Here is a 57671-nt window from a genome sequence, read left to right as displayed (position 1 = left end):
CTTTGAGCATCCCCGCTCAGTGCCTCTATATCCGCATGAGCAACCGCAAGAAGGCGGTCTTCAGTCCGCGCGACCTGGACTATAGCGAAATCGACGATGTCGCCGATGGTCTGGCGGAACTGCTGGAAACCGGCTTTGCCCGCCGGCTGGAAGCGTGCGATTTTCGCGGCTGCCTCGACACCCTGGGCAAGTCCGATGTGATCGATATCGGCCGCCGCCACGGCCTCAAGATCAAGAGCAGTTGGTCCAAGCCCGACCTGGTGGCGCATATCCATACCGAGCTGGCCTTCGACGATTTTGCCGCCGATTACGATGTCTCCGAACGCATGGTGCCGGGGCACAAGGAGACGCTTGGCTTCCTGCTCTACCTCTATTTCGGCAAGCTGAACGATAATCTTCAGAGCTTTACGCTGCGCGATCTTGGCGTTGTCTCGGTTAAAACCCAGGACAGTTATCAGGCGCGTTTCCACAGCTTGGAGGAGGCGCGGGCGGGCTTTGTCTACACGACGGCGCTGCGCAAACTTAAGTCGGGCGATGCCGATCCCCGCCAGGTCGCTCTCCACATCGACAGCTTCCCGCCGGCCGACAACGATTTTGTCCTGCGCCTGCGTGACCAGTTGCTGTTTCAACTGGGGCAGGTGTTCGAAAAGGCGAAGGACCTCGACACGGCCGTGGCGCTTTATGAACGCTCGACCCACTTCGACAGCCGCGAGCGCGTCGTGCGCCTGCTGCATGCTGGCGGGCACGTCGAGCGTGTTCGCGCCATGCTGGAGACTATGTTGGCGGCGCCGTCGCACGACGAGGAATACATCTTCGCCGACGACTTTTTCCGTCGTAAGTTCGGCCAGTCGCGCACCGGCGTCTTTACCGAACTGTTGCGTTCGGCCGAGACGATCGAGGTCGATGAGCTCTATCGCGGCTATGCCGAAGAGGCGGCGATCGGGTATTTTACCGAGCAGGGCTGGGCTGCGCATCACACCGAAAACGGCCTGTGGCCGGCCTTGTTCGGCTTGATTTTCTGGGACGAGCTGTTCGAAGGACCGGGCAGCCTGTCGAGCGGGTTCGACCTGGTGCCGCAATCGCTGAAAGACCGGACCTTCCATCATACCCACGCCGGCACGATCGCCGTCAAACTGAAGGCAATCGAAGAGGGGCGGGCACTCGACATCGTGCGCGAAACGACGCTCAACCACGCCGGCGACGACAATGGTATTGTCTGGTGGCACGACACATTGGGTGTCCTTATGACGCAGTTGCTGATGGCCGCGCCGCCGCAGGCGGTGCGCGGGGTGCTGGAGCGCCTGACCCAAGACTTCTACGGCTTACGTGACGGTTTCCCAGACCTGATGCTGACGCGCGATGGCCAGATCCGCTTTATCGAGATCAAGGCCGAGGGCGACCAGGTCCGCCGCAACCAGCTGGCTCGGCTGAACCTGCTGAAGTCGCTGGGCTTCGAAGCCGATATTTGCAAGGTCAAATACCGCGTTGACCCGAACCAGACCTATGTCGTGGTCGACGTCGAAACGACCGGTGGCCGTCCGCCCAATGACCGTGTGACCGAGATTGGCGCCGTCAAGATTCGCGGCGGCGAGGTGGTTGGCGAATGGCAGTCGCTGATCAATCCGCAGCGCCATATCCCATCCTTCATTACTGAATTGACGGGGATTTCCAACACCATGGTGATGGATGCGCCGCTGTTTTCCGAGGTGGCGGAGGATTTCGCGGCGTTTCTCGACGGCGCTATCTTCGTCGCCCACAATGTCAATTTCGACTACGGCTTTATCAACAGTGAGTTCACCCGCGCCGGTATCCGTTTCCGCTTTCCGAAACTGTGTACCTGCGCCTCGATGCGCAAACACTATCCGGGTCATGAGTCGTATGGGCTGGCCAATCTGTGCCGGCAGTACAATATCCGGCTCGACAATCATCACCGCGCCATGGCCGATGCACGCGCGGCGGCTGACCTGTTGCTGCTGGTCAATGAGAAACGCCTGGCCGCATAGAAAAGGCCCCGCCTTGGGGGAAGGCGGGGCCCTGTTCTGCTAGGAAACAGAAACGCGCTCATCCCGCCGGGAATAGGGACTGCGCGAAGACTGACGGGCATCCCTGCCGCAGTCACGAATCTTGTAAACGATTACAAGCAAACGTTCAAGTGGAAATGTCATCGTTGGACAAATTGTCAGGTTGCATTAGCGGTCCATCCGGGAAAACACACTTTATGCTCCAATCTAATCAGCAAGTTGCGAAAGCAGCAGCCCAGCTTCTGAACGGAGCGCTCGCAAACTGGGACGTGCTGAATGGGGGAGATCTGTCGGTTGTGCTCGCCATCCGGTTGGACGATGGCCGCCGCGCCGTGGTCAAGTCGAGCCCCGGGGGCGTCGAAGCGGACATGTTGCGGACGATGGCGCAGACGGGCGCGCCAGTGCCAAGGGTGCTGGCTTCGGACGAAACCATCCTGGTGATGAGTGTCGCGGACACTGGTGGCGTTCTGTCGTGGCGGCGCCTGGGCGAAGCGGTGCGGCAACTGCACTCGGCGCAAGGGCCAATGGCCGGTTGGCATAGCGACTATGCCTTCGGGCCGGTGACGATCCTGAACGGCTGGTGCGATTCGTGGCCGCAATTCTGGGCGGAAAACCGGCTGTTGCCGTTCCTGCCTTATCTGCCCTTGGACATGGCGCGGCGGATTGAAGCGCTGGCCGGAGCGTTGGACGACCGCGTGCCGAAGACAGCGACCGCTTTGCTACATGGCGATCTGTGGCCCGGCAATGTGCTGGCGGGGCCGGGTAGCGTCACCCTGGTCGACCCGGCCTGTTACTATGGCGACGGTGCGGTCGATCTTGCTATGCTAGCCCTGTTCGGCCACCCGTCGGCGGACTTTTACGCGGCTTACGGCGCGCAGCCGGACTCGCAGCGTCAGGCGGTCTACAGCCTGTGGCCGGCATTGGTGCATGTGCGCCTGTTTGGCGATGGTTACCTGCGCATGGTCGAACGCTGTCTCGTCTCGGCGCGCGCCTGACGGTTGACGCGGTTTCAATTGATACTAAAATCTAGAAAAACAGGAGGACCGCCCATGACATCCGCAATCGTTGGCTGGGGGCACACGCCGTTCGGCAAGCTGGACGGCCAGTCGCTCGAAGACCTGATCCAGGCTGCTTCGCGCGAAGCGCTTAACGATGCCGGTTTGACGGGCGCGGACATCGACGCGGTCTGGCTCGGCAATTTCAACGCCGGCATGGTCCCGGACGGCTTTGCGTCGTCGATGATTCTGGGCGCCGACGAAGGCCTGCGCTGGAAGCCGGCGACGCGCGTCGAAAACGCCTGCGCTTCGGGATCGGCCGCGCTTTATGCCGCCATGGACGCCATCGCGTCAGGCCGTGTCCGGACAGCCCTGGTTGTCGGCGCCGAGAAAATGACCGCCGTCGATGGCGCCGCCGTGACCCGCGCACTGGGCGCCGCCAGCTATCAGAAGGAAGAGGCGGGATCGTCGTTTCCGATGATTTTCGCCGAGTTCGCCAAGGCCTATGCGGAGAAGTGGGGCGATCCGGTCGAGGCCATGGCGCACATCGCTGCCAAGAATCACGCCGCCGCCGTCCACAACCCGCTGGCGCAGTTGCGCAAACCGCTGGAACTCGACTTCTGTCTTCATGCGTCCGACAAGAACCCGATCATCGCCGCGCCTTTGAAAAAGACTGACTGTTCGCTGGTGTCAGACGGGGCGGCGGCATTGGTGCTGGTGCGCGCTGATATGGCCGGTGAGTTCCGCCGTGCCGTCGGTTTCCGCGCCGCGCAACAGGTCAATGATGTCCTGCCTCTGTCGCAAAAGGACCTGACGGCATTCGAAGGGCCGCGCCGGGCGTTTCAGGCCGCCTATGCGCAAGCGGGTGTAACCGTGAACGATATCTCCTTCGCCGAGGTCCATGACTGTTTCACCATCGCTGAATTGCTGTCGGTCGAAGCCATGGGGCTCGCCGCACCGGGCAGAGGGCGGGAACTTGTCATCGACGGCGGCACAGGGCGTAATGGCAAACTGCCGATCAATATGTCGGGCGGGCTGAAGGCCAAGGGCCATCCGGTTGGTGCTACAGGCGTTTCGATACACGTTATCGCCGCCCGGCAACTGACCGGTGAGGCCGCCGACATGCAGTTGCCCGATCCAACGCTTGGCATGGTCTTCAATATGGGCGGCGGAGCGGTGGCGTCTTACGTGTCGATCCTGGAGCGCCTGACTTAATAGTCTTTCGAATACTTAACGCTCACCGCCGTGCCGGTATTGCCGGCCTGCGACAGGACGCTAAGCGCGCGCGACAGGGCGATTTCGATCTGTGTCGCCGCAAAGCCCTTGGTGTCGGTGACGACCTCGACATAGACGCTGTTGGTCAGGTACTTGCCCGCCGCCAATGAGGTGCCGCGCCCGGTCGCAGCGTCGGCGCCGATGATGCGCAGCCGGTCGACGCCCGTCGCCGAGCGGATCGCCCCCAGCGGGTTGAGGCCGTTGCCGCCGCCGCGCAGGTTGTTGACCGCTGATGCCAGTTGCAGGGCTTCGGTCGCCGATAGGTCTGTCACGCTCTGGCCGAACAGCAGACGCGACAGGATTTCGTCCTGGGGCAGGGCGGGTGTCGAGCTAAAGGCCACATCGGGGCGCGTCGCCGTGCCGGTGACCTTGATGACGCCGGTGACGTCCTCAACGACGGCGGTGGCATTGAGGTCGATTTCCGGATTGGTCAGCGCGCCGCCATCGAAGCGGATCGTGCCCTGGTCGATATTGAAATCGCGGCCGGCGAACGAATAGATGCCGCGCACATTATTGACCTCGCCTTCGACACGGGGATCGCGGGTCGTGCCGACGACGTGCAGGTTCATGCGCCATTCGGACTCCAGGCCCATGCCGGAGATGAAGACCTGGTTGTCGGCGCGGACGCGCACATCCAGTTTCCACAGGGACAGGGTATCGAGATTCGACGGCGGCGGAGCGGGGGCGGGACGATAGCCCTTGCGGCGGACGCCCGACAGTTCGTTGATCTCGGCTGCCCCCTGGCGGATGAAGACGTAGCGGACTTCGGGCAGGCGCAGGTCGCCCTTGATAAGGGGACCGTCGGCAGCGGTGTTGGTGAAGTCGAGCGTCCCCGATACGGTCGAATCGACATTGTCCGAGCGCGCCAGCCGGGCGTTCCTGAGCTCGACATGAACCTGCAAGGGAAACTTCTCGTTGGCAGCCAGCGACACCCAGCCATTGCCCGTTACGGTGCCATTGCCGGCGCGGCCGCTAAAGGTCGTAAGCTCTAGCCGGTCATTGCTGAAGCGGCCATCGAGCTTCATGGCGGTGATGCGCGTGCCAAAGGTCTCATTGTCGTAGGTCAGGCTGTTGGCCTTGATGACGCCGTTGAGGCGCGGGTCGTTCAGTTGCCCCGAAAAGTCCGCGGCGACGGCGACCGGACCACTCAACTGCTGGCGCGCCTGGCCGGTCAGCGAGAACAGGACTTCAGCCGGGCCGTTATAGCGGATGCCGCCGGAAATGCCGGCCGTCGTGACTTGGCGTACCCAGCCTTCGCCGGATTGGGACGGCGACAGGTTCATCTGGATGCGGCCGACGACCGCGCCGCCGCGCCGGACCAGGGCACGCAGGAAGTTGTCCGCTGGCGTAAGGCTCGGGTTCAGGCTGGCGTCGACGGCCAGATCTACCGGCGTCGAGACCGTGTAGACGCTGGCGCGCGAGAAGTTGTTGATCCTGAGGTTGGCGCGCGCCGTCGGATAGGCATTGCCTGTCTGGACGAAATCGACCGCGCCGGTTGCTGAGCCTGTCAGTCCGGCGTCGGGCATGAAGGCGTTGACGGCGGCCAGGTTCAGTTGGTTCAGCCGCGCCTGCAGACGATAACCGCCGTTGAAGTGGCCGGAAATATCCATGCGGCCGTCCTGGGTGACGAGCGTGGTCGGATCGAGGCTCCATCCGTCGCCATTGCGGCGGATGCGCGCCGGATTGGCCAGGCGGAAGTCGATATTGTTGGCCTTGCCCTTGGCGGCGATGGTGTAGAGATTGGGCCGGATTTCGCCGTTAATCGCGATTTCGAGCGGCACCTCCTTCTGGCCCTTGGCGATGGCCTGGATCGTACCGGTCTGCCCGCGTAGCAGCACCTTGGCCCGACCGGTCGACAGCATGGCGGTGCCATAGGTCATCTCGCCCAGCTGGACGTCGGCATCGACGGCGATCTCCTTGCGCAAGACGGCATTGGCCGTGATAATGGCGCGGCCGATCTGGATGCCGGTCTGGCCGGGCAAGGCGACATTATTGCCGACGGCCTGGATGGCGGCGCCCTGGTCGCCTTGGGCGTTGTAAAGCGCGGCCGTGCCGTTGAGCCCCGATCCGTCGAGCGCCAGAGTCCCTGTGAATGGCCCGGCCTGGCTCTGGACGATGCGGCCTTGCATGGCCACGCCGGCGAAGTGGCCGTTGCGGACATCGACCGTCAGTGGCCCGTTCTTCATGATGATCAGCGTGTCGGCGTCGAAGGGGCCATAGGCGCTGTCGCCGTTGGCCTTGATGGCATAGCCCTGCTCGGTGGCGTTGAGCGTCGCGATGACGTTTTCGATCTGCATGCCGAGGCCAGGCTTGGCGGCCTTGACTACGGCCTGGGGGGCATTGACCGTGCCGGTGACGACGGCATCCAGCGGTCCATATTGCGTTGACTGGGCGCGGGCGTTGAAGTTCAGCCGCCCGTCAGGCCCAAAGGTGCCGCCAAGCGCCAGCAGGCGGAAGGCAGGGGCGTTGCCGGTGACATTGCGCAAAGCCACCTGGCCATTGGGCGCAAGACCATAGCCCCCGTTCAGCCGGGCATTACCGCCCAGAACCTTGGCGACCGACGCATTTTCCCACCGGGTCGACTGGCCGGTAAAGGTACCGGTGACGCTGAGGCCCGAGGCATTGCGGACGACGCGCGCCCCTGTATCGACATTGATCGTGCCGAGGTTGGCGACGCGATAGTTCTTGAGGCCCGCCTTCAGGTCGCTCTGGAATGTGCCGGCGGCCAGGTCGGCGCGCAGCGATCCGCGCGCCGACAGGCGATCGCTTTTGAGGACCAGGTTGTCGCTTTCGGCGTTGCCGTCTTCGATATCGATATCGCCGTCGAGGCGCAGATTGGTCAGCAGCGGATCGACCTCCGCGCCGATGCCGGTCAGGCTGCCCAGGGAGACGTCGAGCGGCACGGTCACCTTGCCGTGGCGGTCGATGCGGCTCTTGCCCTCGGCGTGGAGGTTGGTCAGGTATATCTTGCCGAGGCCGAAACGCGTGACGTCGATGTCGTAATCGATGCGCGGTGTGCCGAATGCCCCTTCCAGGGTCAGGTCGGCGCGCAGATCCTGGCCCGTAAAGCTGCGGTCGAGGCGTTCGGGGCGGAGCAGGCGGACCTGTACCTCCAGCCGGCCGAAGCGGCTGGCCTCCAGGTTCAGCAGTCCCGCCGCCTTGACGGTCGCGACTTCGGACGTCAGGCCCAGATCCATATCCAGGTTGCGCTTGCGCAGGGTCGAATCGAGATCGACTCGGACATTGGGCTGGAGGATGGCGGCGGATTCCCCGCTTAGAAACAGGTCCGGACGCGTCACGCCGGCAACACCGAACCGGCCGCCGCGGGCCGTAAGGTCCAGATTGGCCAGTTCGGCCTCGCCATAGCTGGCCAGGAGCTTGCCCTTCCAGTCCTTCCACTCGCCTTTGCCGGCGATATTGGCGCGCAGGGGCGACTTCAGCCCGGCCAGGCCGGCAATGACGCCGTCTTCAGGCGCGTTGAGATGCGCGGTCAGGTCGAGCCGGTTGGCTTTCGGCACCGAATCGAGAATGACCTCGAAGCGGTCGTTGCGGTCGCTCTGGCTGGTGGCCGTCAACTGGGCGCGGCCGTCGGTCAGGTGCGCCGCGCCGGACAATGAGGCGATACGCGCATCCGGGCCCGCGACGCCGGGATAGAGCCTAATCCGATCGACCTTCAGGCTGTCGATATCGATGTCGAGATCGGGCAGCAACGGTTTGTCAGGTTCCGGCGGCTTGGTCGATGGGCGCAGTTCGGGGCGTCGCAGGACTTCGACGAGCGGGCTCGATATGTCGTTGATGTCGACGTGGCGGTTGATATAGGCCAGCGGGTGCCAGTCGATCGCGATGCGCGGCGAACGGGCAAAGGTGCCACGACCGTCACGAACCTCGACGTCGCGTAAGGTCATATTGCCGTAAAGCGATCCGTCGATGGCGCCGATGCGGACGCCAAGGCCGCTTTCGAGCGTGAATTTATTGACGAAGCCGAGCAGCAGGCGCTTGCCGGGGCCGGTATTGACGCTGAGGCCGAGCGCGATGACCAGCAGAAGGGCGCCGGCGACGATCGACACACAGTAAAGACCGACCTTCTCCCAGCGCAGGTCCTGCCAGCGCATGCGGCGATTGACCTCGGCAGCAGTTGAGCGCGCCTTCGCCTTTGCACGCTCGGGCAGGCCAGGCTTGGCGGGCTTTTCGGACGGCGTCGGGTCGGTGTCCATCAGAAGGCCTGCCCGATGCCGACATAAAGCGCGAACTGCGGCTCGTCGGCGCGACGATCTATCGGCGTGGCGACGTCGATGCGGATCGGGCCGAAATTGGAGTAGAGACGGGCGCCGACGCCTATGCCGACGCGCATGTCGGAGAAGTCCGGGAACTGCGCGTCATAAACCTGGCCGACATCGATGAACGGTACCACGCCCCAGTCGCCCCAGCGGTAGCGGACCTCGGCGGAGGCTTCGAACAGGCTGCGGCCGCCGGTCGGGTCGCCGGTGGCATCCAGTGGCCCCAGGCCTTGATAGGCGAAGCCGCGCACCGAGCCCCCGCCGCCGGCATAGAGTCGACGCGACGGCGCGATGTCGGCCGTCGCACCGCCGATCAAGGCGCCGAGCCGGGCGCGCGTCGCCAAGACGATCCTGGCGCCGAAGGCCTTGTAATAGCTGGCGTCGAATACGGTTCGGAAGGTTGAAGCAGCCGTGCCCGACAGCGAGAATTGCGGTCCGCCCTGGATGGCGAGGCGATAGCCCTTGGTCGGATTCAGCAGGTCATCGCTCTGGTCATAGCCCAGCCGCGCCGGGATATTGGCCAGATAGTAGGTCTCGAAGGCCGACAGCATTGTATTGGCGATAGTCGCCTTTTCGCGTGAGGCCAGGAGTTCGGCGCCGATCGACCACGTCCATTCCTTCTGCCAGATCGGCGTCGAGACGCGCGCCAGGGAGCCGGTGAAACCGGTCGTGTAGGCTTGATAGGCGTCATAGATCTGGTGTTCGGCGCTGACCGCCAGCGCCAGGGTCAGGTCGCGCCGCTTGAAGTTCGAACGGCGATAGGTCAGGTCCAGACCCTGTTCCTGGGTGCCGATGACGCCGTGGGCGATCAACGCGCCTTCGGGCGGAAAGAAGTTGCGGTGGGTCCAGGTGCCTTCTGCGGTCGCGCCCTGGCCGGTGGCGAAGCCGACCTCGGCCGACAGGGTGCGGGCCGGTCCGGCGTTCTGGTGGACAATGAGATCGACCGTTTCGACGTTTTCGGCATCGATGACGCCGGTCGCCTTGCTTTCGACCGACACCGTGCGGAACAGGCTGGTCGAGACCAGGGCCTGGCGCAGGTCATCGACCATACGGCTGTCATAAAGATCGCCTTTGTCGAACCGCGTCAGAACGGCGATGTGGTTGGCGTCGAAGGCCAGGTCGCCGTCGGTCGTCACCTTGCCGAAGCGCGAGCGGTTGCCGGTATCGACCTTCAAGGTATAGTCGCCCACGTGCGTTTGCGGATCGAGCACGATGTCGCGCGCCCCCACCTTGGCGAAGGGATAGCCGTTGCGCGGCAGGACGACGCCGACATTGGCCTCGGCCGCCAGCACGGAATTGGCCGAGATGACGTCGCCTGTCTTCAGCGGCAGGGCGTCGCGGATCAGGGTTTCCGGCACGGTCGGCTGGGCGTCGATCGCAATGTTCCCCAGCTCATACGGCGTGCCGGGCAGGGCGGTCAGGGTGGCGACGACCGGTTCGCCTTCGGTGGCTGGCGCGGTGATGGTGGTCGTGACCTTGCCGTCGTAATAGCCGGCCGACTTCATCAGCCGGACGGCCAATGTCTGGTCTTCATTGGCGCGGGCGCGGACCATGGCGGCATTGGCCGCCTTGCCCTTGCCGTTCTTAAGCGCGCTCAGGTCTTCGAAGCGGTCCTCCTGGCCGATGGGCTTCAGGCCGGTGACCTGGGTTTTATAGGCGATGCTGGGCGGCGTCTCGGGGGCGGCGCCAATCTCGACCGGTTGGACGTCATAGCCTTCGAGCGGCGCCAGGGCCGCAGCCAATTCGGCGTCCTCCGGCGTTTCGACCGGCGCCAGCTGCCGGGCAGCAGACGCTTCGGCCTGAACGGTCCCCTCCGGCGCTTCGCCGGCTTCGAGCGCGGGCAGGGCAGCGTCGAAATCGGCATCGCTGACGATCGGGGTATCCAGCGAGGCCGGCGGTGGAATTGGCTGCTCGGTTTCGGGCGGTGACGGCAGGGTGATGGTCGGCGTGCCGGGCGGTGGCGGCGTCACCGGCGCTTCGGGCGCGGACACATCCTTGTCGTCTTTTTTATCTTCGTCTTTTTTTTCAAGCGCGGGCGGCAAGGGCAGGGGCACCATGACGCTTGGCGGCTCGGCGGACGGGGTTGTGACGCCCGGCGCCGGTTGCGTGCTTTGCGGCACGTCCTGGGCCGTGGCGGACAGGCCAGACAGGGTCATGGGCGCGATCAGGCACCAGGCCAGTTTTCCGGACCCGGCGTACAGGCGCGATCTGACCCTTGGCTTAGAAATGTGTATCGCCCTCTCACTGGCGTTCGTAACGAACGCATAGGCTTAAGGAGGTTAAGACACTGCAAAAAATCCATATGAATCGGACCTTTGCATGGCGACAAAATTCTGAATTCGACCGCAAGGAGCGGAGCGCGCACGCATCGCGCCAGGCGTAGATTGTGATCACCGAGGGATGTCAGATCAAGGAGAATATCCTATGTTAGAGACCATGACCGCTATTGCTCCCGATACGCGCATGCAGGCCGTCCGTGACCGCGACGCTTCCGCGGACGGACAATTCGTCTATGCCGTTGTGACAACGGGAGTTTTTTGCCGCCCATCGTGCGGCGCCCGCCCTCCCAAGGCCGAAAATATTCGCTTCTATGCCGGGCCGGAAGAGGCGCGCGCGGGCGGCTTCCGCCCCTGCCTGCGCTGCAAACCGGAACAGCCGCTGGGCAATGCCCAGGCCGAGATGATTGCCAGTGCCTGCCGTCATATCGAAACGGCGGAAAGCGAACCGACTCTCGAGCAACTGGCCGGACGCGCGAAGCTTAGCCCGTTTCACTTCCATCGCGTCTTCAAGGCCGTCACCGGCCTGACGCCCAAAGGCTACGCCAAGGCGCATCGCACCCGCCGGGTCCGGGAGGAATTGTCGGGTAAGGGACGGGTAACCGATGCGCTTTATGACGCCGGTTTCAACTCGAACGGCCGCTTCTATGAGGCTTCGAATGCCATCCTGGGCATGACGCCCACCCGCTTCAGGAATGGCGGCGACGGCACCGAGGTCCGCTTCGCCGTCGCGGATACGCGCCTGGGCGCCATGCTGGTCGCCGAAAGCGACAAGGGCATCTGCTCGGTGGCGCTGGGCGACGAGCCCGATGCGCTGGTGCGCGAGCTTCAGGATCGCTTTCCGAAGGCGCGGCTGATCGGTGGCGACGAAGCCTTCGAACGCCGGGTGGCCGAGGTGGTCGGGCTTGTCGACCATCCCGAAAAGGGCGTCGATCTGCCGCTCGATATTCGCGGTACGGCCTTCCAGCAGAAGGTTTGGGCGGCATTGCGGCGTATTCCGTCCGGCCAGACCCTCAGCTATGCCGAGTTGGCGGAGCGTATCGGCGATCCGAAGGCGGTGCGCGCAGTCGCCGGTGCCTGCGCAGCCAACACCCTGGCGCTCTTGGTGCCATGCCATCGCATCGTCCGGACCGATGGCGCCTTAAGCGGCTATCGCTGGGGCGCCGAACGCAAGCGCGTCCTCCTGCAGCGCGAGGCCGGCCTATGATTCCCAAAACCCATGACCTGGACCACGACTGGCTGGCGGTGGAAACGGAGCTCAATGCCCACGGTTGCGCCGTTCTGCCCGGCCTGGTCGATCCGGACCAGTGCCATGACCTGAACAATATCTATGTGACCGGCGCGTTCCGCAGCCACATCCATATGGCGCGTCATGGTTTTGGCAGCGGCGACTACAAGTATTTCGCATACCCTTTGCCGCCCCTGGTGGCGAGCTTGCGCGCCGGCCTCTATCCGCCCCTGGCGGCAATCGCGGGCCGCTGGAATGCGCGGATGGGGATCGATATCCGTTATCCGGCCAGTCATGCCGACTATCTGGCGCAATGCCACGCGGCGGGCCAGGCGCGGCCGACGCCGCTGATGCTCAACTACGGGCCCGGCGACTATAATTGCCTGCACCAGGACCTTTATGGCGATCTCGTCTTCCCGTTGCAGGTGGCGGTTCTGCTGTCGCAGCCAGAGGAGGACTTCACCGGCGGCCAGTTCGTCCTGACCGAACAGAGGCCGCGCATGCAGTCGCGCGCCGAGGTCGTGCCGCTACAACAGGGCGATGCCGTCATCTTCGCCGTCCATCACCGCCCGGTACGCGGATCGCACGGCGATTATCGCGTCAATATGCGCCATGGCGTCAGCCGCATCCGGTCGGGCAAGCGTCGGGCCCTGGGGATTATCTTCCACGATGCCGCCTGAGCAACTGGCCCTGTTTGCCGAGCCGTTGCCCGAAGGGGTGACGATCTTACGCGGTTTTGCCTTGTCACAGGCGGGCGCAATCCTGGCGGAGGTTGAACGGATCGGCGAGGCCGCGCCTTTTCGCGCCATGCAGGTGCCGGGCGGCGGCACCATGTCGGTCGCCATGACCAATTGCGGCGCCGCCGGCTGGGTGACCGACCTCAGGGGCTACCGCTATTCGCCGGCTGATCCGCTGACGGGGCAGCCGTGGCCGGACATGCCCGCGCTGATCCATGATCTGGCCGTGCGGGCGGCCGATGCCGCCGGATTCGAGGGTTTCCAGCCCGATGCCTGCCTGATCAACCGTTATGAGCCCGGCGCGCGCATGGGATTGCATCAGGACCGCGACGAGGCCGATCGATCAGCACCGATCGTCTCGGTGTCCTTGGGGCTTTCGGCGACCTTCTTGTTCGGTGGCTTGAAACGCAGCGATCCGCAGGCGCGAATCGCGCTCAATCATGGCGATGTCGTGGTATGGGGCGGGCCGGCGCGTATGGCCTATCACGGCATTGCGCCGCTGAAAGATGGCCTGCATCCCGAACTGGGCCGGCTGCGCCTCAACCTGACGATCCGTAAGGCGCTAGTTTAAAGCCGCCGGCCTGCCGTCCGGCGGCAACTGCATCAGCCCGAACCAGTACTGCTCGATCTTATTAACGATCTCGTCATAGGTATCGTTGCTGACTGGCTTGGTGATGTAGCCGTTGGCGTGGCGGTCGTAGCAGATCGACACGTCCGAATCGGCGCTGGAACTCGACAGGATGATCACCGGAATTTGGCGCAGGTCCGGGTCCGACTTCACTTCCTTCAGGAAGTCCTGGCCGTGCATATGTGGCAGGTTCAGATCGAGCAGGATGATGTCGGGGCGGGGGGCGTCTTCGTGTTCGCCCTTGCGGCGCAGGATGTTCAGCCCGGCTTCGCCGGTTTCGGCGATTGTGATTTCGTTGGCCAGGGTCGCGCGCTTGAAGGCGCGGCGGGTCAGGACGGCATCGCCACGGTTGTCTTCGATCAAAAGAACCTGAGCCGCGCGCGATCTTTCGATGACCTTCGTCATTACTACTCCGTCTTTTTTGGACTGCCGCCATGGGCGGTTTGGTTCCGTCGCAGTATTTTTTCCCGATTTTATGTTGGCCCGCAAGTCCTTAATTACCAACGAACATGCGGAGAGATCACATGAAATTCATCTTCCACGCAGTGACGAAAAACCCATCCTCTGGTACCTGCGGTTGTCTGGCACAGTATGATAGTGGCAAGTCCATTTTCATGGTAGGCATGCCGACTCGTCAGACCCAGGGGTAGAGCAATGACGGCCGCTCACGACATGGCGCAACACACCAGCTTCATGCCGCATGGCTACTGCTTCCTGTGGCAGCCGGACATACTGTTATTACATGTCATTTCCGACTCTCTGATCGCGCTGGCCTATTTCTGCATTCCGATCGCGTTGATCTATTTCGTGCGCAGGCGGCCGGACCTGCCGTTCCCGCTGGTCTTCCTGCTGTTCGGCGCCTTCATCCTGTTGTGCGGAACCACTCACATCGTCAGCATCTGGACGCTATGGCACCCGTCCTACTACACCGAAGGGGTGATCAAGGCCCTGACGGCCATGGCATCGCTGGGGACCCTGGTCATGACCATCCGGCTGCTGCCCAAGATGCTCGCGATCCCAGGGCCGGATCAGCTACGCGAGACGAACGCGCAGTTGCAGGCCGCCAATGCCAAGCTGGAAAAGCTCTACGCCGAAAGCCAGGAACGCGGCCGCGTGCGGTTGCAGGCGATCGTCGACAATGTGCTGGACGGCATCATCACCATCAATGAGCGGGGGCAGGTCGAGAGCTATAACCGCGCCTGCGAAACCATCTTCGGCTATACAACCGAAGAGGTCATCGGCCAGAACGTCAAGATGCTGATGCCCGAGCCCTATCACAGCGGTCACGACGGCTATCTGGCGCACTATATGAGCACGGGCGAGGCCCGCATCATTGGGACGGCGGGCCGCGAAGCGCAGGGCAGACGCAAGGACGGCTCGGTCTTTCCGCTAGACCTGTCGATAAGCGCCTTTACGGTCGATGGCGTACGCCACTTTTCCGGCATCGTGCGCGACATCACCAAGGCCAAGCAGGCCGAAGAGGCGCGCGAACGCCTGCTGGCGCGGCTGACGGAATCCAACACCGAACTGGAACGTTTCGCCTATGTCGCCTCGCACGACATGCAGGAGCCCCTGCGCATGGTGCTGAACTTCAGCCAGATCATCGCCAAGGATTATGAGGACTCGCTCGATGAGGACGGCAAGGAGTATCTCAGGATCGTCGGCGACAGCGCCCTGCGCATGCGCGAAATGGTCCATGACCTGCTCGAATATGCCCGCCTGGGCCGCGAAGGGGCGACCATCGTCGATGTCGACATGGCCGTGGAACTGGACCACGTCAAAACCAATCTCGGCCAGCTCATCGCCGATACAGGGGCGATCGTCACTTCGGACCCGCTGCCCTTCATCCAGGGCAATGCGGTCCAGATCATGCGCCTGCTGCAGAACCTGATCAGCAATGCCATCAAGTACCAAAAGCCGGGAAATACGCCGGTCATCCATATCGGAGTGGTGGCCGAGCCGGGACGGTGGCATTTCATTGTTCGCGACAATGGCCTCGGCATCGAGCCGGCCTTCATCGAGCAGGTCTTCGAGCCGTTCCGTCGCCTGCACACCTGGGAGGCTATCAAGGGGACCGGGCTGGGGCTGGCGGTCTGCAAGAAGATCGTCGAAAGCCACGGCGGCCGGATCTGGGCCACTTCAGTCAAATCCGGCGGCAGCGAATTCCACATTACGCTTCCGCGGCCGGTCGGATTGACGCAGACGATCAATTAGATCGAAATGTTGTAAATCATTTCGATCTAAGCTTTGCTTGCCGCGATATGTCGCCGAAAACCGCTATACACTTTTGGCTGCGCCGAGCTTCGTTTCGGCATATCGCTCTGGAGAGAGGCCCTATGTCCAGTCTGTTGATGCATCGCAACCGCCCGGCGGAAATCCTGCTTGTCGAGGACAATCGCGGGGACGTGCTGCTGACGCGTAAGGCGTTTCAGTCGGCGCAGATCGAAAACCGCCTGTCGGTCGCCGAAAGCGGTGAAGCCGCGCTGGAAAGGCTGCGCGATGAAGCCCAGGCCTTGCCGGACCTGATCCTGCTCGACCTCAACCTGCCGCGCATGAGCGGCCGCGACGTCCTTGGTGAAATCAAGGTCGATGCGCGCCTGCGCCATATTCCGGTGATCATCCTGTCGAGCTCCGCGGCCGAGCAGGACATCGCGCGCAGCTATGCCCTGCACGCCAGCGCCTATATCGTCAAGCCGGTTGACCTCGACAGTTTTCGCGCCGCCATATCGACCATCGAACAGTTCTTCTTCTTCCTGGTCGAATTGCCGGAGCCCGCGGCTGCGGAATAGGCCGTTCGCTATTGGTTTCTTACAGAGGCCATGCCGGCGCGGCATGGCCTTTTTTCACGTCGCATTATTGTCTTGATGCCGGATAGGGTGAGGCATAGATTCACCGAATCTTGCCGCACTTCCAACGGCGAACCGCCACAAACGTTTTTCGGCACTTCGCCGTGAAATGCTCCAGGAGCCTTGTCCGGATGCCCATTGTCGTCGAACACGACATAGATTTACCCCAGCCTCCGCATGAGGTCTTCGCCTTTCTGGACGATTTCAAGCGCGTGCCGACGTGGTTGAAACGGTGCGAAGGCGTGGCCAAGCTGGGGCAGGGGCCGAACAAGGCCGGCGACAAGTTGCGATATGCCTATTACGAAGGCGGTAAGCACCGCATCATGGACGGCGTCATCTCGACCTACGAACCCGATCGTCAGTTGAGCTACCGCTATTACGACAAGATGATGCAGGCTTTCATCGACTTCCATCTCGAGCCGCAAGGGCAGGGGACCCGTCTGACCCATCGCGTCGAGCTTGTGCCCAATTCGCTACTGTGCAAGCTATTGCTACCGCTGTTCAAGGCCAAGCTGCCGAAACAGACCAAGGAAGCGATGGCGGATTTAAAAGCCATTCTCTCCCAGCAGGACTTGGCTTAACCTATTCCCCCACGAGAGTGGGGAGGGGGGACCATGAGCGGAGCGAATGGTGGTGGGGGCACCTCATGCGGCGTAAATACGAACAGGCGCGTAAACTGCGTAAGGCGATGACGGAGCCGGAAAAGCTTCTCTGGTATCGCATTCGTCAGCGCGGCGATGGGGCGCCGATTTTCCGCCGGCAGTGCGCGATTGGAAACTACATCCTGGACTTCTACTGCGTTCAAGCGCGGCTGGCGGTGGAAGTGGACGGTTATTTCCATAGCACTAGTGAAGGGCACGCGCGTGATGCGGTCCGAGATGCGCGGCTGGGAAGTCAAGGTATCGAAGTTTATCGTATTCCTGCTGCCGATGTCTTCGCAAATGCCGACGAGGTTGCGGATGGCGTGATACTAAAAGCCTCCGCGCTTTTGGGAACTAAGCGGCCCCCACCACCCCTCGCTCCGCTCGCGTTCCCCCTCCCCACAAGTGGGGAGGAATAAGTGATAAGGAGCTCAGGCGAGACAAAATTTACTTTTTGCGACGCCCCGCCTCGACAAGGCGGCGAAAGGCGGCTTTAACAGTCGCATTGGTAACTAATTCGCAGGCCGCCGCATGCTCTCCCGAACCCTGAAATCCATCCTTGCCGCCGCACTCATTGGTTCGGCGTCGCTGCTGGCGCTGTCCGCCGGCGCGCAAACGGCCAAGACCCCTTTTACCTACAAGGACCTGGTGTCCCTTGACCGTATCAGCGGCCTGAATGTCGACGTCATAGGCCGCCTGGCCGTCTTCCAGGTGCGCACCACCGATCTCGACAAGAATAAGGGCGTCACCTCGATCTGGCTGAAGGACCTGTCCCAGCCGGCGGCCGCCGAAATCAGGCTCGCCGCTTCCGACGGCGGGGCGGCCTCGCCAAAGTTCAGCGCCGACGGCAAGACGATCTATTTCCTGTCGGCGCGGTCCGGGTCGATGCAACTGTGGAAGACCGACCTGACCGGGGCGACCGCCACCCAGGTCACCAGGCTGCCGCTCGATGTCGGTTCCTACCAGTTGTCGCCGGATGGCAAGGGCGTCGTCGTCTCGCTGGCCGTCTTCCCGGAATGCAAGGGCAATGAGATCGACTGTACGGTCAGGACCAGTGCCGACCGCAAGGCGCAGAAGTCGACGGGCATCATCTATGACAAGCTGTTCGTCCGCCATTGGGACGAATGGGCCGATGGTACGCGCAACCACCTGTTCTACGTCGGCTTCGACGGGACAGCACCGGTCTCGCTAACCGACGGCTATGATGGCGACGTGCCGTCCAAGCCGTTCGGTGACGAAGCCGAATATACCATCAGCCCAGACGCCAAGACCGTCTATTTTGCTGCGCGCGAAGCCGGCAAGACCGAGCCATGGTCGACCAATTTCGACGTCTATTCGGCGCCGATGAGCGGCAGTGCGCTGACCAACCTGACCGACGGCAACGAAGCCTGGGACGCGATGCCGCGTCTCTCGCCCGACGGGAAGACCCTGGCCTACAAGGCGATGAAGCGCCCGGCCAATGAAGCTGACCGCTTCGACATCTTCCTGCGCGACGTCAAGACCGGTAAGGTGACGCCCCTGGCCGCCGGCTGGGACCATAGCGCCAATGAGATCGCCTGGTCGAAGGACGGCAAGAGCCTGCTGGTCAATGCTGACGACATCGGCACGCACAAGCTCTTCCGCATCGACGTCAAGAGCGGCAAGGTCACGACGCTGTCGAAAGATGGCCACATCGACGCCTTCGCCGAAACGCCGCAAGGTATAGTGTACCTCAAGAGCGGGCTGGCCGGACCGTCGCAGCTGTATCTCGCCAATGCCAAGGCAATGTTCATCGACATGGGCGCGCGCAATCTGACCGGCATCAATCCGGTGCTCAATGAACGCGCCTTCGGCCAGTACGAACAGTTCAGCTTCAAGGGCTGGAACGACGAGACCGTCCACGGCTATGTCATGAAGCCGGCCAACTTTGAGGAGGGTAAGACCTATCCCGTCGCTTTCATCGTCCACGGTGGTCCGCAGGTGTCGTTCGGCGACGCCTGGTCCTACCGCTGGAACCCGAATGTCTTCGCCGGCGAAGGCTATGCGGTGGTGTTCATCGATTTCCACGGTTCCCCCGGCTACGGCCAGGCCTTTACCGACTCGATCTCGCAGCACTGGGGTGATCGCCCGCTGGAAGACCTGCAAAAGGGCTGGGCGCACGCGCTGGCCAGTTACAAGTTCCTCGATGGCGACCGTGCCTGTGCGCTGGGGGCGTCGTATGGCGGCTATATGATCAACTGGATCGCCGGCAACTGGAAGGAGCCCCAAGGAACGCAAGGATGGAAGTGCCTGGTCAATCACGATGGCATTTTCGATACCCGGACCATGGCCGAGGAAACCGAGGAGCTGTGGTTCTCGGAAACCGAGAACGGCGGTGTGCCCTATGGCAACATGGCCAAGATGGATGCCTTCAATCCGGCGCTTTATGCACACAAATGGTCGAAGCCGATGCTGGTCATCCATTCCGACAAGGACTATCGTGTCGTGCCGGGGCAGGGTATCGCGACCTTCACCGCCTTGCAGCGTCAGGGCATCGAGTCGAAGTTCCTGCGCTTCCCGGATGAGAACCACTGGGTGCTCAAGCCGCAGAACTCGCTGAAGTGGCACGCCACGGTGTTCGACTGGATGAAAACGCATACGGAGAAGTAGGACATGCTGTCGCGCAGGGGGATGATGCTGGCGCTGACCGGCGCCGGATTGGCCGGGGCTACGGCGCTGGCCGGCTGTTCGCGCGAGTTCGGCGAAGTTATCGGCATCGGCCAGAAGGTGGCCGAGATCGTTCGCCGTCACGGCGGCCGGGTCGGCGTCAGCCTGACCTCGGGCTCGGGCGACGCCAACAGCAATTTCAGCATCCAGTCCGATCAGCGCTTCGCCATGTGCTCGGTGTTCAAATGGGTGCTGGCGGCCGCCGTCCTTCAGGCGGTTGACCAGGGCAAGCTGAAGGTCTCGCAGGAGGTTGCTTACACCAAGGCCGACCTGCTGGAATACGCGCCGGTCACCACCCAGCACGTCACCAAGGGCAGGATGACCATCGGCGATCTGTGTTCGGCGGCCGTTGCGGTCAGCGACAATACAGCGGCTAACCTGCTACTGCCCTTGATTGGCGGACCGGCCGGACTGACGGCGTTTGTACGTGGTTTGGGTGACACGACCACGCGATTTGACCGCAACGAGCCGACGCTGAATGACGTCGTCGATGGCGATGAGCGCGATACGACGACACCTGCCGCCATGACGCAGTTGCTGAAGACCGTCTTCACCGGCACGGTTCTCAAGCCCGCCAGCCTGTCGTTGCTCAAGGACTGGATGGTGGCGACCACCACGGGCAAGAACCGCATTCCGGCAGGCGTGCCCGCAGGCTATGTCGTCGGCCACAAGACGGGCACGGCTGGTGTCCATGCCAACGACGTGGCGGTGATCTGGCCGGCTGGCGGCAAGGCGCCGCTGTTCCTGTCGATCTTCACGACGGGTGGCAAGCTGGACGACGCTGGACGCGACAAGGTCATTGCCGACCTGACGCGCGTCGTATTCGAAGTCCTGGCCTTCGCCGAAGAGGTCAGTAAGTCAAAAACATCATCGTCGGCGTCGTCCTGACGCCTTGACAGACTCATGCCCAGCCGGTTTCTGAGCGCATGAAACAAGGCGTCTCCATTTCCGATGTGCTGGCCGAAGTCGCCATCATGGTCCAGCCGCATTTCGGCAAAGGGCGGACGGCGCATTACATCCCGCAACTGGCCGAGGTCGATCCGCGCCGCTTCGGCATGGCGGTGTGTACGGTGAAGCGCTCAAGCAGCGCGAGCGGTAGCGCAATCGTAGGTGTCGAGGAGTGCGTTGTCGGCGATGCCGACGAGGCCTTCTCGGCCCAGTCGATCACCAAACTGTTTTCGCTGGGCCTGGCGCTCAATCGGTTTGGGGACGAGGTGTGGACGCGCGTCGGCAAGGAGCCGTCGGGCACGCCTTTCAACTACCTGTCGCAGTTGGAGCAGGAGGAGGGGATACCGCGCAACCCCTTCATCAATCCGGGCGCCCTGGCGGTCACCGACTGCCTGATGGGAATCGTCCCTCAGTCGCAATATCTCGTGCGTGACTTTATGGGCATGCTGTCGGGCGCACAGCTCGAAATCGACGAAGAGGTGGCGCGGGGCGAGATCGCGACCGCGCATAAGAACCGCGCCATCGCCAACCTGATGCGTGAGTTCGGCACGATCAGCCACGATGTCGAAGCGCTGATTTCGGCCTATTGCCATCAGTGCGCCATCGCCGTCACCTGCCGGCAACTGGCGCGCGCCGCCTTGCCGCTGGCCGCCGGCGGATTTTCGCCGCTTGTCGAGGAGACCATCTTTCCGCCGCGCCTGACCCGGCGGCTGAATGCGCTTCTGCTCACCTGCGGGATCTACGATTCGGTTGGATCGTTCGCCTATCGCGTCGGTTTGCCGGCCAAGAGCGGCGTGGGCGGCGGCATCGTCGCCATTGTCCCGGATACGGCGGCGATCGCCGTCTGGTCGCCGGAACTCGACCGCTTCGGCACCAGCGTCGTCGGCGGTTATGCGCTGGAATATTTCAGCCAGCTGACCAACTGTTCGGTACTCTAACTTGCCTTGCAGAACTTGCTGTTGCCGCCGTTGGACCGCAGCGTGTCGACATAGTATTCCGCCATGGCGATGGTGCGCGCGTTATCCGGGGCTTCCGGTGCGCCTAAAGTCTCCGTCGCCTTCGCCCAGTCGCCTGCGCATCGCGCCTTGTCCTGCGTTGACCGGGCACAATCGATAAAGCTGTCAAAGGCCGTGCGATAGGTGGCGAATTGGGCACGCGTCATCGGTGCGCCGTGGCCGGGAACGACGACGGTGAACGGCGTTGCCCATATGGCGGCAAGCCCGTCCTGCCAGCCCTTGACGCAAGCCGTATCGAGGAAGGGCACGGGCAGGGTGACCAGGTCTCCGGCCGCCGCCACACCGCTTTTCGGATCGAAGACCCAGACATCGCCTTCGGTGGCGGCGTTGGACGCCAAATTGACGTGGAATGCCTTGCCGGCGATCCGTTGTTTGCCGGACGCCGTCACGACCGCGTCCGGCCGGAGGTGCGCCGGCGCATCGATCGTCGCCAAGTCGTTGCGGATATCCTCCGCAAGGTCCGGCGGCGCCTGGCCCGAGTCGAGAAAGGCGCGGCCTTGTCTGGCGCTGTCAGGAAAGAAGTCGCGCAGCGCGCCGTCTATGGCCAGCGAGCCCCAGACCTGGACTTTTGGATAGGCGCGCCTGATCGCGGCATTGCCGCTGGTGTGATCGAGATGCCAGTGGCTGTTGATGACGGCGGCAATGGGTTTGTCCTGGGCCGTGGCGAAGTTGAGGATCGCCTGACGATGCCAGGCGTGGCGGCCGGTATCCATGACGATCAGCCCTTTGGGCGCGTTGAAGATCACTGTGTTGCCGTCGGGCTGGCGGTTCGGCGGGAAACCGCCAGGGATGAGCGCCACGCCATCCGTTATGGCGCGCGGCTGTGGCGGAGTCTGGGCTTGCGCCGTAATGGGCAGGGCAAAAAGACAAAGGATAAGCGCGCGCAACCCGGTCATGACGGCCTCCGTTTTGCGGCAGACTACTCTGGCTTGGGCGATGCACCCAGTTACAAACCGTTCATGCCGGGCAAACCGCCGCTGGACCTGCCGAATGCCGTGAATGCATGAAGACTGGTCGTTCATATCGATCCCGGCTAAGGGCGCGACGACGACCGGATCAGGCGACACTCATTCCCAGCGCCTGGCGGTATGTCTCGATCGCTGACAGCTTGTCGTACAGCGGCTGCCAGTCATCGGCCTCGGCGATGCGCGCCCAGATGGCTTCGATCTCATCGATCAGCAGGGTTTCGGGCTCAGGCTGCGACAGGCGCGGATGGCCGAGTTTGGCGGCATCGGCGGTGGTGTAATCGTCGAGTGCGGCGCGGAATTTGGCGAAGGCTTCGCCGCCATAGTGCGGGGCGCGAGGGCCATTCATGGCGAAGAATTCGCGCGCCTTGCCGCCGAACCAGTCGTAGAACATTGCCTCGAAACTGCCATCGAAGGTGACGGTTTTCAGGAAATCAAAGATGGCGGCGACCAACTGCGTATTGTCCGCCTGCGGCATGACGTTCAGGCGCGCGCAGAAGGCCTGGCCCAGTTCGTCGCGGAAGCGGGCGTCGAATTGGCGCAAGGATTCCGTCAGTGGCTCTGACGGGCAGATCAGGGTCAGGCAAGATCCCAGCCGCGCCAGGTTCCAACCGACCGTGTCGGGCTGGCGGCCATAGGCGTAGAGACCCCACTGATCGAAATAGGCGGCTGTGAAGTCGGGATCGTAGCGCGGCAGAAAGCGATAGGGGCCGTAGTCGAAGCTTTCGCCCGTAATGTTCATATTGTCGGTATTGAGCACGCCGTGGACGAAACCTGCCGCCATCCACCGCGCCGTCAGCAGCGCCGAGGTCGACACGGCCGCATCGAACACGCCCGCGGCACCTTCGGCGTCCGGGGAATAGTTGGCGATGATGAAATCGATCAGCGCGGCCATCGTCTCCGTATCGTTGAGGTAGGCCAGCCGCTCGAACGTCCCGAAGCGGATATGGCTGTGGCTCAGGCGGACCAGCACGGATGAGCGGGCGGGCGAGGGCTCGTCGCCGCGCACCAACTGCTCGCCGGTCTCAATCAGCGAGAAGCTTTTCGAGGTCGGCACGCCGAGCGCCTCCAGCATGGCGGTGGCCAGGACTTCGCGCACGCCGCCCTTCAGCGTGAGGCGGCCATCGCCGCCGCGCGAATAGGGCGTCTTGCCCGAGCCCTTGGTGCCGAGATCGAGCAGGCGGTCGCGATCGTCCAGTAACTGCGCGAACAGGAAGCCGCGCCCGTCGCCGAGGTCAGGATTGTACTGGCGGAACTGATGGCCATGATAGCGCAGCGCCAGTGGCGCCGGCTGGTTGCCGGGCAAGGCTTCGAACCGGCCGAAGTGGCGCACCCAGTCGGCATCGGACAGGTTATCCAACCCGACGGCTGCCGCCGCGCGGTCGTTGCGGTAGCGCAGGATCGTTTGCGGAAAGTCTGCCGCCGCAACGGTGTCATGGAGGACCAGCCCACTGTCCAGCAGGCGCGGCGCGGGACGATATGTGGTCACGTGCAGGCCTTCACGGGCGTCCACGCATCCAGCTTGTAGGGCTTGCCGGGCGCACGGGAAACCTTGGTTTCGACCAGATAGGTCTTGTTGCCGCCGGTGACGCGCATGCAGATGGCGAAGTGCAGGTCGGCGGTCGCCGCTTGCCGGGCTTTCATGATTTTCTTTATCACTACGGATTTTGTGGTCGCGGCGTAGTTCGCGGCGGCGACAATGCCCGTACTGTTGACCGGAACGGGGCCATAAGACGGATTGATGCCGTCGCCGCCAATCCGGGTTTCGGCATGGGATGTGGCGGACATCGTTAAACCGGCTATGGCGGCGGCGATCGGCAGGGCTATTCTAAGGGACATATTCGTCTCGCTCGGGGCTTCGGACTTAAGTGAACGCTCATCGCGATGCCCGCAAGCGCTGACGGCCAAATTCTCGCGGAAAGTTGACCTTAGGTGTGTGGCTTTTATGCGCCACAGTCACAGGATTGTCATGGGATAGATCGCGTTCCGCACCGGCAAACAGCCCTGAGACAGCATTTCCGGCCCGAGTACCGTTACGTCAAATCTTGATGCTGTGAGCAACTGCAATATAAAGCGGGTGAAAAAACGCCGCTTCCGCACACCAGCAAGTATTGGTTTTTTGCATATATCCGGCAAAATTGCTTCATAACCGTGTTTTTCTACCGCGTTTGCGTAAGTATTGACGCTACGTAAACTATTGCATCGCAGTGTAGCCGCGGACAAATTTGTTTCCGTGCGCGTAATGTGTTAGTCAAATCAGTAATCGGGCGCCGTCTTTGTTAGCGGTTTCCGCTTACCGGACGCAGATCCGGCAGTAACAAAAAATGGTCCAAGCAGAGATGAAATTGCCCAAAGGGAACGCCATGCAAAACGCCACCACTCTACTGAAGTATCGCCATCTGATGGCAGGCGCCGCGGGCGCCGCGCTTCTGGCCGGTCTTCCCGCGATCGGTTTCGCCCAGGATGCCCCGGCGGCCGAGGAAGGCACGATCATCGTTACTGCGCAAAAGCGCGAACAGAAGCTGCAGGACGTGCCGATTGTCGTCACCACCCTGTCGGCCAAGCTGCTTCAGGACGCGGGCGTGCGCGACATCAAGGACATGCAGATCCTGACGCCTGGCCTGACCGTCACCTCGACCCAGAACGAAAGCCTGACAACCGCGCGTATCCGCGGCGTTGGCACGGTCGGCGACAACCCTTCGATGGAATCATCGGTCGGCGTGGTCATCGACGGAGTCTATCGTCCGCGCAACGGCGTCGGCTTCGGTGACCTCGGCGAAATGGAACGCATCGAAGTCCTGAAGGGCCCGCAAGGCACGCTGTTCGGCAAGAACACGTCTGCCGGCGTCATCAACATCATTACCAAGAAGCCCGCCTTCACCTTTGGCGCAGAAGGCGAAGCGACCTTTGGCAACTATGGCCAGCAAGGCCTGGCCGCTTCGGTTACCGGCCCGCTGGTCGACGACCTGATCGCCGGCCGCCTCTATGTCGCTAGCCGCAAGCGCGACGGCTTCATGAACGTCAACACCGGTGTGGGGCCCCGCACGCTCAAGGAAGACGGCGACCAGGACTTCTCGACCATCCGTGGCCAGTTGCTGTTCACACCGACCGATCTGGTCGATATCCGCCTCATCGGCGACTACAGCCACCGCAATGAATACTGCTGTACCGCGGTCCAGATCCGTACCGGTCCGACCGGCGCAGCCATCAACACGCTGGCCGGCGGCAATGGCGTTGCCACCACGCCGAACCCCGAAGCGCGTATTGCCTACGCCAACCGCGACACGCATCAGGTCATCCGTGACGGCGGCTTCTCGGTCGAGACCAATGTCAAACTGCCGGATCTTTGGGATTCGCAGCTGACCCTGATCACGGCGGCGCGCGACTGGAAGTCGACCAACGGCCAGGACATCGACTATACCGGCGCCGACATCCTGTATCGCCGCGACAACGGCGATTTCGACGCCCGCTTCAAGACCTTCAGCCAGGAAGTCCGTCTGGCCGGCGCGACCGAGAACGTCAACTGGCTGGTCGGCGCCTTCTACGTCAAGGAAGACCTGGATCGCCACGATTCCTACGTCTACGGCACGCACTACGAGCCCTATCTCAGCCTGCTGATCTCGAGCCAGCTGAACGCCATCAATCCGGCGATTACGCCCAGCGCGACCTTCCTGCCCAACATGACGGGCCGCGCCTTCGGCACCAACTTCCGGGCGGGTGAGGGCGCGCGCGACCACTACACCCAGACCGACGAATCCTTCGCCCTCTTCACCAACAATTCGTGGAAAATCCAGTCGCTCGAATTCACCCTGGGCCTGCGCTACACCCAGGAAAAGAAGAGCATGACGGGCTTCTATACGAACACCGACAACGGTGCGGGCTGTGGCGCGGCCCTGACCCGCTACCAGCAGACCGGCGCGCTTTATGCCGCAGCGCTTGCCGCCAACCCGACCAACCCGACGGCGGCCGCCGGTCAGGCCCTGGCCAACGGCGCCAACCCGATCTGGCTGGGCGCCATCCGCGCCGGCGGCACGACGGCCGCGACCCTGGCCGGCGCCATGTGTCCGTTCTGGGCCAACCCGGCCTTCAACAACCGCACGGTCTCCGACAGCAACAGCGACGGCGACCTGTCCGGTACCTTCAAGGCGGCGTGGCACGTCAACGAAAACACCATGACCTACGCGTCATACGCACGCGGTTACAAGGCGGGTGGTTATAACCTGGACCGCGCTCAGACCGGCGTCACGCCGGACTCCGACCTGTGGTTCCCGCCGGAAACGGTCGACAGCTACGAACTGGGCCTGAAGACGACCCTGTTCGACGGCGCCCTGCAACTGAACACCGCCGTGTTCGACCAGAAGTTCCAGAACTTCCAGCTGAACACCTTCCTCGGCACGGCCTTTGTGGTCGAATCGATCCCGACCCTGGAATCGAAGGGCTTCGACGCCGACGTCTACTGGCGCACGCCGATTACCGGCCTGACCTTCCAGGGCGGCGTCACCTATACCGACACCAAGTACGGCAAGTTTACCGCGGCGGACCTGCTCAACCCGAGCCACTTCCCCGGCCTGTCGCTGCTGCCGGGCGCGCAGATGTCGTTCGCACCCAAGTGGAGCGGTTCGGCGGCCCTGTCGTGGGGCGGCAATGTCGGCGGCCTTCGCGCCACCGCCAACCTGTCGGCCAAGTATTCTTCGGAGTACAACACCGGTTCGGACCTGATCCCGTTCAAGGAACAGGAGGCCTTCACCCTGATCAATGGCCGCGTGTCGATCGGCGCGCCCGATCGCCGCTGGACGGTCGAGCTGTGGGGCCAGAACCTGACCGACGAAACCTACAAGCAGGTCGTGATCAACGCGCCGCTGCAGGGCACGGGCTTCCAGCAGACGGTCCAGTCGGGAGGATCTCACCCGGGCACTTATTACAACCAGGCGGCAGATACCAACACCTATGACGCCTTCCTGGGTGCACCGAAGACCTATGGCGTCACCCTGCGGGTGCGGTACTAAGATCAAAAAGAAGGCGGCGCTTTTGGTCGCCCAGAGTTAGTAAAATGAAAGCGGCGAAGTCTCCTTCGCCGCTTTTTTTTCTGTTTAATTTTTTGGCCAGGTCAACGCCTTGGTTTAGCCTGGGAAATCCCCCTTCCGTCCGCTTCGCGTCCATCTTCCCCGTAAACGGGGAAGGTGTCGCGGCGCTTGCGCCGTGGCGGAAGGGGGGACTTGCTTGCACACGAATGTCATCGTCCTTTAGTGCTTGTATCTCAGGCTGATAAAGCCCGTCCGGCCGATGACATCGTAGACGCCGGATTGCCAGCCTTCGTCGCCGAAATAGGCGCCGCCGGCCTCGGCGCCGGGATAGCGCGGCGGGGCTGAGTCGAAGACATTGTTGACGCCGAAACCGAGCGTCAGGTTGGGTTTCAACTGATAAGAGCCATAGAAGTCGCTGTAATAGACCGTCTTGGTCCGGTACGGCGAATAGGCTTCCGGCGTAATGGTCGGGTTCATACGCATCGGCGAGAACTGCCGCAGGTTCCAGCTCAGCCACAGCGGGCCGTTCGCATAGGCGACGCGGGTCACGCCCTTCCATTCTGGGAAGCCGAAGACGCCCAAGGTATCCACGATGTTTTCGGGATTGTCCGGATCGGGCGTGATCTTGTTTTCCAGCAGGTGGGTGTAGACCGAATTGATCGACAGGCGGCCGGCCTTGCTGCCCCACCCCCACGACGCCATATCGACGCTGTAGTCGAACTCCAGGTCGATGCCTCGGTTGAGGCGCTGGGCCAGGTTGATGTTCTGCTTGACGACCCTCAGCAGGTTGTTGGTGCCGGCTTCGCGCACCACCAGGTCGCAGTACGGATTGCCGTCCATGGGACCGTCCACACATTTGTTGATGATGGTCTGTGGCTCGACGGCGGCGATGACGTCGGTCAGGTCGATGTCGTAATAGTCGATCGAGAAACTTAAGTTCTTGATCGCGCGTGGCTGGAAGACCAGGCCAACGGTCAGCGTCTTGGCGGTTTCGACCTTCAGGTCCTCATTGCCCTTCTTCTCGACCTCCAGCCACTGCCAGTAGACGTTCTTGTTCGCCGGATTGAGGATGGCGCAGTTGGGCGCCGTGTACTGGGTGTTTTCCGCCCGGTTGGGCAGGTAGTAGTTGCAGGGATCATACAGCCACTGGCCGCTGATCGAACTGGCGGTGAAGACTTCGGAGATGTTCGGCGCGCGCACGGCCTTGCCATAGGTGGTGCGTAGGCGGATGTCACGGATCGGCGCGTATTGCAGGCCGTACTTCCAGGAGGTCGTCTTGCCGGCGGTTGAATAGTCCGATGAGCGGATAGCGGCGTCGACCGACAGCTTGTACGCCATCGGCAGGTTGGCCAGGATCGGCACGCTCAGTTCGCCGAAGACTTCCTTGACGTCGAATTCGCCGTCGAGTGGGTTCTGGATGACGCCGTAGTCGGGCACATAGGCCGGATTGTTCGGGTCGTATTCGGCGACCGCGCCGATGTGGTTGCGTTCCTTGCGGTATTCGCCGCCGATCACGCCCTGGACCTCGCCGGCCGGCAGGGTGAACAGGGCGCCGGTGGCGTAGCCGGACACGACGGTCTGGTCCAGCCACGACTTCGACTCGCTCGGGTTGAACGTCAGGTAGTCGATGACGTCCTGGGTCAGGGGCTTGAACGGATTGAGTGGCTTGCAGGCCGGGTCGTCATTGCTGGTGTCGGCGTCGGAATTGACCCAGCAGATCGGCGTCCCGCCCGGACCCGAGACGGCGTCGAGCGCGCGCATGTAGCGTTCGTTGGACACGCTGTTGCGGTCCTGGATGGTTTCTTCCGTGCGACCATAGGAAGCGTAGACCGACCAGGTCCAGTCGTGGTCGCGGATCAGCGACGGCAGCTTGCCGTCGAAGCCGGTGACGACCTGGCTCAGGTCACGCTGGTAGTAGGATTTCGAGCGGCCCATTTCCGGGAACTGACGGGCAAAGGCGACATAGGGCAGGCTGCCGCCATTGGCCGCGACCATTTCCGGCGTGATGAACGGGTTGCCGTCCCACAGCCAGTTCGACGCGCCTTCCCACCACATGCCGTACTCGCCGTGTGATTTATTGGTGGCGTAGTCGAGCTCGACAAAATAGCTGAGATTTTCCGAGAACTGGTAGTTGAACGTGCCGTGCGTGATGAAGCGGTCGTTCGGTACCGACAGCAACCAGCTGTCGTAGCGGCCGCCATATTCGCCGCCATTGGTTTCCAGGTTGGCCACCGTTTCGGGCAGGCTCATGTCGTAGGTGTTCGGCAGAATGCCCGCCGGCCCCAGGATGGGCGCGCGCATGGTGCCGTCGTCGTTGAACGTCCACACCTTGCCGCCCAGCAGCACCTGGGCGCGCGGCGAATAGCCGAGGTTCTGGCGGCCATCGAGAATGTAGTTCAAAGCCGGCGTGCTGCCGGGAACGCGCGCCCACCACGGATTGCCAGCGGCTGTCCACGGCCGGTCCTGGCCGCTGACCGTGCCGTCCGATACGCCGTAATAGCCGAAGATCGTGAAGTTGCCTTTGCCGTCGGCGAAGTTCTTGCCGTAGAGCATGTCGACATCGTAGCTCGGCATGTCGTTGCGCCAGGAATTGCCGTAGCGCAGGTTGAGGTCGACGCCTTCGAAATTCTTCTTGAGAATGAAGTTGGCCACGCCGGCCACGGCGTCGGCGCCGTAAAGCGCCGAGGCGCCGCCGGTAATGACTTCGACACGCTCGACCAGGCTGGACGGCACGGTCGAGATGTCGACCGCGGCGCTGCCGGGCGCGCCCGGGACGTGACGGCGGCCGTTGACCAGGACAAGAGTGCGCTTGGTGCCCAGGCCACGCAGGTCCAGCGCGTTCATGCCAGGATGGCTTTGATCCATCGAATCCTTGTCGCGGTTGGCATTGCTGGTCTGGTCGCTCTGGCTGATAACCAGTGCGGGAAGCTGGTTGACCAGATCGGCAATCTGGCGCGTGCCGGTCTTCTGGATCGTATCGGCGCTGATTGTGGAGGTCGGCGTCGCGCTCTGGGCGCCGCGGTGGCGGATGCGGCTGCCGGTGATGACGACTTCGCCCGTGTCGTTGCCATCCTTTGCCGTTTCCGTCGTCGTATCGGTGTCTTGCGCGAAGGCGGCGGGGGCCAGGACGGTAAGCGTCAGGACAATGGCGCTGCCCTGCATCAGGCGGGTAATCGAACGATGTGTCTGTCTCATGCGAACCTCCTCTTGGGTGGAGAGAGGCTAGACCGAGAATAAAATAAAAAATACTGTATACGATTTTGTGATCGGGCTTTTCACTGAAATGTTACATGTCTGCAACGGTATCATGACTCCTGTATGACGCAAAAAAAGAAGCGGCGAAGGAGACCTTCGCCGCTTGTCTTTGTTCGATTTTATAAAAGAGGGTTAGACCCTTCGGCCCTTGAAGGCCCGGCCAACCGCAATAAGCAGACAGGCACCGACCACGCCGGCGATCAGATAACCGATAACGCCACCAAGTTGCACGCCGATCATCGCCAGAACGGCATTGGCAATCAGGGCACCCAGGATACCCATGACGATATTCATAAGCAGGCCTTGTTCCGAACGCATGAATTGTTCGGCGATCCAGCCGGCGAGCGCGCCAACGACGATAGCCGCCAGCCATCCAACTTGAAGTTCCATAAGACTATCTCCATCCCCGCTCCGTGCGGGATGGATTAACGATAGCAAAGGCCTTGCGCGGATTTGGATAGGGTTCGCGACGGCAGGATGCAAGCTTTTGGCAAAAAAGGTTTTATAGCCCTTTTTTACAGTCTCAATTGCCCACCGGCGATCTGGGCGGCCATGTCCGGGGTCAGCGGCACATAGTCGTCATTGCACAGGAGATAGAGCGGATCGGTGACCGCGCCCAGGTCAAAACCGGCCTTGATCAGGTCCATCTTCTTGTACTTGAACGTGCCGGTCGTTTCGACCTCCTGCAGCAGGCGGACGAAGCGCGGCCGCGCATAGGCCGGCAGCTTTGAGTCGACGTGGTCCTTGAACAGCTTGAGGTCGAAGCCTTCGCGCGTGATCAGCGACACCATGCCGGCCTTGCCGTCGTGATGCGGGACGGGGATGCCGTAGACGATGGCCTCTTCGACGCCTGGCGCCGAAGCGCAGTATTCGGCGACTTCCGAGGTCGAGACGTTTTCGCCTTTCCAGCGGAAGGTATCGCCGATGCGGTCGACGAAATAAAGATAGCCCTGCTTGTCCTGGCGCATCAGGTCGCCGGTGCGGAACCACTGGTCGCCCTTCTTGAAGACGTCCGTCAGGACCTTCTTCTGCGAGGCGGCTTTGTCGGCATAGCCGGAATAGGCGTGGCGCGCGTCGTGGGCGATGTGGCCGATGGCCTCGCCGATCTCGCCCGGCCGGCATTCGATGCACAGACCGTTCTGGCCGCGTATCGGCATTTCGCTCTCGATGTCGAACTGGACCAGGCGGACATTGAACTTGTTGCGCAGGATTCGCGGAACGCGCGCTATCGCTCCGGAATGGCCGTCGAGATTGAACAGCGACACATTGCCTTCGGTCGAGCCGTAGAATTCGAGCACGTCGGGAATCTTGAAACGGCTCTTGAACTGGTCCCAGACCTCGGGCCGCATGCCGTTGCCGAACGCCATGCGCACCTTGTGCTTGCGCTCGTCGTCCGGATTGGGGGCGGGGGGCGAGTTGACGAGGTAGCGGCACAGCTCGCCGATATAGACGATATGGGTCACGCCCTGCAGGCGGACATCGCTCCAGAACTGGCTGGCCGAGAACTTGCGCTTGAGCACGATGGCGCCGCCGTTCATCAGGGCCGCGCCCGTGGCGCACAGGCCGCCGGTGGCGTGATATAGCGGCAGGACGCAGTAGACCCGGTCGCCGGGGCCCATCTTGGTCAGGCCGGCGAAGGCCTTCATGTAGAGCTGGGCGCGGGCGTTGGAGATTTTGGCGGCCTTGGGCAGGCCCGTTGTGCCGGACGTATAAATGTAGAGGGCGGTCGAGGACGCCTTCAGGTCGGCGCGCGGCGTGCGGTCCGGACGAACCGTCGATACGCCCTTGATGGCGGCATCCAGGCTGCGGCAATCCTCGGTTTCCTTCTCGCGCGGCAGGTCCAGCACCCACAGGGCCTGGAAGCGCTCGATCTGGGATTCGATCTCCATGAAGCACGGCATGGTCGTCAGGTCGACCAGGGTCAGCGAGGCCATCGAGATGTTGAGGCAGTGGGCCAGGCCCTTGCCGGTCAATGAATTGTTGATCAGCGCGGTGACGACGCCGATCTTGTTCATTCCGATCCAGATGGCCAGGTATTCGAGCCGGTTCGGCATGAACAGCGCGACCGTGTCGCCGGGCTTCAGGCCGCGTTGACGGCCCCAGTGGGCATAGCGGTTGGCCATGACGTCGAGCTGCTGATAGGTCAGGCTCTTGCCTTCGAAGATCAGCGCCGTCTGCGTCGGCCACTGGTCGGCGGCATGTTCGAAGTCGTCGCAGACGAGATTGGACGAGTCGGGATTGACACTGCGGATGCGGCGGAGAATCCGCAGCAGGCGGGTCATGAAGGTGGCGTCGCGCCTGATATTGCTGATGAAACCCATCCGCCGGTTCGCTCCCCTGTGAGGCATCTTGTCCGTGCCCCGAAACTACAACCGAATCATTACATCCAAACTCTCAAAAAGCTGTGAATCGGTGTTTTTTTAAGGCATTCGTTTACGTAAGCGTAGGGGGAGGGGCGCAGCAGAAGGCGGGCTCTTGCCACAGGCAAGCCAAACCTGATAACAGGCGGGCATCTTTTGATTGGAGTGTCCCTTGACCGTCGCCGAAGCTCTCGAAAACATCTACACGTCGCTGGCCAACGACAATGCCGAGATCGATACGCACATCAAGGCGCTGAAAGACGCCCTGGCCGCCGAAGGGCTGAAAGAGGCGGTGGTCCAGCCGACGCGCCTGGCCCAGAACAACCGCGCCGGCCGCAAGACCATGCAGTCCTATTTCCGCAAGCGCGGCGTCACAGTAACGTTTTCAGAAGATTAACAGCCGGGATAAAGTCTCCGAGGGCAATTGTGACAATCCCGTGAAACTTTCGGTGAAGTCACGCAAAGCCCTTTTTGCCAACATAATTTTTGCCTATAAGTCCGCGCGGCGTGTTCAGTCCCCGGATCATCCGGCGGCTTGTCATGCCTGACGCATTGCGCAAGACTTGCGCATAACACTGTCGCTGATTCTCTACCGGGGATTGACCGGTCGCGACGCGGATGTGAGGTAGGAATGAAGAACCCCCTGTCTATCACTGTTATGGCCATGGCGGCATCGATGATGACCTGGGCGAACACTGCTGCCGCCCAGGCCACGGGTGGTCCGGCCGGATCGTCGCCGATCACCGGCGCCGTCGACTGGATCCAGCAGACCCTGCTGGGCCGTGTCGCAACCACTGTCGCCGTCATCGCGGTGGCCGCGGTCGGCTTCATGATGCTGACCGGCCGCATGAACTGGCGCTACGGCGCGACCGTCATCGTCGGCGTCTTCATCCTGTTCGGCGCGGCGACCATCGTCGGCGGCATCCAGGCCATGGCGCGCTAGTCCCATGACGGACCTGGTCAAATCTCCGGTTTTCAAGGCGCTGACCCAGCCGCAGATGTTCGCCGGCGTGACCTACAGCTACTTCATCATCAATGCGGTGGTGACGACCGAAGTCTTTCTCATCACGCGCTCCTTCTGGGCGTTCGCGGTGTCGGTCGTCATCCACGCCATCGGGTATCTGGCGTGCCTGCGTGAGCCCCGGGTCTTCGACCTGTGGATGACCAAAGTGCAGCGCTGCCCCCGTATTCGCAACTGGCGCTACTGGCGCTGTAACTCCTACCATCCTTAAGTATTTTTGATATTATGGCGGACGATAACAAGGGATTGGGCGGTTTCGCGGGCTGGGCCAAAAAGGAAAAGCGCGTCGGCGATCAGCTGCCTTACGACCATTTCCTTGACGACCGCACGATCGTGCTCCGCGACGGCAGCCTGATGCAATCGCTGTACCTCGAAGGCTTTGCCTTCGAGACGGCGGATACCGAAGAGGTCAATCACCGCCAGTTCATCCGGGCGGCTGCCTTGCGCGCCATCGGATCGTCTCGGTTCGTCCTCTATCACCACATTATCCGCCGCAAGGTCAGCGTCGGGCTGAACGCCAGCTATGACGACCCGGTGTGCGGCCTGATCCAGTCAAAGTGGCAGGACAAGCTGTCGTCGCGCCAACTGTTCGTCAACGACCTGTTCATCACCATCGTTCGCCGCAACCCAAAGGGCAAGGTCGGCTTCGCCGAACGGCTCGCCGACATGTTCGGCAAGGGGCTGGGCGACAATGCCCTGGCCGCCACCCAGGCGCGCGACCACAAGGAAATCCAGGCGGCATCCGAGGCGCTGCTGGCGGCGCTGCAGTCCTACGGGCCGCGTATCCTCGGCGCCTACGAAACCCAGAACGGCCGCTGCTCGGAACTGCTGGAGCTGTTGTCGGCCATCTACAACGGCGAGATGCGCCCGGTCTTGCGTACCCATGAGGACATTGGCAACTATCTGCCCTACCGCCGCATCAGCTTCGGCCTCGAGTCGCTGGAGCAGGCGTCGCTGGGCGAGGGCAAGGATTACGGCTCGATCCTGTCGCTGAAGGACTATCCGCCCAACGCCACGCCCGGCATGGTCGATGCCCTGCTGCGCCTGCCCTACGAGATGACGCTGACCGAAAGCTTTGGCTTCGTTGACCGCCAGATCGGCCTGGAGCGCATCAACCTGGCGCTGCGCCGCATGCGCGCCGCCGACGAGGAGGCGCTCTCCTTACGCGCCGGCCTGATGTCGGCCAAGGATGATCTGTCAACCGGCGTGATGGGCCTGGGCGAGCACCATATGAGCCTGCTGGTCCGCGCCAAGTCGCTGGAGGCGCTCGATCCGGCGACCGCGCAATGCCTGGCGGCCCTGGCCGATCTCGGCGCCGTGGCGGTGCGCGAGGACGTCAACCTCGAGCCTGCCTTCTGGGCGCAGTTCCCCGGCAACGAACAGTTCATTGCCCGCAAGGCGTTGATCTCGACATCTGCTTATGCGAGTTTCGCCTCGCTGCACGGCTTCCCGATCGGCCAGCCCGAAGGCAATCACTGGGGCCAGGCGGTCACGGTCTTCGAAACCTCGTCGGCGACGCCCTATTATTTCAACTTCCACAAGGCCGATCTCGGCAATTTCACCGTCATCGGGCCCTCGGGCTCGGGCAAGACGGTGGTGCTCAACTTCCTGGCCGCGCAGGCGCAGAAGTTCAAGCCGCGCACCGTTTTGTTCGACAAGGATCGCGGCGCCGAAATCTTCATTCGCGGCATCGGCGGCCATTACGCCACCCTGCGGCCCGGCGAGCCGACCGGCTTCAATCCGCTGCAACTGGCGGACAATCCCGGCAACCGCGCCTTCCTGCGCACCCTGATTGCTCAACTCCTGAGCCGGCCCGACCTGCCGCTCAATTCCGAAGAAGAAGCGATCATCACCGAGGCGGTGGACGCCAACTTCGAGCAGGAGCCGCGCTACCGGCGCCTGCGCTATTTCCGTGAGCTGCTGGGCGGCGTCCGCCGTCCGACGCACGGGGACCTGGCGACGCGCCTCAATCCGTGGGTGGGCGAGGGCGAGCATGCCTGGCTGTTCGACAACGAGACCGACGCGCTCGACATGAGCGCGCGCACGCTCGGTTTCGACATGACCCTGCTGCTCAACGAGCCGGTCCTGCGGACGCCGTGCATGATGTACCTGTTCCAGCGCGTCGAGGAACGCCTGGACGGCACGCCGACCGTCATCATCATTGATGAGGGCTGGAAGGCGCTGGACGACGAAATCTTCGCCGCCGCCATTCGCAACTGGATGAAGACCCTGCGGAAACGCAACGCCATCCTGGGTTTCGGCACGCAGTCGGCGCGCGACGCGCTTGACAGTCGCATCTCGACCGCGATCATCGAACAGTCGGCGACGCAGATATTCATGCCCAATCCGCGCGCCCAGGCCGAGGACTATGTCGATGGCTTCGGCCTGACCCTGCACGAACTCGACCTGATCCGGGCCCTGCCGTCGTCGTCGCGCGCCTTCCTGGTCAAGCATGGCAATCACAGCGTCGTCGCCCGGTTGGATCTGGCGACCATGCCTGATGTGCTGACCGTCCTGTCGGGCCGCGAATCGACGGTGCGCCAACTCGATGAACTGCGCGCACAGCTGGGTGACGAACCCCACGCCTGGTGGGAAGCCCTGACGGGCTCACCCTATCCGGACACCACGACGCGCCGTCCCAAGCTCCGTAAGGGAGCCGAATGATGTTGCAAGCGGCGGCCTGCCCCCAGATCACCCTGGTCGGTGAAGTCAGCGTCTCGCAGTCGCTGGCGACGATGGACTGCCGCATCATCCAGGCCGTCGAAGTCGGCTACAACCGTCTGTTCGGCGCCGGCGGGGCGTTCAGCTATGTGCTGTTCGTGCTGCTGACCATCTATGTCGCCATCCTGGGCTACGGCTTCATGACCGGCCGCACGCAGTTGACCGTGCCGATGCTGTCGCCGCGCATCATCACCATGGTGCTGGTCCTGACCTTCGTCACTGCCTGGCCGGCCTATCACGCCATCTTCTACGGCCTCTTGATGAACGGCCCGGACGAAGTCGCCGCGGCGCTGCTCGGACAAAAAGGCAGCGCGGTGATGAATTTCGCCCAGGCGCTGGACGGCCTGTTCGTGCGCTTCGCCGAGATTGCCCAGACACTCGACAATAAGGGCCAGACGGTCGCGACCATTCCGGGCCAGCCCGATCCGACGGCGGCCAACATGCTGGCGCCCAAGCCCATGCCGGTGACTTTGTTCTGGCTTTCGGGCCTGTTCCTGCTGTGCTCGACGCTTGGCGTGCTCATCCTGACGCGCATGGTGCTCTATCTGCTGCTGATCCTGGGGCCGGTCTTCATCGTGTTTGGCCTGTTTCCGCAGACGCGCGGCCTGTTCAACGGCTGGATCCGCACCAGCCTGGTCTTCGCCCTGGCGCCGCTTCTGACCGTCCTGGGCGGGACAGCGGCCCTGACGCTATTCATTCCGCTGATCGAGAGCATCGGCGCCGATCCGCAGCGCGCTGTCCAGGCCGTCCAGCCCATGGTCATCCTGTTCATGGGCTCACTGATCTACTGCGCCTTCCTGTTCACCCTGATGTGGGTGGCGGCCAACCTGGTCAAGGATTGGCAGGCGGCGCTTCGCGACAAGCCTGCGTCCCCGGGCCCGCAGGCGCCGGGCGTCGCCGGCACCCTGCAGACCATGCAGTCCTCTCCGGCCCTGCAATCGCTGAACGCCAGTTCGCGCGCCTCCGACGCACTGGAACGCACCGCGCCCCTGGTGACGGCCGTGACCCGCGACCAGTCGATCGCGTCGTCTTCCGGCGCCCGCACCCAGGTGCTGGGCCTTTACGATCCCGACACCCGCGCGCCCCAGGGCAGCGCCGACCGCTTCAGCCGCGTCCAGGGGCTTGGGCAACGCTTTCGTCCGGCCGCCAATCCCGCGGCCGCGATGAAGACGCCCCCGCCCGCGCCGCCCGCAGATGTGAAATGACCATGAAACGCGTACTTTTCCCTGTGCTTCCGCTCCTGCTGGCGACCTCTGTGGCCGCCCAGCCCGTCACCGATTTCGACTCGCGGCTGCGCGTCATCGACTACGACCCGACCGCCGTCGTCCAGATGCTCGGCTGCGCCGGCTTCCAGACGACCGTGACCCTGGCGTCGAACGAGCAGGTTGAAAACGTGTCGGTCGGCGACTCCGCCAACTGGCAGGTGACGGTCAACAAGCGCGGCAACCTGGTCTTCGTCAAGCCGGTGTCGTCGAAGGGCTTCACCAATATGACGGTCATCACCAACCGCCGCAGCTATAATTTCGAGCTGCGCACGGCGTCCGAAAAGGCATGCCGTGGCGGCGACGTGACCTATGAACTGCGCTTCCGTTATGCGCCCGAGCCATCGACCGGCACGCCCCAGGCGCCGACGCGGCCGCCCGATCCCAACGCCTTCCTGCCGGCGCCGGAAAAGCGCAACACGGCCTATTCCTTCGTCGGTTCGGCCGACCTGGTGCCGATCCGCGTCTTCGACGACGGCGCATTGACCTACTTCCGCTGGGCGCCCTCCATCCCCGCGCCGGCCGTCTATGCCCTGAATACCGACAATACCGAAAGCCTGGTCAACTACGCCTCGCGCGGCGACTACCTGGTGATCGAGCAGGTGGCGCCGGCCTACGTGCTGCGGCGCGGCAGCCTGAAGTCGACCCTTTATAACGACGCCTTCAAGGTGCAGGGCCTCGATGCCCAGTCCCCGAAGCCGCGCCAGAAGTAGGAGCCAGCCATGGTCCAGACACCTCGCAATGCGCCCCTGCCGACAGGGGCCGATCCGCGTCTGAAGATGGAGCCCGATGCGCTCGAAGCCGCCTCGGTCCGCGCCCTGCCGGACGTGGCCAAGCCCGCCGGCGGCGTCGACATGACGGCGATCGCCGGCATCGGCGGCGCAGTGGCCCTGGGCGTCCTGACCTTCGTCATGCTGGGGCAGCCGCCAGCCAGCCAGCCGGAGCCGCCGCGCACCGTGCCGGTCCAGCCACCGTCGCAGAACTCTACCTTGCCGCCGGTCGATCCGTCATACAATGCCCCGCTGGAGGTGCCACCGCAGATCGTCCAGCCGATGCCGATGACAGTGCCGCCGACGCAGCCAACCCAGCCAGCCGTAAATCCTGATCCCAACGGCCCGCGCTCACCCGCCCTGGTCATCGACAACAGCGCGCCGCAGCCGGCCGCGCCGGCCCAGGCCGCGCCGGCAGCCGGAGGAGGGGGCGTTACCCTCAATTCGAACGACCAGTTCGCCGCCCGCGTCAACGGCGAGACCACCCAGAAGGCCCAGAAGATGGCCGATCCGGCCAAGGTCGTGCCCATGGGCGCGGTTATTCCGGCCGTGCTGGAAACCGCCATCAATTCCGACCTGCCGGGCTACACGCGCGCCATCGTGTCGCGCGATATCCGCAGCTTTGACGGCACGGCTGTCCTGGTCCCGCGCGGATCGCGCCTGATCGGCCAATACAAAAGCGGCCTGGCGTCGGGCGAGACGCGCGCCTTCATCATCTGGACGCGGCTGATCCGCCCCGATGGCCTGTCGATCCAGCTGTCGTCGCCGGCGATCGACGACCTGGGCCAGGCCGGCGCGGCCGGCAGCGTCGATACGCATTTCGTCAAACGCTTCGGCGCGGCCATGCTGCTGTCGGTTGTGAATGGCCTGGCCGCCGGGCTTAGCAAGAACACATCGAACACCATCGTCATCGGCGGCGCCAACGACGCCAAGAATGTCGCGGCCGAGGCCCTGTCGAGCGACGTCAAGATTCCTCCGACCATCAAGGTTCCGCAAGGCGCGCCCATCCAGGTCTTCGCCGCGCGCGACCTGGATTTCGCATTGTAACCGCCATGGCCACGCCCCTGGATGTCGAAAACTCAGGCGTCGTCGCGCTCGACGGCGTCTATCTGCGCACCTACCTGAAACCTTTCCTGCCGTGGCTGGAGCGCGACGATGTCACGGAAATCCTCGTCAACAAGCCGTTCGAGGTGTGGATCGAAATCTCGGGCGAGCCGAACATGCGCTGCGTCGAGATGCCGGAGGTCGACGACATCCTGCTGTCGCGCCTGGCGGCCCAGATCGCCCGCGTCGCGCACCAGGGCATCAACCGGGAAAACCCGCTGCTGGCCGCCAGCCTGCCGACGGGCGAGCGCGTGCAACTGGTCGGTCCGCCGGCATCGAAGCACTGGGCCATGGCCATCCGGCGCCACCGCATGATCGACATGTCGCTTGATGACTATGATCGCGGCCCGGTTCGCAAGATCGAGCACGCCCACGGCCAGGACGAAGAGGAGTATGCCCGCGCCCAGCCGATCAAGTTCCTGAAAGACGCCGTCACCTCGCGCAAGACGATTCTGATTTCGGGCGGTACATCCTCGGGCAAGACGACCTTCCTGAACGCCATGCTCAAGATCATCCCCGAGCACGAGCGGATCATCCTGGTCGAGGACACGGCGGAAATCGCCGATAACCACGCCAACTCCCTACGCCTCGTTGCTGTCAAGGGCGAACTGGGGGAGGCCAAGGTGACGATCAACGACCTCTTGCAGGCATCGTTGCGCCTGCGCCCCGACCGCATCATAGTTGGTGAAATCCGTGGCGAGGAAGCCCAGACCTTCCTGCGCGCCATCAATACGGGTCATCCAGGCTCCTTTACGACGGCGCACGCCAATACGCCGAAGGGCGCGCTGGAGCAGATCGCGCTCATGGTCATGCAGGGCGGCACGCAACTGACGCGCAGCGAAACCCTGGCCTATGCGACGTCGCTGATCGATGTGGTGGTCCAGCTCAATCGGGTAGGGGGCGAACGGGTAATCTCGGATATCTATCTGCCGCAATAATACCCGAGACTATCCGCCATGGCCGTGCGGGATATGTCGGAATGAATTTTTCAAAATTGAAATAATGATATCGGCATTCTTGCCGCAATCGATGGCTATTCCTCGCCGACCATCCAGTTAGCCGGGAATAGCTAAAATGACTGATCATCACGACCATCCTGAATCGCCCAGCCTGTCGCTGGACCTTGCCGTCATGGGGCGCCGCCGCGCGCTTTTGATGATGGGCGGGGCGGCGACCAGCGCGGCGTTGGCGGCGTGCGGGGGCGGCGGGAGCGGATCCAGCACAACGGTCAGCACGTCGTCGTCGTCCTCCAGCAGCAGTTCGTCCTCAAGCAGCAGCAGTTCGTCGTCGTCCTCATCCTCGTCGTCGTCGAGCAGTTCGACGGGCACATGTACCGAAGCAGCGACCGAAACCAACGGGCCCTATCCGGCGGACGGCACCAACACCATCAGTGGCAATGTGGTCAACGTCCTGACCCAGAGCGGCATCGTCCGCAGCGACATTCGCACGAGCTTCGGTTCCATGTCAGGCACCGCGGCGGGCGTGCCGCTGACCCTGACCATCAACGTTCAGGACGCTGATCTTGGCTGTGCGGCGCTGACCAACTATGCCGTCTATATATGGCATTGCGACCGCGCAGGGCTTTATTCGCTCTATTCCAGCGGCGTGACCAACCAGAACTACCTGCGCGGTGTCCAGGTCACCAATTCCAGCGGCCAGGTGACCTTCACCACCATTTTCCCCGCGTGTTATTCAGGCCGGATGCCGCACATCCATGTCGAGGTCTATGTCAGCCAGTCGACCGCGACGACAGCCAACAACGCCGTCAAGATTACCCAGTTGGCTTTCGATCGTGCAACCTGCCAGTCGGTCTACAACAACGCCACGGGCTATAGCGCGAGCGTCAACAACCTGGCCGCCATCACCTTTGCTTCGGACAATGTCTTCGGCGACGACACGTCTGCGCAGTTGGCGGCGGCGACCGTGTCGCTGACCGGCGATTACACCAACGGCTTTACGGGGACGGTGTCGATAGCGGTGTAGCCGGCGTCGCGGCCGTCTTCTTCTTGATTGGCTGACAGATCACCAGCGTCACGGGCCAGTTGCGCATCTGGCAATCCTTCCGCGACAGGTAGTAGTGATAGGTCAGCGGCGAATAGAAGAGGAAGCTGCCGGCAATGGCGATGCTGGTCGCGCACAGTATGGTGAAGCGGTGTTTGGCGACGAAGGCCACGCGCCGCGACACCACCTTGAAGGCCAAGGCCACAAGGAAGTAGCTAAGCGCCAGGCCGATGAAATAGTGATAGATGTACATCACGCGCTGGGTGCCAAGATAGATGTGCAGGCCCCAGAACAGGATGAACATGGCGAACATGACCTCGAGCAGGTCCATGTCGGTGTCTTCGCTTTGTGAGTTTTCGGTCGTTGGGCGTTTGCGCGCATGCCGGAGCAGGATCAGCCCCGCGGCCGCCACGATGCCGGCAATCCCAAGTCCCCAGTTGACCGGATTGCCGACCATCTGGACATAGGCGGTCTTGCGGCCATTGAAATCCCAGCGATAGTTGATGATCTTGTTCATGAACGGAAACAGGATGGCCTTGGCGCCATTGGGCTCGTTCTTGGTCACGTACTGGAAGTCGTGCTTCATGTACTTGTAATAGCCGGCGGTCGCGTCCCAGATGACGCCGGGCGTCAGCGGCGCCTCGCCCTTCAGCCATGCCTGGTAGGTCTTGGGCATGACGTTCAGGTCGCGCCGGCCGGATTCGGTCTTCGGATCGGGCATGACCGGGTTCAGAACGACGTGCAGGGCGAAAATGGCCGCCACGATGGCCGCGAATGACGCGGCGATCGTACTGCCGCGTTTCAGGACGTTGATCAGGGTTTCGCGCGTCCGGTCCATCCACAGCATGCGCAAGAGGCTGAACCCGCCCAGGGCCAGCATGACCAGCGAATTGACCTTGACCATGACGCTGAGGCCGCAGAACAGTCCAAACAGCCCGTACATGAGCAGGGGCCGTTTCGGTTCACGGTCCCAGGTGAACAGCCAGACATAGATGGAGGCCAGGGTAAAGGTGAACTGGTAAGGATCGAGATGCGCCGCCCGGAAGTGGACGATCAGGGCGTTCTCGAAAAGATAGAGCAGCGAGAAGACGAAGGCGTCGAACGCCTCGTTCGAGAGCCTGAGCATGATCAGATAGAACAGCATGGCGCCGATAACCGAGAAGATCGCCGCGGGCAGGCGTATCCCGGTGAAATCATAGCCTTTGGCGAGCTTCCGCGTATCGATCTTTTTCTCCATGGCCAGCGGATGCAGATCGAGTTTCTCGTTGCGGCCGACGACGGACACACCCAGGTCCATGAACATGAAACCAAGCGGGGGGTGCGAGGCGTATTGCGCCGTGTCCTCGACATAGCGCTGGGTCGCGGTCAGGTAATAGGACTCGTCCCAGAAGGCGTGGTTCGGGTTGTTCAGGTCGCGCAGGAAGTTGAAGCAGGCGAGCACGAGGACCAGGGCGCCGAGCACCCAGCGCAGAGTCTTGTCGTCGCCATTCATCGCGCGTTCGGCGAAGTCCCGGACGGTCAGGTAAATCGGATGGGAGGTGAGAGCGGCGGCGTTTGTCGGCTCGGGCGTCGGCATTGCTGTCCTCGTTTTAAGCGTCGCTCTTATGCCTCATTCGCGCCGCCGTGCCTATAGGCTTGATCGGCTTGTCTTTGCTGGATTTTTTACTGATAAAATTGCCACATGTAATGGATTACGAAATTGTCATGCCGCTTGCCGGAAAAGCTGCGCTAAGAAGGGGTTCGCTTACAAATTTGGGAGGGTCGCATGGTCACGGTCAAGGTCAACGGTGTAGCGCGCTCGGTCGATGTGCCGGACGACATGCCGCTTTTGTGGGTACTGCGCGACGAACTGGACCTGAAGGGGACCAAGTTCGGCTGTGGTATCGCCCAATGCGGCGCCTGCACCGTCCATGTCGACGGCCAGCCGATGCGGGCCTGCATCACGCCGATCACATCGGTTGCCGATGCCGAGGTCACGACGCTGGAAGGCATTGTGGCGACCAAGCTGGGGCAGAAGGTCCGTGACGCCTGGCTGGACCTCGATGTCATGCAGTGCGGCTACTGCCAGAGCGGCCAGATCATGTCGGCGGTCGCCCTGCTGAAAGAAACCCCCAAGCCGACGGATGCCGAGATCGACGCGGCCATGGATGGCAATGTCTGCCGCTGCGCGACCTATACCCGCATCCGTGCCGCCATCAAGACCGCGGCCGGCGTGTCGGCCGCCGATACGCGGGAGGTTTAAGCCATGGCTGATACGTCTTTCCAGCCCAGCCGCCGTTTTGTCCTTATGGCCGGTGTCGCCGCCGGTGGCGGCCTGATGCTCGGCCTGTCGCCGGACGCCGAGGCCGCCGCGAGCGCGGCGATCGGCAACTACATCACCATTCATCCCGACAACACCGTGACCATCCTGGCCAAGAATCCGGAGATCGGCCAGGGCATCAAGACCATGCTGCCCATGCTGATCGCCGAGGAACTGGACGTCGACTGGGGGCAGGTGAAGATCGAAACCTCGCCGGCCGATGAAAAGCGCTTCGGCGCGCAGTTCGCCGGTGGCAGCGCTTCGACGCCGATGAACTGGGACAATCATCGCAAGGTTGGAGCAGCCGGCCGATCGATGCTGGTGGCGGCGGCCGCGGCGCAGCTTAAGGTGCCGGTGGACAGCCTTACGACATCCAAGGGACAGGTGATCCACAAGGCGTCTGGCAAAAAGCTGACCTACGGTTCGCTGGCAGGGGCGGCGGCAAAGCTGCCCGTGCCGGATCTGAACACGGTCAAGCTCAAGGACGCCAAGGACTATACGATCATCGGCAAGGCCAAGGGCGGTACCGACAGCGCCAGGGTGCTGAAGGGCGAGCCGATCTTCGGCATCGACAAGACCCTGCCTGGCATGAAGTACGCCGTCTATGTCAAGGCGCCGGTCTACGGCGCCAAGCTGAAGTCGGCCGACTTCGACGCCGTTAAGGCGATGCCGGGCATTACTGATGTTTTCGCACTCGATGGTGGCAGCGACTTCCACGGTCTGCGCCCCGGCGTGGCCATCGTCGCCAAGAGCTGGTGGTACGCCAAGGCCGCGCGTGAGGCTCTCAAGCCCGTCTGGGACGATGCGCATGGCGCGCCTCACGATAGCGGCACCTATGCCGAAAAGGCCAAGGCGCTGCTGGCCGGCAAAGGAACGGTCAGCAAGAATACCGGCGATGTCGATGCCGCCTTTGACAAGGCGGCCAAGGTCACCGAGGCGACCTACGAGGTGCCGTTCCTGCCGCACGCGCCCATGGAGCCTCAGAACTGCACCGCCCAGCCGACGGCCGACGGCGGCATGGAGATTTGGGCGCCGACGCAACTGCCCAACTCCGGCAAGGAACTGGTCGGCAAGACGATAGGCGTCGCGGCCGATAAGGTCGTCGTTCACATGCAGAGGTGTGGTGGCGGTTTCGGGCGGCGGCTGGAAAACGACTATATGGCCGAAGCGGCGGCGATCGCGAAAAAGCTCAATGGACCGGTCAAGGTGGTGTGGACGCGCGAAGACGATCTCGCCTACGACTATTTCCGTCCGGGCGCCTATCAGGTCGTGCGCGCCGGGCTTGACGCCGGTGGCGCCACGACGGCCTATCACACGCGCGCCGTCACCTTCGGCCAGGGCGACAAGCCGGCACAGGGCGCGGCGACGGAAGGCTATGCCTTCCAGGGGCTGGCGCCGAACTATCGCCATGAGCAGGCCCTGATCGATACCATCATTCCGACCGGCTATCTGCGCGCGCCCGTATCCAACGGCATGTGCTTCGTCCACGAGAGCTTCTGGGACGAGATCGCGCACGCCGCCGGCAAGGATCCGGTGGCGTCGCGCCTGGAAGTGCTGGAGGCGCATCTCAAGGATCCGCGGCCAAGCGACAATTGGGGCAACCAGTCGACCTATAATCCCGCGCGCGCCAAGGCGGTGCTGGAGCAGGTGGCGCAACGCTCCGGTTGGGGCAAGACCAAGCTGCCCAAAGGCGTGGGCATGGGCGTTGCCACCTATTTCTGCCACCTGGGGCACTTTGCCGAAGTGGCCAAGGTCAAGGTCGAGGACGATGGCAACTGGCGGGTGCTCAAGGTTTGGGTGGTGGGCGATGTCGGCTCGACCATTATCAATCCGTCGGGTGCGCGCAACCAGGTCGAGGGCAGCGTCATCGACGGAATCGGCGAACTGTCGCAGGCGATCACCTTCGCCAAGGGGAGCGCGCAGGAACTGAACTTTGACGCCGTGCCGATGATCCGCATGTCGCAGGCGCCGCAGATCGACGTCCACTTCCACCTCAGCGAATTCGCACCGACTGGCCTGGGCGAGCCAGCCCTGCCGCCGGTCCTGCCGGCCGTGACCAACGCTATCTTCGCCGCCTGTGGCGCGCGCATCCGCAGCCTGCCGCTGACGGTGGAAAATATCCAGGCGGCGCGCGGCAAGGTCTGAGTCTTGAACGCGCCCCTGCTTGTCGATGCCCCGGTGTATAAGGACTTCGTACTCGAAGACCTGAAGCGTTGGCGCGACGAAGGCCTGAGGACGGCGCTGCTGACCCTGGTCGCGGTCGAGGGACGGTCGCCCCGGCCGCTCGGCAGCCAGATGGCGGTGGCCGAGGATGGCCGGGCGGTCGGCGCCATTACCGGCGGCTGCGCCGAGCGGGCACTGGCGCTCGACGCCATGGCGGCGATGGCGCGCGGAGAGAACCATACGGAACTTTATGGCGAAGGTTCGCGCTTCAAGGACATTGTCCTGCCGTGCGGTTCGGGGCTGCACGTCCATTTTGATGTCAACCTTCCCGATGAGACGCTGGACGCCTTGCTGGCCGCGCGGCGCGACAGGCGCGTGGCGGAACTGCGCTACGACTTTGACAAGCCCTATGTTCGAACCTATGTTCCACAATGTCGATTGGCGGTTGTAGGGCAGGGGCCGATCACTGTTGCTCTGGCGCAGATGGCGGCGCTGACGGAAATCGCGGTGGACATCTTCACGCCGGACAGGGCGGTCCTGCGCGTCATGCAGGCGACGCTGATGACCGGGCCTGAGGATTTCGACGCCGGTGTGCTGGACAACTGGACGGCGCTGGCCATGACCTTCCACGATCACACCTACGAAGCCGAGGTCCTGCGAAGGGCGCTCAACAGCGGCGTCTTCTTCATCGGCGCCCTGGGGAGCCGGCCCGTCCATGAACGGCGGTTGGAAGCTCTGGCGGCCATGGGCGCGACAGGAGAGCAACTGGCGCGCATCCATGGACCTATCGGGCTCGACATCGGTGCCCGGACGCCGCCGGAAATCGCGGTCGCCGTCCTGGCCCAGATTGTGTCGGCGTGGCGACGGACGGTGACAGGGTGAGAGTGTCCGCCGTCCTGCTGGCCGCCGGCAGTGCCCGCCGTTTTGGCGGCGACAAGCTCAAAGCGTACCTGGACGGACAATCCGTGTTTCAACATGTGTTAAATGCCCTGTCCGGCTTTGATTTTCATGAGGTTTTGGCGGTTGTTCGCCCTGGCTATCGCCTGGATGCACCACGTGTCCGTGTCGTCGAAAATCCGCTGGCCGACGACGGCATGGGGCGGTCCCTGGCGCTGGGCATCGCCAGCCTGACAGTCACCGATGCCGTCTTTGTCGTCCTGGCCGACATGCCCTTTCTGCCGGACGGCATCTTCCATCAGGTGGTGCGGGCGCTTCCCGGGCACGATATCGCCGCGCCGCGCCACAACGGCCAGACCGGACATCCGGTATTGTTTTCCTCTGTCTGTTTTTCGCGACTGCTGCGTCTTGAAGGTGACCGGGGCGGGCGTGCACTGATCGAGTCCGGCCATTATCGTGTTTGTTTCGTCGATAGCGATTCGGACGGTGTACTGCGCGATGTCGACAGGCCGGACGATCTGCGACGTTGAACTTGCCAACACAAAGCGCCGGGCCTATGCTATTTGGAAACCGGTGTCATTAATCGCCGGAACGATACCAGGGAACAAGATTATGAGCCACAATCGTCGCCAACTTCTGGGCAGCGCCGCCTTTGCCGCCGCTGCCTTCGCCATGCCGGCCCTTGCCGCCGCTGCGCCAAAAGCTTCCGGGACGCAGAAGGCCGTCAGCCGCAAGGACATCGAGCGCACCATGAAGACGGCGACGCGCTATATGGTCGAGGAGGTCTCGACCAATGGCGGCTATGTCTGGTCCTACCTGCCGGACGGTTCCCGCCGCTGGGGCGAGCTCGAAGCCTATCCCAGCATGATCTGGGTCCAGCCGCCAGGCACGCCGACCATGGGCCATGTCTTCCTGGACGCCTATCACGCCACGGGTGACGAATACTATTACCAGGCGGCCGAGAAGGTCGCCGACGCGCTGATCTGGGGCCAGTTGCCGACCGGTGGGTGGAACTACTTCATCGACTTCGACGGCGAGGCCTCAACGCGCAAATGGTACGACACCATCGGCAAGAATGCCTGGCGGATGGAAGAATTCCAGCACTATTGGGGCAATGCGACCTTCGACGATCTTGGCACCTCGGAAGCCGCCCAGCTCCTGCTGCGCATCTATGTCGAGAAGCGCGATCCCAAGTACCGTCCGGCGCTCGACAAGGTCATCAACTTCATCCTGGAGAGCCAGTACCCGATCGGCGGCTGGCCGCAGCGCTATCCGCTGAAGTACGAATTTTCGCACCACGGCAATCCGGACTACACCTCATACATCGCCTTCAATGACGACGTTACGGCCGAAAACGTTAAGTTCCTGATCATGTGCTACCAGGCGCTGGGCGAGACGCGCGTACTCGACGCCATCACGCGCGGCATGTCGGTCTATATCGTGACCCAACAGGGCGCGCCGCAGCCGGGATGGGGCTTGCAGCATTCGCTGGACCTGAAGCCCGCCGGCGCCCGTACCTATGAGCCGCCATCGCTGGCAACCCACACCACCTATGACAACTGCAAGCAGCTGATGAATTTCTATCGCCTGACGGGCGATAGCAAGTATCTCAACGGCATCCCGGCGGCGCTCGACTGGCTCGACAGCGTCCGTCTGCCCGACGCCGACGGCAAGAAGAATCGTCACCCGACCTTTATCGAGATCGGCACCAACAAGGCGATCTATGTCCACCGCCGCGGCTCAAATGTTGTTAATGGCGAATACTATTGGGACTATGAGCCGACCTATACGCTGGGTCATTATAGCGGCTTCCGTGTTCTCGATGTCGCCAGGCTTCGCAGGGAATATGAGGCGCTGAAGGCCACGCCGCCGGCTGAAGCCAGCAAAAATTCGCCGCTCAAGGGCAAGACGCCGCTGCCGCGTTATTTCACGACGGCTGCCGAAACTTCGGACCTGAACATGAGCAAGGCTCACGACGACGCCGGCAAGCTGGTGTCCTCTCTGAAGAAAGAAGGCTACTGGCCGACCGACCTGACGGCGACCAGCAATCCCTATATCGGCGACGGTCCGAAAGAGCCGGCGGCCGGCGACTTCCGCACGACCCGCGTCGGCGACCCGAGCGATACCTCACCCTATGTGACCGACAAGGCGTTCGCCGGCATCTCGACCGGCACCTATATCGAAAACATGCAGACCCTCATTGGTGTGCTGAGGGCGGGGGCGTAAATCTTTCGCCAGGGTGCGTGAATACCTGGGCGCGGGTAATAAAACATTTGTGATTTCACGCCAGAGTAGCAGCCATCTAGGGTCTCGACCTGCCTGCGTCGTCCCACGCGGGCGGGCCACGACTGGAGGCGGCAAGCAATCGGGCCGGTAAGCAGATGAGCGCCATCATGACCGGACGCACGGAGTATGCGCCGGCGGCTTCCGAAACGCCGCCGAAAATCCTTATTGTCGATGACCGCCCGGAAAACCTGATGGCGACCTCGGCCCTGCTGCGGCCCCTTGGCGCGGCCATCCTGACCGCCGAATCGGGCAGCGATGCGCTGATGCTGGTGCTCAAGCACAGCTTCGCCATCGTGCTTCTCGATGTCCAGATGCCGGTCATGGATGGTTTCGAGACCGCGCGGCTGATGAAGACGCGGCCCGACATGGAAAACGTGCCGATCATCTTCGTGACCGCCATCAGCAAGGAAGATCATTTCGCCACGCGCGCCGCCGAAATCGGCGCGGTCGACTATATCTTCAAGCCGATCAATCCCGATATCCTGAAGAGCAAGGTGAAGGTCTATCTCGACCTCTACCGCCAGCGCGAGCAGATACTGAAGCTCAACGCGACGCTGCGCCAGTCGAACGAGGAACTGGAACGCTTCGCCTATGTCTGCTCGCATGACATGCAGGAACCCGTCCGCATGATGAATACCTATGCCGGCTTCCTGGAGCAGGACGCGGCGGCGGTTCTCGACGACAACAGCCAACGGTATGTCACCTATATCCGTGACAATGCGGTGCGGATGCAGAAGATGATTCGCGACATCCTGACCTTTTCGCGCGTCGGCCGCGAAGAGGTCAGGACCGAAAAGGTCGATTGCAACCAGGTGCTGGCCGAGACCTTGCGTGAATTCGAGGACGTCATCGCGCTAAAGCACGCGGCCATCTATGCCGGTCCCTTGCCGATGTTGCAGACCAGTCCGACGCTGGTCCGCATCCTGTTCCAGAACCTGATCGGCAACGCCCTGAAGTTCCAGAAGGGCGCCGTGCCGCCGGAGATCAGCATATCAGCGCAGGCCAGCGGTAGCATGTGGCGTTTCGAGGTGAAGGACAACGGCATCGGCATCGATCCCGCCTTCTCCGACCGGGTCTTTACGATCTTCCAGCGCCTGCACCGCGCCGAGGAATATCCCGGCACCGGGATCGGCCTGTCGACCTGCAAGAAGTTCCTGCGCCTGGTGGGTGGCGACATCACCTTCACCTCCCACCCAGGCGAAGGCACCACCTTCGTCTTTACGCTGCCGGCGAGATAAAGCTGTTGGCGGCGGTGATTTTCAACTCGACAGAACAAACGTGCGACGTATGGTGCAGCCAGGTGATCCGAACCAAGTAAAAAACTGTATCGGTTGTAGGATACGACCGTTCTGAACATAATCACGCGATACGCATCGCACGGGCTTTGAAGCGGAAACGATACCGGCAAGATGTACACCGATCTCGAAATTCTTCTGGTCGAGGACAATGAAGGCGACGTCGAGATGACGCGGCGGGCGCTGCGCACCGCCAAGCCGCAATGCCGGCTGACCGTGGCCAATAACGGCGATCAGGCCATCAAGCTGCTGCAGGACGTGTCGGTGCAGCCACCGCACCTCATTCTGCTCGACATCAATATGCCACGCATGGACGGCAAGGCCTTCCTGAGCGCGATCAAGCAGGACGAGACCTTCCGCGCGATCCCGGTGGTCATGTTCACCAGCTCGGAATCGCCCAACGACATTCGTGAATGCTACGAACGCTATGCCAGCGGCTATGTCGTCAAGCCGTTCGACGGCGTCCAGTACGCCAATACGGTGCGCGAGGTCGTGCATTTCTGGGGCGAAGTCAGTCAACTGCCGTCCTGACGCCATGAGTGATCTGCCGCTCAAGGCGCTGCTGCATTTCCGCAAAGGCGACGACTCGCAGATCGGCGAAGGCCGTATCCGGCTTCTGCGGTTGATTGGTGAGCTTGGTTCTATCTCTGCGGCGGCAAAGGCGGCGGGTCTAAGCTACAAGGGCGCCTGGGATGCTGTCCAAGCGCTCAACAACCTGTCGGCGCGGCCGCTGATTGTCGCGCAAACGGGCGGCAAATCGGGCGGCGCGGCAACGGTAACGGAGGAGGGCAGGGCGCTGATCAACGCCTATGCGGCCCTCGAAGACGCCCTTGCCGCCCAGATGGAAAAGATCGATGCCGTTTTGAACGCCGGCGCGGATGTTGCCGGCCTGTTGCGGCGCCTGAACATGAAGACCACGGCGCGCAATGCCTGGAGCGGAACCGTCACCCATGTGACCGATGGCGCGGTCAATGCCGGTGTTGCTGTCAAGGTCGCTGATGGCATCGAACTGACTGCCGTCGTTACGCGTGAAAGCGTTGAGGAACTGGGCCTCAAGGTCGGCCGGGCAGTCACTGTCCTGATCAAGTCGAGTTTTGTTATTCTGGCGACCGGGCACGATCCACTGCCGATCTCGGCGCGCAATCGCATTCTGGGCGTCGTCAGCGCGGTAGTGCCGGGCGCGGTCAATGACGAGGTCACGCTCGATATCGGCAGCGGTAAGACGGTGACGGCCGTGGTGACGCACGAGTCGACTGAGGCGCTCGACTTCACGCCCGGCAAGAAGGCTCAGGCCCTGATCAAGGCGTCGCACATCATTCTGGCCGTGGACTAAGGCCTGATCTGAGTGCCGCCAGGGCAAGGCGCTCGATTTCGACCTGGCTCAGGCCTTCCAGTCCGTTTGAAAGGTTTTCCGGAGTAACCTGGCCATTGTCCATGCGCAGCACCCGATCGGCCAGCGCCTTAGCCTCGGTTGGATCGTGGGTGACATAGAGGACCGGCAGTTTCTGCCCCAACCGCCTGATCAGCGGCAGGATGCCATCGCGCGCCGCCCGGTCGAGGCTCGACAGTGGTTCGTCCATCAGCAGCAGTTTCGGCGTGGCCATCAGCGCCCGCGCCACCGCCACGCGTTGGCGCTCTCCGCCGGACAGGTCGTGGACCGAACGATCGAGCAGGCGGGCAATGTCGAGATCGGCGACAACGCCGTCGAAGTCGGCTGAGGCGGGCGCGCGCTTGCGGGCATAGTCGAGATTGCCGCGGACATCGAGATGCGCAAACAGGGACGCTTCCTGAAAGACGTAGCCGGCGTGGCGTCTGTGCGGCGGCACGAAGACCTTGCCGTCCTGCCAGGGCTCGCTGTTGATGCGGACATGACCGATCATGTGCTCGAGGCCGGCGATGGCGCGCAGCAGGCTGGTTTTTCCCGATCCCGAAGAACCGCGCACTACGGTAATGCCGTCGGCGGGGACACTGAAGACGGCGTTGAGGACAAAGGCGCCGCGCGCGCCATGCAGGCGGACATCGATCATGCGTCCACCTTCCGGCCTTGGCTGCGGTCAATCATCAGCAGGGCCAGCAGGACGACAAAGGCGAAGACCATAAGGCCGCCGGCCAGGCGGTGCGCGGAGGTGTAGTCGAGCTGTTCGACCAGCTCAAAGATGCGGATCGAGATGACCTGGGTCTTGCCGGGGATGGCGCCGCCGATCATCAGCACGACGCCGAACTCACCGACCGTGTGGGCGAAAACCAGCAGCGCCGCCGTGATAAAGCCGCGTCGCGCAAGGGGCAGGGCGACGGTGAAAAAACGATCGAGCGGTGAGGCACCCAGCATGGCGGCGGCTTCCAGCGGCCGCTTGCCCATGGCCTCGAAAGCATTGCGGATCGGCTGGACGGCAAAGGGTAGGCTGTAGATGATCGAGCCGATGACCAAACCGGTGAAGCTGAAGGCCAGGGTGCGGACGCCGAAGGGCTGGAGCAGGACCATCAGCGGGCTGTTGGGCCCAAGCGCGACCAGCAGGTAGAAGCCGAGCACGGTCGGCGGCAGGACGATCGGCAGGGCGACGATGGCGGCGATGACGTCCTTGAACAGGCTACGGCCGCGCGACAGCCACCAGGCGATCGGCGTGGCGATGACCAGCAGGCACAGGGTCGTTACTGCCGCCAATTGCGCGGTCAGCCATACAGCCTTGTCGAGCAGGACCTCCCAGCCGGTCATTTCACCTCATAGCCGTAGGTGGTGATGATGGCGCGGGCCTGTGGCGTTTTCAGGAAGTCGAGATAGGCGCGCGCGGCGGGATCATTGGCGCCGGGCTTCAGCAGGATGGCCTGCTGATCGATGGGGGAATAGAAGGATTTGGGTACGATCCAGCGTGAGCCGCCAGGACGGTTCTTGACCTGCGACAGGGCGACAAAGCCCAGCTCGGCAGCGCCGGTATGGACGAAAGTATAGGCTTGGGCGATCGAGGCGCCCTTGACGATCTTAGGCCCCAATGCGTCGTGGACGGCCAGCTTCTTCATGGTCTCGATGGCGGCGGTGCCATATGGCGCGGCGGCCGGATCGGCGATGGCGATGTGGTCGAATGTGCCGGTCTTCAGCACCTGGCCCTTGGCATCGATGAAGCCAGGCTTGGCGCTCCACAGGACCAGCGCGCCATAGGCGTAGACGAAGCGCGTCTTCGCGACGCCAAAGCCTTCGGCTTCGAGGCGCGTCGGGCGTTCGGCATCGGCCGACAGGAAGACTTCGAAGGGGGCGCCTTGCTGGATCTGGGCGTAGAAGGCGCCCGATGGGCCAAAGCTCATGACGGCCTTGTGGCCGGTCTTTTTTTCGAAGGCGGCGGCGATCGCCTTGGCCGGTTCGGTGAAGTTGGCGGCGACGGCGACGCTGACCTCGCCACCCTGTGCGGGCAAGGCAATGAACGCCAGCAAGACGGCAAGGATAGCGCGCAGCATCCGGATACTCCGTTATGTACCTTATCTACATAACGATTGCAGGGCTGTCTATGACTCGGGCGCGTTGATGTTGACGAAGGCGCCGTCGTCGCCGGCCTCAAGTTTGACGACACGGCGGCCGCTCAGGAAACGCATGACGGCGAGCCCGCCTTCGGCAGCCCGCAAGGCGTCTTCGAGATCGGGCAAGATAGCGACGCTCCAACGGGCGCAGAGCGGATAGTCGCGGGAGCCCGCGAAATATACGACCTCCGCCCCTTCCTGCGGTACAGCCATCAGGCGCGATACAAGGTTTTCCGGCAGGCGCGGCATGTCGCACGGCGCGGTTATCACGTATGTATCACCGCGCGTCCGCGCCCATTTCAAAGCCGTTTGAATGCCACTTAAGGGGCCGAGATCGGCAAGGGCCGGTTCGTCGTAGAGAAGCGGCAGGCCGAAGACGCTTAAACCCGGCTCCGCGGCATTGATCGCCATGTCGCGCACCTGCGGTTCCAGGCGCGCAATCACGGCGCCGATCAGCGTGCCGCCGTCATACGGATGCAGGGGCTTGTTGCCGCCCATGCGCAGGCCTTGGCCACCGGCGAGGATGACGAGTGGAGGCGTATTTGTCATCCGAAGCGCTTTCCGAAAAGTGTGCAGCGGTTTTCGGACGAAAAGCGCGACCAGGCAAGATTCAGATTAGGCCTTGGTCGCTGACTCGGCAAGCTTGAGGGTGCGGGCTTCGAACACTGCCATGTCGCTGCCACGCGTGACGAAACGGATGCGCGCCTTGCCGGACGCCATTGCCGGCAGGGCGTATTCGACGGTGCGGAACTTCGCCTCTGGCTCGAAGGCCAGCTTTTCATTCAGCAATTTCACCCCGTTGACTTCGATATCGAAGTTCTTGCGGACGTCCTGGCCCCAATAGGTGACCTGAAGCACGCTCCCCTTGGGCTCGACTGCCATATCGAAGGCGAAATACTTGCCGCTGGTCCACATGATCCAACGTCCGGCGCGGCCGGCGCGCGAGGTCACTTCGCCGATATCCGTCTCGAAGCCGTGGTCGCGTTCGGGCTGCATTTCGCCCAGGCGCATCACGTCGATCGTGCGCGCCTGAAGCGCCGTGCGTTCCTGCTCGGCCTTCACGTAGGCGGCTTCCTCGACCTTCCATTGTTCTGGCGAAAAGCGCGGGAAATAGACGGCCGAGCGGCGGTGATACTGGGCGTAAAACGGCTTGAGCGCGACCGGCTGCGGCTGGGCGGCAACCACCAGATCGGCATTGATCAGGCCCAGCGGATTGTCGCTGACCAGTACCGGCGCGCGCGGTTGGTCGGGCGTTCCCGAAGGGCCAAGGTCGGCTGCCATGACCATCGGGCCCTTGATATAAGAGACGATACCGGGCGCGTCCGGAAGGGCTTCGATCTTGACGCTCTGCGGCAGGGTCAGGGTGATGGTGTCACCGGCCTTCCACTTGCGGCGTAGGCGGGCATAGCCGTCACGCGGTAGGATGGTCTCGGCCTTGCCGTTAACCGAGAGCTTCGGCGCATCGCACCAGCCGGGCAGGCGCAGCGCGATTTCGAAGGTGCGCGCCGATTGCGGCGTAACACGGATGGTGACCGTTTCGTCTTGTGGGAACTGGGTTTCCAGCTTGAGCTTTGTCTTCTGTTCGGCCCAGTTGACTTCGGACGGGATGAACAGGTTGACGAAGGCCGTATCGCCCGACCGCCACCACACGCTGTCGCCGTGCTTGGCGTGGCTTTCGATGCCCGATCCGACGCAGCACCAGAAGCTGTTCTCCGGCGTCGAATAGACGCGTTCCGAGCCTGAATAGAGCGGCATGAAATAGACGAACATGCCCGTTTCCGGGTCCTGATGCGCCATGATGTGGTTGAGATGGGCGCGCTCGTAATAGTCGAACCACTTGGCGTCCGGTTGCCAGCCATAGAGGTGGCGGGTCAGCTTCAGCATATTGTAGGTGTTGCACGCCTCGCACGTCTTGTCGGTGATGCGCTGGCTGAGTGTATCGGGCGCCCCGAAGTGTTCGCCTTCGGAATTGCCTCCGATGACATAGGCATGGTGGTGGACGACGCGGTCCCAGAAGAACGATGCCGTATCGCGATAGCCGGTGTCTCCGGTCAACTCATAAAGCCGCGCCAGACCGATCAGTTTCGGAATCTGGGTGTTGGCGTGCTTGCCCTGAAGCTCGTCGCGGCGTTCGCTGAGCGGCGTTAGGATGGCCTTGTGGTAGATGCGCCGAGACAGGTCCAAGAAGCGCTTTTCGCCGGTGCGGGCATAGGTTTCGGCCAGGGATTCGTTCAGGCCGCCGTGTTCCGCCGCCAGGACCTGCTGCATCTGCGCGTCGTCGAGCGGTCCCAGCACACCGATCAGGTAATCCGACATCTTGACGGCAACATCCAAAGCCTGGGCGTTGTTGCAGTAGCGGTGGGCGTCGAGCAGGCCGGCGTGAACCTTGTGCCAGGTATAGATCGGCACCCAGCCGCCATTGAGGTCGAAGCCGTTTGACGTGAGCTTTTTGGCGCGAATTTCCTCGTAGATGATCTTGCCATCGACCATCTTGCCGCCACGGTCAACCGTCGTGCCGCCGATATAGCCGTCGCCGTGCTTGGCCTGAATGACGGCCATTTCGGCGACGGTGTGATCGACGCGCGCCTTGAAGTCCGGATCGCGCGTCTGGCCATAGGCCAGCGAACAGGCGGTCAGATAGTGGCCGAGCGTGTGGCCAGCGATGCCCATATTTTCCCAGCCGCCATAAACCGCACCTTTTGGCGGCAAGCCGGCGCTGACATAGAAGTTATGCAGCAGGCGCTCAGGCGAGAGCGTTTTCAGGTACTTGCTGTTCGTAGTAACAGCTGTCTGCCAGATCGATGGCGTCAGCGTTACGGCCTCCAAAGGGAAGGGCTCGACCTTGGGCCGCGCGGGGGCGGCCTGGACGTTGACGGCAGGAAGGAGCGACAAGGCCGCTCCGCTTAATAGAAACTGGCGCTTGTCGATCCGGATCATGGCTGGTTCTTACAACTCGCGGACAGCGACGGTTTCTTTCGCATCCGTCTTGAGTTCGTTCTTGAGGCCATACTTGAAACCACCGGCGGTGATTTCAAACACGTCGCCGTCCTGGGTCTTGATGCCGTCGGCGAAAGACGCCGTGGCGGTGCCGAAGCAGTGGACGTGGACATCGCCGGGTTGGCGGAACAGGGCGTACTTGAAGTGGTGATGTTCCAGGTTGGCCAGGGT

The 57671-nt window shown here is 62.7% G+C and carries 46 protein-coding genes and 1 pseudogene (1 of these 47 running past the window's edge); 31 read left to right on the top strand and 16 right to left on the bottom strand.

Annotated features, from left to right (window positions below; all coding sequences use genetic code 11):
- The 3 genes from J2X24_RS21560 to J2X24_RS21550 form a co-directional block, all read left to right on the top strand.
- Nucleotides 1-2003: the 3' portion of an exonuclease domain-containing protein gene (locus J2X24_RS21560; RefSeq protein ID WP_209726041.1), read on the top strand. 133 nt of this gene lie to the left of the window's left edge; only the last 2003 of its 2136 coding nucleotides appear in the window; the start codon falls outside the window, past its left edge; the stop codon is at nt 2001-2003.
- A 215-nt stretch (nt 2004-2218) separates the two neighbouring features.
- Nucleotides 2219-3016, top strand: a complete 798-nt coding sequence (locus tag J2X24_RS21555; protein WP_209726040.1) for a fructosamine kinase family protein — start codon at nt 2219-2221, stop codon at nt 3014-3016.
- Nucleotides 3017-3070: 54 nt separating this feature from the next.
- Nucleotides 3071-4231: an acetyl-CoA acetyltransferase gene (locus J2X24_RS21550; RefSeq protein ID WP_209726039.1), complete on the top strand. Its 1161-nt coding sequence runs from the start codon at nt 3071-3073 to the stop codon at nt 4229-4231.
- On the opposite strand, the gene J2X24_RS21545 is transcribed toward J2X24_RS21550, so the two are convergent.
- Both J2X24_RS21545 and J2X24_RS21540 read right to left on the bottom strand, forming a co-directional pair.
- The gene (locus J2X24_RS21545; RefSeq protein WP_209726037.1) at nt 4228-8505 is read right to left on the bottom strand and encodes a translocation/assembly module TamB domain-containing protein; all 4278 of its coding nucleotides are present in this window, start codon (nt 8503-8505) and stop codon (nt 4228-4230) included. The genes J2X24_RS21550 and J2X24_RS21545 overlap by 4 nt on opposite strands.
- On the bottom strand, nt 8505-10724 hold the full coding sequence (locus J2X24_RS21540) for an autotransporter assembly complex protein TamA (protein WP_209726035.1): 2220 nt from the start codon (nt 10722-10724) through the stop codon (nt 8505-8507). Before J2X24_RS21540 ends, J2X24_RS21545 begins: the two co-directional genes overlap by 1 nt.
- Nucleotides 10725-10992: 268 nt before the next feature.
- Here J2X24_RS21540 and ada point away from each other — a divergent pair, with 268 nt between their 5' ends.
- Genes ada through alkB form a run of 3 tightly spaced genes read left to right on the top strand, consistent with a single transcriptional unit; the run spans nt 10993 to nt 13380 of the window.
- Nucleotides 10993-12051: a bifunctional DNA-binding transcriptional regulator/O6-methylguanine-DNA methyltransferase Ada gene (gene ada / locus J2X24_RS21535; RefSeq protein WP_209726033.1), complete on the top strand. Its 1059-nt coding sequence runs from the start codon at nt 10993-10995 to the stop codon at nt 12049-12051.
- Entirely contained in the window at nt 12048-12752 is a 705-nt protein-coding gene (locus J2X24_RS21530) for a 2OG-Fe(II) oxygenase (protein ID WP_209726031.1), read from the top strand. Before ada ends, J2X24_RS21530 begins: the two co-directional genes overlap by 4 nt.
- The gene (gene alkB / locus J2X24_RS21525; protein WP_245345024.1) at nt 12742-13380 is read left to right on the top strand and encodes a DNA oxidative demethylase AlkB; all 639 of its coding nucleotides are present in this window, start codon (nt 12742-12744) and stop codon (nt 13378-13380) included. The genes J2X24_RS21530 and alkB overlap by 11 nt, the downstream gene beginning before the upstream one ends.
- Here the strand turns inward: alkB and J2X24_RS21520 are convergent.
- Nucleotides 13372-13842 (bottom strand): response regulator, encoded by a 471-nt coding sequence (locus J2X24_RS21520; protein ID WP_209726029.1) that lies wholly within the window; start codon nt 13840-13842, stop codon nt 13372-13374. The genes alkB and J2X24_RS21520 overlap by 9 nt on opposite strands.
- A 249-nt stretch (nt 13843-14091) precedes the next feature.
- Here J2X24_RS21520 and J2X24_RS21515 point away from each other — a divergent pair, with 249 nt between their 5' ends.
- The 7 genes from J2X24_RS21515 (at nt 14092) to J2X24_RS21485 (ending at nt 21495) form a co-directional block, all read left to right on the top strand.
- Nucleotides 14092-15651 (top strand): sensor histidine kinase, encoded by a 1560-nt coding sequence (locus J2X24_RS21515; protein ID WP_209726027.1) that lies wholly within the window; start codon nt 14092-14094, stop codon nt 15649-15651.
- Between the two features lie 122 nt (nt 15652-15773).
- The gene (locus J2X24_RS21510) at nt 15774-16226 is read left to right on the top strand and encodes a response regulator (RefSeq protein WP_209726025.1); all 453 of its coding nucleotides are present in this window, start codon (nt 15774-15776) and stop codon (nt 16224-16226) included.
- Nucleotides 16227-16414: 188 nt separating this feature from the next.
- On the top strand, nt 16415-16864 hold the full coding sequence (locus J2X24_RS21505) for an SRPBCC family protein (RefSeq protein ID WP_209726023.1): 450 nt from the start codon (nt 16415-16417) through the stop codon (nt 16862-16864).
- A gap of 65 nt (nt 16865-16929) precedes the next feature.
- On the top strand, nt 16930-17343 hold the full coding sequence (locus tag J2X24_RS21500) for an endonuclease domain-containing protein (RefSeq protein ID WP_209726021.1): 414 nt from the start codon (nt 16930-16932) through the stop codon (nt 17341-17343).
- A gap of 112 nt (nt 17344-17455) precedes the next feature.
- Nucleotides 17456-19552 (top strand): dipeptidyl-peptidase 5, encoded by a 2097-nt coding sequence (locus tag J2X24_RS21495; RefSeq protein WP_209726019.1) that lies wholly within the window; start codon nt 17456-17458, stop codon nt 19550-19552.
- 3 nt (nt 19553-19555) lie between these two features.
- Entirely contained in the window at nt 19556-20497 is a 942-nt protein-coding gene (gene bla / locus J2X24_RS21490; RefSeq protein WP_209726017.1) for a class A beta-lactamase, read from the top strand.
- A 38-nt stretch (nt 20498-20535) separates the two neighbouring features.
- Nucleotides 20536-21495 carry a glutaminase gene (locus J2X24_RS21485; protein WP_209726015.1) on the top strand — a complete coding sequence of 320 codons (960 nt, stop codon included), beginning with the start codon at nt 20536-20538 and terminating at the stop codon, nt 21493-21495.
- On the opposite strand, the gene J2X24_RS21480 is transcribed toward J2X24_RS21485, so the two are convergent.
- The 3 genes from J2X24_RS21480 to J2X24_RS21470 form a co-directional block, all read right to left on the bottom strand.
- The gene (locus J2X24_RS21480; protein WP_209726013.1) at nt 21492-22469 is read right to left on the bottom strand and encodes an MBL fold metallo-hydrolase; all 978 of its coding nucleotides are present in this window, start codon (nt 22467-22469) and stop codon (nt 21492-21494) included. The two genes, J2X24_RS21485 and J2X24_RS21480, sit on opposite strands and share 4 nt — an antisense overlap.
- A 160-nt stretch (nt 22470-22629) precedes the next feature.
- A complete protein-coding gene (locus J2X24_RS21475; protein ID WP_310005291.1) occupies nt 22630-24027 on the bottom strand; it encodes a protein adenylyltransferase SelO family protein in 1398 nt (465 codons plus the stop codon).
- A complete protein-coding gene (locus tag J2X24_RS21470) occupies nt 24024-24377 on the bottom strand; it encodes a hypothetical protein (RefSeq protein ID WP_209726011.1) in 354 nt (117 codons plus the stop codon). The genes J2X24_RS21475 and J2X24_RS21470 overlap by 4 nt, the downstream gene beginning before the upstream one ends.
- 524 nt (nt 24378-24901) lie before the next feature.
- Between J2X24_RS21470 and J2X24_RS21465 the strand changes: the two genes are divergently transcribed.
- Nucleotides 24902-27544, top strand: coding sequence for a TonB-dependent receptor (locus tag J2X24_RS21465; RefSeq protein WP_209726009.1), 2643 nt, complete (start codon nt 24902-24904; stop codon nt 27542-27544).
- 237 nt (nt 27545-27781) lie between these two features.
- On the opposite strand, the gene J2X24_RS21460 is transcribed toward J2X24_RS21465, so the two are convergent.
- The 3 genes from J2X24_RS21460 to J2X24_RS21450 all read right to left on the bottom strand — a co-directional run bounded on the left by J2X24_RS21460 (nt 27782) and on the right by J2X24_RS21450 (nt 33138).
- Nucleotides 27782-30757, bottom strand: coding sequence for a TonB-dependent receptor domain-containing protein (locus J2X24_RS21460; RefSeq protein ID WP_209726007.1), 2976 nt, complete (start codon nt 30755-30757; stop codon nt 27782-27784).
- 192 nt (nt 30758-30949) lie between these two features.
- Entirely contained in the window at nt 30950-31207 is a 258-nt protein-coding gene (locus tag J2X24_RS21455) for a GlsB/YeaQ/YmgE family stress response membrane protein (protein ID WP_192621096.1), read from the bottom strand.
- A 125-nt stretch (nt 31208-31332) separates the two neighbouring features.
- Nucleotides 31333-33138, bottom strand: a complete 1806-nt coding sequence (locus J2X24_RS21450) for a long-chain-acyl-CoA synthetase (RefSeq protein WP_209726005.1) — start codon at nt 33136-33138, stop codon at nt 31333-31335.
- Between the two features lie 211 nt (nt 33139-33349).
- On the opposite strand from J2X24_RS21450, the gene J2X24_RS21445 reads away from it, so the two are divergent.
- The 9 genes from J2X24_RS21445 (at nt 33350) to J2X24_RS21405 (ending at nt 42038) form a co-directional block, all read left to right on the top strand.
- On the top strand, nt 33350-33574 hold the full coding sequence (locus J2X24_RS21445; protein ID WP_209726003.1) for a hypothetical protein: 225 nt from the start codon (nt 33350-33352) through the stop codon (nt 33572-33574).
- A 234-nt stretch (nt 33575-33808) separates the two neighbouring features.
- Nucleotides 33809-34120, top strand: a complete 312-nt coding sequence (locus J2X24_RS21440; RefSeq protein WP_209726001.1) for a TrbC/VirB2 family protein — start codon at nt 33809-33811, stop codon at nt 34118-34120.
- 4 nt (nt 34121-34124) lie between these two features.
- Nucleotides 34125-34409, top strand: a complete 285-nt coding sequence (locus J2X24_RS21435; protein ID WP_209725999.1) for a VirB3 family type IV secretion system protein — start codon at nt 34125-34127, stop codon at nt 34407-34409.
- 14 nt (nt 34410-34423) lie between these two features.
- On the top strand, nt 34424-36862 hold the full coding sequence (locus J2X24_RS21430; RefSeq protein WP_209725997.1) for a VirB4 family type IV secretion/conjugal transfer ATPase: 2439 nt from the start codon (nt 34424-34426) through the stop codon (nt 36860-36862).
- Nucleotides 36859-38124 (top strand): TrbL/VirB6 family protein, encoded by a 1266-nt coding sequence (locus J2X24_RS21425; RefSeq protein WP_209725995.1) that lies wholly within the window; start codon nt 36859-36861, stop codon nt 38122-38124. Before J2X24_RS21430 ends, J2X24_RS21425 begins: the two co-directional genes overlap by 4 nt.
- A gap of 2 nt (nt 38125-38126) precedes the next feature.
- Nucleotides 38127-38894 carry a TrbG/VirB9 family P-type conjugative transfer protein gene (locus J2X24_RS21420; protein WP_245345022.1) on the top strand — a complete coding sequence of 256 codons (768 nt, stop codon included), beginning with the start codon at nt 38127-38129 and terminating at the stop codon, nt 38892-38894.
- Between the two features lie 9 nt (nt 38895-38903).
- Nucleotides 38904-39998 (top strand): TrbI/VirB10 family protein, encoded by a 1095-nt coding sequence (locus tag J2X24_RS21415; RefSeq protein WP_209725991.1) that lies wholly within the window; start codon nt 38904-38906, stop codon nt 39996-39998.
- 5 nt (nt 39999-40003) lie between these two features.
- Nucleotides 40004-40993 carry a P-type DNA transfer ATPase VirB11 gene (virB11, locus tag J2X24_RS21410; RefSeq protein WP_209725989.1) on the top strand — a complete coding sequence of 330 codons (990 nt, stop codon included), beginning with the start codon at nt 40004-40006 and terminating at the stop codon, nt 40991-40993.
- A 136-nt stretch (nt 40994-41129) separates the two neighbouring features.
- Complete coding sequence (locus J2X24_RS21405; RefSeq protein WP_209725987.1) at nt 41130-42038, top strand: intradiol ring-cleavage dioxygenase; 909 nt, start codon at nt 41130-41132, stop codon at nt 42036-42038.
- Here J2X24_RS21405 and J2X24_RS21400 read toward each other — a convergent pair.
- A complete protein-coding gene (locus J2X24_RS21400) occupies nt 42010-43632 on the bottom strand; it encodes a phospholipid carrier-dependent glycosyltransferase (RefSeq protein ID WP_209725985.1) in 1623 nt (540 codons plus the stop codon). The genes J2X24_RS21405 and J2X24_RS21400 overlap by 29 nt on opposite strands.
- Nucleotides 43633-43821: 189 nt before the next feature.
- Here J2X24_RS21400 and J2X24_RS21395 point away from each other — a divergent pair, with 189 nt between their 5' ends.
- From J2X24_RS21395 to J2X24_RS21360, 8 genes are all read left to right on the top strand, one after another.
- Nucleotides 43822-44298 (top strand): (2Fe-2S)-binding protein, encoded by a 477-nt coding sequence (locus J2X24_RS21395; RefSeq protein ID WP_209725983.1) that lies wholly within the window; start codon nt 43822-43824, stop codon nt 44296-44298.
- A 3-nt stretch (nt 44299-44301) separates the two neighbouring features.
- Nucleotides 44302-46500, top strand: coding sequence for a xanthine dehydrogenase family protein molybdopterin-binding subunit (locus tag J2X24_RS21390; protein WP_209725981.1), 2199 nt, complete (start codon nt 44302-44304; stop codon nt 46498-46500).
- Nucleotides 46501-46503: 3 nt separating this feature from the next.
- Nucleotides 46504-47400 carry an XdhC family protein gene (locus J2X24_RS21385; RefSeq protein WP_209725979.1) on the top strand — a complete coding sequence of 299 codons (897 nt, stop codon included), beginning with the start codon at nt 46504-46506 and terminating at the stop codon, nt 47398-47400.
- Nucleotides 47397-47945, top strand: a complete 549-nt coding sequence (locus J2X24_RS21380; protein WP_209725977.1) for a nucleotidyltransferase family protein — start codon at nt 47397-47399, stop codon at nt 47943-47945. Before J2X24_RS21385 ends, J2X24_RS21380 begins: the two co-directional genes overlap by 4 nt.
- 82 nt (nt 47946-48027) lie before the next feature.
- Entirely contained in the window at nt 48028-49641 is a 1614-nt protein-coding gene (locus tag J2X24_RS21375; protein WP_209725975.1) for a pectate lyase, read from the top strand.
- Nucleotides 49642-49808: 167 nt separating this feature from the next.
- Nucleotides 49809-50939 carry a sensor histidine kinase gene (locus J2X24_RS21370; protein WP_209725973.1) on the top strand — a complete coding sequence of 377 codons (1131 nt, stop codon included), beginning with the start codon at nt 49809-49811 and terminating at the stop codon, nt 50937-50939.
- Nucleotides 50940-51110: 171 nt separating this feature from the next.
- Nucleotides 51111-51527 carry a response regulator gene (locus tag J2X24_RS21365; protein WP_209725971.1) on the top strand — a complete coding sequence of 139 codons (417 nt, stop codon included), beginning with the start codon at nt 51111-51113 and terminating at the stop codon, nt 51525-51527.
- 4 nt (nt 51528-51531) lie between these two features.
- The gene (locus J2X24_RS21360; RefSeq protein WP_209725969.1) at nt 51532-52329 is read left to right on the top strand and encodes a TOBE domain-containing protein; all 798 of its coding nucleotides are present in this window, start codon (nt 51532-51534) and stop codon (nt 52327-52329) included.
- Here J2X24_RS21360 and J2X24_RS21355 read toward each other — a convergent pair.
- The 6 genes and pseudogenes from J2X24_RS21355 to J2X24_RS21330 form a co-directional block, all read right to left on the bottom strand.
- Nucleotides 52310-53023: an ATP-binding cassette domain-containing protein gene (locus J2X24_RS21355; RefSeq protein WP_209725967.1), complete on the bottom strand. Its 714-nt coding sequence runs from the start codon at nt 53021-53023 to the stop codon at nt 52310-52312. The two genes, J2X24_RS21360 and J2X24_RS21355, sit on opposite strands and share 20 nt — an antisense overlap.
- On the bottom strand, nt 53020-53709 hold the full coding sequence (gene modB / locus J2X24_RS21350) for a molybdate ABC transporter permease subunit (RefSeq protein WP_209725965.1): 690 nt from the start codon (nt 53707-53709) through the stop codon (nt 53020-53022). Before modB ends, J2X24_RS21355 begins: the two co-directional genes overlap by 4 nt.
- Complete coding sequence (gene modA, locus J2X24_RS21345) at nt 53706-54443, bottom strand: molybdate ABC transporter substrate-binding protein (RefSeq protein ID WP_209725963.1); 738 nt, start codon at nt 54441-54443, stop codon at nt 53706-53708. Before modA ends, modB begins: the two co-directional genes overlap by 4 nt.
- Before the next feature lie 48 nt (nt 54444-54491).
- Entirely contained in the window at nt 54492-55052 is a 561-nt protein-coding gene (gene mobA, locus J2X24_RS21340; RefSeq protein WP_209725961.1) for a molybdenum cofactor guanylyltransferase, read from the bottom strand.
- A 66-nt stretch (nt 55053-55118) separates the two neighbouring features.
- Complete coding sequence (locus tag J2X24_RS21335; protein ID WP_209725959.1) at nt 55119-57440, bottom strand: glycoside hydrolase family 127 protein; 2322 nt, start codon at nt 57438-57440, stop codon at nt 55119-55121.
- Nucleotides 57441-57449: 9 nt separating this feature from the next.
- Nucleotides 57450-57671: pseudogene (locus tag J2X24_RS21330) on the bottom strand (AraD1 family protein); the annotation flags it as partial.

This window comes from Asticcacaulis solisilvae, from assembly GCF_017875235.1.
Lineage (GTDB): Bacteria > Pseudomonadota > Alphaproteobacteria > Caulobacterales > Caulobacteraceae > Asticcacaulis > Asticcacaulis solisilvae_A.
The sequence above is the reverse complement of the archived record's forward strand: the minus strand, read 5'-3'. Positions and strand labels throughout refer to the sequence as shown.

Coding starts and splice junctions, on each gene's coding strand:
- J2X24_RS21555 (WP_209726040.1), top strand. CDS start 2,219: ATGCTCCAATCTAATCAGCAAGTTGCGAAAGCAGCAGCCCAGCTTCTG.
- J2X24_RS21550 (WP_209726039.1), top strand. CDS start 3,071: ATGACATCCGCAATCGTTGGCTGGGGGCACACGCCGTTCGGCAAGCTG.
- J2X24_RS21545 (WP_209726037.1), bottom strand. CDS start 8,505: ATGGACACCGACCCGACGCCGTCCGAAAAGCCCGCCAAGCCTGGCCTG.
- J2X24_RS21540 (WP_209726035.1), bottom strand. CDS start 10,724: ATGACCCTGTCTGGCCTGTCCGCCACGGCCCAGGACGTGCCGCAAAGC.
- ada (WP_209726033.1), top strand. CDS start 10,993: ATGTTAGAGACCATGACCGCTATTGCTCCCGATACGCGCATGCAGGCC.
- J2X24_RS21530 (WP_209726031.1), top strand. CDS start 12,048: ATGATTCCCAAAACCCATGACCTGGACCACGACTGGCTGGCGGTGGAA.
- alkB (WP_245345024.1), top strand. CDS start 12,742: ATGCCGCCTGAGCAACTGGCCCTGTTTGCCGAGCCGTTGCCCGAAGGG.
- J2X24_RS21520 (WP_209726029.1), bottom strand. CDS start 13,842: ATGACGAAGGTCATCGAAAGATCGCGCGCGGCTCAGGTTCTTTTGATC.
- J2X24_RS21515 (WP_209726027.1), top strand. CDS start 14,092: ATGACGGCCGCTCACGACATGGCGCAACACACCAGCTTCATGCCGCAT.
- J2X24_RS21510 (WP_209726025.1), top strand. CDS start 15,774: ATGTCCAGTCTGTTGATGCATCGCAACCGCCCGGCGGAAATCCTGCTT.
- J2X24_RS21505 (WP_209726023.1), top strand. CDS start 16,415: ATGCCCATTGTCGTCGAACACGACATAGATTTACCCCAGCCTCCGCAT.
- J2X24_RS21500 (WP_209726021.1), top strand. CDS start 16,930: ATGCGGCGTAAATACGAACAGGCGCGTAAACTGCGTAAGGCGATGACG.
- J2X24_RS21495 (WP_209726019.1), top strand. CDS start 17,456: ATGCTCTCCCGAACCCTGAAATCCATCCTTGCCGCCGCACTCATTGGT.
- bla (WP_209726017.1), top strand. CDS start 19,556: ATGCTGTCGCGCAGGGGGATGATGCTGGCGCTGACCGGCGCCGGATTG.
- J2X24_RS21485 (WP_209726015.1), top strand. CDS start 20,536: ATGAAACAAGGCGTCTCCATTTCCGATGTGCTGGCCGAAGTCGCCATC.
- J2X24_RS21480 (WP_209726013.1), bottom strand. CDS start 22,469: ATGACCGGGTTGCGCGCGCTTATCCTTTGTCTTTTTGCCCTGCCCATT.
- J2X24_RS21470 (WP_209726011.1), bottom strand. CDS start 24,377: ATGTCCCTTAGAATAGCCCTGCCGATCGCCGCCGCCATAGCCGGTTTA.
- J2X24_RS21465 (WP_209726009.1), top strand. CDS start 24,902: ATGCAAAACGCCACCACTCTACTGAAGTATCGCCATCTGATGGCAGGC.
- J2X24_RS21460 (WP_209726007.1), bottom strand. CDS start 30,757: ATGAGACAGACACATCGTTCGATTACCCGCCTGATGCAGGGCAGCGCC.
- J2X24_RS21455 (WP_192621096.1), bottom strand. CDS start 31,207: ATGGAACTTCAAGTTGGATGGCTGGCGGCTATCGTCGTTGGCGCGCTC.
- J2X24_RS21450 (WP_209726005.1), bottom strand. CDS start 33,138: ATGGGTTTCATCAGCAATATCAGGCGCGACGCCACCTTCATGACCCGC.
- J2X24_RS21440 (WP_209726001.1), top strand. CDS start 33,809: ATGAAGAACCCCCTGTCTATCACTGTTATGGCCATGGCGGCATCGATG.
- J2X24_RS21435 (WP_209725999.1), top strand. CDS start 34,125: ATGACGGACCTGGTCAAATCTCCGGTTTTCAAGGCGCTGACCCAGCCG.
- J2X24_RS21430 (WP_209725997.1), top strand. CDS start 34,424: ATGGCGGACGATAACAAGGGATTGGGCGGTTTCGCGGGCTGGGCCAAA.
- J2X24_RS21425 (WP_209725995.1), top strand. CDS start 36,859: ATGATGTTGCAAGCGGCGGCCTGCCCCCAGATCACCCTGGTCGGTGAA.
- J2X24_RS21420 (WP_245345022.1), top strand. CDS start 38,127: ATGAAACGCGTACTTTTCCCTGTGCTTCCGCTCCTGCTGGCGACCTCT.
- J2X24_RS21415 (WP_209725991.1), top strand. CDS start 38,904: ATGGTCCAGACACCTCGCAATGCGCCCCTGCCGACAGGGGCCGATCCG.
- virB11 (WP_209725989.1), top strand. CDS start 40,004: ATGGCCACGCCCCTGGATGTCGAAAACTCAGGCGTCGTCGCGCTCGAC.
- J2X24_RS21405 (WP_209725987.1), top strand. CDS start 41,130: ATGACTGATCATCACGACCATCCTGAATCGCCCAGCCTGTCGCTGGAC.
- J2X24_RS21400 (WP_209725985.1), bottom strand. CDS start 43,632: ATGCCGACGCCCGAGCCGACAAACGCCGCCGCTCTCACCTCCCATCCG.
- J2X24_RS21395 (WP_209725983.1), top strand. CDS start 43,822: ATGGTCACGGTCAAGGTCAACGGTGTAGCGCGCTCGGTCGATGTGCCG.
- J2X24_RS21390 (WP_209725981.1), top strand. CDS start 44,302: ATGGCTGATACGTCTTTCCAGCCCAGCCGCCGTTTTGTCCTTATGGCC.
- J2X24_RS21375 (WP_209725975.1), top strand. CDS start 48,028: ATGAGCCACAATCGTCGCCAACTTCTGGGCAGCGCCGCCTTTGCCGCC.
- J2X24_RS21370 (WP_209725973.1), top strand. CDS start 49,809: ATGACCGGACGCACGGAGTATGCGCCGGCGGCTTCCGAAACGCCGCCG.
- J2X24_RS21365 (WP_209725971.1), top strand. CDS start 51,111: ATGTACACCGATCTCGAAATTCTTCTGGTCGAGGACAATGAAGGCGAC.
- J2X24_RS21360 (WP_209725969.1), top strand. CDS start 51,532: ATGAGTGATCTGCCGCTCAAGGCGCTGCTGCATTTCCGCAAAGGCGAC.
- J2X24_RS21355 (WP_209725967.1), bottom strand. CDS start 53,023: ATGATCGATGTCCGCCTGCATGGCGCGCGCGGCGCCTTTGTCCTCAAC.
- modB (WP_209725965.1), bottom strand. CDS start 53,709: ATGACCGGCTGGGAGGTCCTGCTCGACAAGGCTGTATGGCTGACCGCG.
- modA (WP_209725963.1), bottom strand. CDS start 54,443: ATGCTGCGCGCTATCCTTGCCGTCTTGCTGGCGTTCATTGCCTTGCCC.
- mobA (WP_209725961.1), bottom strand. CDS start 55,052: ATGACAAATACGCCTCCACTCGTCATCCTCGCCGGTGGCCAAGGCCTG.
- J2X24_RS21335 (WP_209725959.1), bottom strand. CDS start 57,440: ATGATCCGGATCGACAAGCGCCAGTTTCTATTAAGCGGAGCGGCCTTG.